At 74.5% G+C, this 55,343-nt stretch carries 53 protein-coding genes (1 of these 53 running past the window's edge); 28 read left to right on the top strand and 25 right to left on the bottom strand.

Annotated elements, in window-relative coordinates; translation table 11 throughout:
- Together ACIF6F_RS35395 and ACIF6F_RS35390 are read right to left on the bottom strand one after the other, a co-directional pair.
- Positions 1-400 carry the 5' end (the start) of an ABC transporter permease gene (locus tag ACIF6F_RS35395; protein WP_399957132.1) on the bottom strand. The gene continues 554 nt to the left of window position 1, outside the view, so the window shows 400 of its 954 coding nt (coding positions 1-400); it begins with the start codon at positions 398-400; the stop codon falls past the left edge of the window.
- Positions 397-2,040 carry an ABC transporter substrate-binding protein gene (locus ACIF6F_RS35390; RefSeq protein ID WP_399957128.1) on the bottom strand — a complete coding sequence of 548 codons (1,644 nt, stop codon included), beginning with the start codon at positions 2,038-2,040 and terminating at the stop codon, positions 397-399. Before ACIF6F_RS35390 ends, ACIF6F_RS35395 begins: the two co-directional genes overlap by 4 nt.
- A gap of 131 nt (positions 2,041-2,171) precedes the next feature.
- On the opposite strand from ACIF6F_RS35390, the gene ACIF6F_RS35385 reads away from it, so the two are divergent.
- On the top strand, positions 2,172-3,293 hold the full coding sequence (locus ACIF6F_RS35385) for a LacI family DNA-binding transcriptional regulator (RefSeq protein ID WP_399957125.1): 1,122 nt from the start codon (positions 2,172-2,174) through the stop codon (positions 3,291-3,293).
- Between the two features lie 30 nt (positions 3,294-3,323).
- Here the strand turns inward: ACIF6F_RS35385 and ACIF6F_RS35380 are convergent, their stop codons facing one another.
- Entirely contained in the window at positions 3,324-4,958 is a 1,635-nt protein-coding gene (locus ACIF6F_RS35380) for an amidohydrolase (RefSeq protein WP_399957122.1), read from the bottom strand.
- Positions 4,959-5,052: 94 nt separating this feature from the next.
- Between ACIF6F_RS35380 and ACIF6F_RS35375 the strand changes: the two genes are divergently transcribed.
- Positions 5,053-5,781, top strand: a complete 729-nt coding sequence (locus tag ACIF6F_RS35375; RefSeq protein WP_399957118.1) for a TetR/AcrR family transcriptional regulator — start codon at positions 5,053-5,055, stop codon at positions 5,779-5,781.
- A gap of 130 nt (positions 5,782-5,911) precedes the next feature.
- Positions 5,912-7,306, top strand: coding sequence for an NAD(P)/FAD-dependent oxidoreductase (locus tag ACIF6F_RS35370; protein WP_399957115.1), 1,395 nt, complete (start codon positions 5,912-5,914; stop codon positions 7,304-7,306).
- Positions 7,307-7,331: 25 nt separating this feature from the next.
- Here the strand turns inward: ACIF6F_RS35370 and ACIF6F_RS35365 are convergent, their stop codons facing one another.
- Positions 7,332-9,131 carry a serine/threonine-protein kinase gene (locus ACIF6F_RS35365; protein ID WP_399957112.1) on the bottom strand — a complete coding sequence of 600 codons (1,800 nt, stop codon included), beginning with the start codon at positions 9,129-9,131 and terminating at the stop codon, positions 7,332-7,334.
- Positions 9,132-9,321: 190 nt separating this feature from the next.
- Between ACIF6F_RS35365 and ACIF6F_RS35360 the strand changes: the two genes are divergently transcribed.
- From ACIF6F_RS35360 to ACIF6F_RS35330, 7 genes are all read left to right on the top strand, one after another.
- Positions 9,322-10,167, top strand: coding sequence for a HipA family kinase (locus ACIF6F_RS35360; RefSeq protein WP_399957109.1), 846 nt, complete (start codon positions 9,322-9,324; stop codon positions 10,165-10,167).
- On the top strand, positions 10,164-10,547 hold the full coding sequence (locus ACIF6F_RS35355) for a DUF3037 domain-containing protein (protein WP_399957106.1): 384 nt from the start codon (positions 10,164-10,166) through the stop codon (positions 10,545-10,547). The genes ACIF6F_RS35360 and ACIF6F_RS35355 overlap by 4 nt, the downstream gene beginning before the upstream one ends.
- A gap of 159 nt (positions 10,548-10,706) precedes the next feature.
- Positions 10,707-11,468 (top strand): 3-oxoacyl-ACP reductase FabG, encoded by a 762-nt coding sequence (gene fabG / locus ACIF6F_RS35350; protein ID WP_399957103.1) that lies wholly within the window; start codon positions 10,707-10,709, stop codon positions 11,466-11,468.
- A 20-nt stretch (positions 11,469-11,488) separates the two neighbouring features.
- On the top strand, positions 11,489-12,250 hold the full coding sequence (locus tag ACIF6F_RS35345; RefSeq protein WP_399957100.1) for an SDR family oxidoreductase: 762 nt from the start codon (positions 11,489-11,491) through the stop codon (positions 12,248-12,250).
- A gap of 152 nt (positions 12,251-12,402) precedes the next feature.
- Positions 12,403-13,986, top strand: a complete 1,584-nt coding sequence (locus ACIF6F_RS35340) for an ABC transporter substrate-binding protein (RefSeq protein ID WP_399957097.1) — start codon at positions 12,403-12,405, stop codon at positions 13,984-13,986.
- A gap of 97 nt (positions 13,987-14,083) precedes the next feature.
- Positions 14,084-14,752, top strand: coding sequence for a uracil-DNA glycosylase (locus ACIF6F_RS35335; protein WP_399957189.1), 669 nt, complete (start codon positions 14,084-14,086; stop codon positions 14,750-14,752).
- Between the two features lie 83 nt (positions 14,753-14,835).
- Positions 14,836-15,339 carry a hypothetical protein gene (locus ACIF6F_RS35330; RefSeq protein ID WP_399957094.1) on the top strand — a complete coding sequence of 168 codons (504 nt, stop codon included), beginning with the start codon at positions 14,836-14,838 and terminating at the stop codon, positions 15,337-15,339.
- Between the two features lie 109 nt (positions 15,340-15,448).
- Here the strand turns inward: ACIF6F_RS35330 and ACIF6F_RS35325 are convergent, their stop codons facing one another.
- Positions 15,449-15,940 carry a hypothetical protein gene (locus tag ACIF6F_RS35325; protein WP_399957090.1) on the bottom strand — a complete coding sequence of 164 codons (492 nt, stop codon included), beginning with the start codon at positions 15,938-15,940 and terminating at the stop codon, positions 15,449-15,451.
- 177 nt (positions 15,941-16,117) lie between these two features.
- Entirely contained in the window at positions 16,118-16,633 is a 516-nt protein-coding gene (locus ACIF6F_RS35320) for a DinB family protein (protein ID WP_399957087.1), read from the bottom strand.
- A gap of 81 nt (positions 16,634-16,714) precedes the next feature.
- Between ACIF6F_RS35320 and ACIF6F_RS35315 the strand changes: the two genes are divergently transcribed.
- The gene (locus ACIF6F_RS35315) at positions 16,715-17,620 is read left to right on the top strand and encodes a Gfo/Idh/MocA family protein (protein ID WP_399957084.1); all 906 of its coding nucleotides are present in this window, start codon (positions 16,715-16,717) and stop codon (positions 17,618-17,620) included.
- On the opposite strand, the gene lnt is transcribed toward ACIF6F_RS35315, so the two are convergent.
- The 5 genes from lnt to ACIF6F_RS35290 all read right to left on the bottom strand — a co-directional run bounded on the left by lnt (position 17,565) and on the right by ACIF6F_RS35290 (position 21,851).
- Positions 17,565-19,130: an apolipoprotein N-acyltransferase gene (gene lnt, locus ACIF6F_RS35310; protein ID WP_399957081.1), complete on the bottom strand. Its 1,566-nt coding sequence runs from the start codon at positions 19,128-19,130 to the stop codon at positions 17,565-17,567. The genes ACIF6F_RS35315 and lnt overlap by 56 nt on opposite strands.
- A gap of 31 nt (positions 19,131-19,161) precedes the next feature.
- Positions 19,162-19,659: a nuclear transport factor 2 family protein gene (locus ACIF6F_RS35305; protein ID WP_399957078.1), complete on the bottom strand. Its 498-nt coding sequence runs from the start codon at positions 19,657-19,659 to the stop codon at positions 19,162-19,164.
- A gap of 219 nt (positions 19,660-19,878) precedes the next feature.
- Positions 19,879-20,046 carry a hypothetical protein gene (locus tag ACIF6F_RS35300; protein ID WP_399957075.1) on the bottom strand — a complete coding sequence of 56 codons (168 nt, stop codon included), beginning with the start codon at positions 20,044-20,046 and terminating at the stop codon, positions 19,879-19,881.
- 122 nt (positions 20,047-20,168) lie between these two features.
- A complete protein-coding gene (locus tag ACIF6F_RS35295) occupies positions 20,169-21,041 on the bottom strand; it encodes an undecaprenyl-diphosphate phosphatase (RefSeq protein ID WP_399957072.1) in 873 nt (290 codons plus the stop codon).
- Between the two features lie 96 nt (positions 21,042-21,137).
- Entirely contained in the window at positions 21,138-21,851 is a 714-nt protein-coding gene (locus tag ACIF6F_RS35290; protein WP_399957069.1) for a TVP38/TMEM64 family protein, read from the bottom strand.
- A gap of 49 nt (positions 21,852-21,900) precedes the next feature.
- Between ACIF6F_RS35290 and ACIF6F_RS35285 the strand changes: the two genes are divergently transcribed.
- The 5 genes from ACIF6F_RS35285 to ACIF6F_RS35265 all read left to right on the top strand — a co-directional run bounded on the left by ACIF6F_RS35285 (position 21,901) and on the right by ACIF6F_RS35265 (position 26,525).
- Entirely contained in the window at positions 21,901-22,740 is an 840-nt protein-coding gene (locus ACIF6F_RS35285) for a DNA alkylation repair protein (RefSeq protein ID WP_399957066.1), read from the top strand.
- A gap of 151 nt (positions 22,741-22,891) precedes the next feature.
- Positions 22,892-23,053 carry a hypothetical protein gene (locus ACIF6F_RS35280; protein WP_399957064.1) on the top strand — a complete coding sequence of 54 codons (162 nt, stop codon included), beginning with the start codon at positions 22,892-22,894 and terminating at the stop codon, positions 23,051-23,053.
- Between the two features lie 154 nt (positions 23,054-23,207).
- Entirely contained in the window at positions 23,208-24,389 is a 1,182-nt protein-coding gene (gene tuf, locus ACIF6F_RS35275) for an elongation factor Tu (RefSeq protein ID WP_399957061.1), read from the top strand.
- Between the two features lie 106 nt (positions 24,390-24,495).
- Entirely contained in the window at positions 24,496-25,350 is an 855-nt protein-coding gene (locus tag ACIF6F_RS35270; protein ID WP_399957058.1) for a patatin-like phospholipase family protein, read from the top strand.
- Positions 25,351-25,709: 359 nt separating this feature from the next.
- Positions 25,710-26,525, top strand: coding sequence for a spermidine synthase (locus tag ACIF6F_RS35265; RefSeq protein WP_399957186.1), 816 nt, complete (start codon positions 25,710-25,712; stop codon positions 26,523-26,525).
- Here ACIF6F_RS35265 and ACIF6F_RS35260 read toward each other — a convergent pair.
- Positions 26,487-27,773, bottom strand: coding sequence for an MFS transporter (locus tag ACIF6F_RS35260; protein WP_399957054.1), 1,287 nt, complete (start codon positions 27,771-27,773; stop codon positions 26,487-26,489). The two genes, ACIF6F_RS35265 and ACIF6F_RS35260, sit on opposite strands and share 39 nt — an antisense overlap.
- Entirely contained in the window at positions 27,770-28,939 is a 1,170-nt protein-coding gene (locus ACIF6F_RS35255; protein WP_399957051.1) for a hypothetical protein, read from the bottom strand. Before ACIF6F_RS35255 ends, ACIF6F_RS35260 begins: the two co-directional genes overlap by 4 nt.
- Positions 28,940-29,035: 96 nt before the next feature.
- On the opposite strand from ACIF6F_RS35255, the gene ACIF6F_RS35250 reads away from it, so the two are divergent.
- On the top strand, positions 29,036-29,488 hold the full coding sequence (locus ACIF6F_RS35250; RefSeq protein ID WP_399957048.1) for a DUF4442 domain-containing protein: 453 nt from the start codon (positions 29,036-29,038) through the stop codon (positions 29,486-29,488).
- A gap of 94 nt (positions 29,489-29,582) precedes the next feature.
- On the opposite strand, the gene ACIF6F_RS35245 is transcribed toward ACIF6F_RS35250, so the two are convergent.
- Positions 29,583-30,077, bottom strand: a complete 495-nt coding sequence (locus ACIF6F_RS35245; RefSeq protein ID WP_399957045.1) for an NUDIX domain-containing protein — start codon at positions 30,075-30,077, stop codon at positions 29,583-29,585.
- A gap of 247 nt (positions 30,078-30,324) precedes the next feature.
- On the opposite strand from ACIF6F_RS35245, the gene ACIF6F_RS35240 reads away from it, so the two are divergent.
- The 4 genes from ACIF6F_RS35240 (at position 30,325) to ACIF6F_RS35225 (ending at position 35,047) form a co-directional block, all read left to right on the top strand.
- Entirely contained in the window at positions 30,325-32,862 is a 2,538-nt protein-coding gene (locus ACIF6F_RS35240) for a beta-glucosidase (RefSeq protein ID WP_399957042.1), read from the top strand.
- A 77-nt stretch (positions 32,863-32,939) separates the two neighbouring features.
- Positions 32,940-33,602, top strand: coding sequence for a DedA family protein (locus ACIF6F_RS35235; protein WP_399957039.1), 663 nt, complete (start codon positions 32,940-32,942; stop codon positions 33,600-33,602).
- A gap of 83 nt (positions 33,603-33,685) precedes the next feature.
- Positions 33,686-34,216: a gamma carbonic anhydrase family protein gene (locus tag ACIF6F_RS35230; protein WP_399957036.1), complete on the top strand. Its 531-nt coding sequence runs from the start codon at positions 33,686-33,688 to the stop codon at positions 34,214-34,216.
- 78 nt (positions 34,217-34,294) lie between these two features.
- Complete coding sequence (locus tag ACIF6F_RS35225) at positions 34,295-35,047, top strand: acyltransferase (RefSeq protein ID WP_399957033.1); 753 nt, start codon at positions 34,295-34,297, stop codon at positions 35,045-35,047.
- Positions 35,048-35,082: 35 nt separating this feature from the next.
- Here ACIF6F_RS35225 and ACIF6F_RS35220 read toward each other — a convergent pair whose 3' ends face one another.
- A complete protein-coding gene (locus ACIF6F_RS35220) occupies positions 35,083-35,949 on the bottom strand; it encodes an EamA family transporter (protein WP_399957031.1) in 867 nt (288 codons plus the stop codon).
- Positions 35,950-36,058: 109 nt separating this feature from the next.
- On the opposite strand from ACIF6F_RS35220, the gene ACIF6F_RS35215 reads away from it, so the two are divergent.
- The gene (locus ACIF6F_RS35215; protein ID WP_399957182.1) at positions 36,059-36,631 is read left to right on the top strand and encodes a helix-turn-helix domain-containing protein; all 573 of its coding nucleotides are present in this window, start codon (positions 36,059-36,061) and stop codon (positions 36,629-36,631) included.
- Positions 36,632-36,666: 35 nt separating this feature from the next.
- Here the strand turns inward: ACIF6F_RS35215 and ACIF6F_RS35210 are convergent, their stop codons facing one another.
- Entirely contained in the window at positions 36,667-37,074 is a 408-nt protein-coding gene (locus ACIF6F_RS35210; RefSeq protein ID WP_399957028.1) for a CoA-binding protein, read from the bottom strand.
- Between the two features lie 83 nt (positions 37,075-37,157).
- Between ACIF6F_RS35210 and ACIF6F_RS35205 the strand changes: the two genes are divergently transcribed.
- Positions 37,158-37,787, top strand: a complete 630-nt coding sequence (locus ACIF6F_RS35205) for a YigZ family protein (RefSeq protein ID WP_399957024.1) — start codon at positions 37,158-37,160, stop codon at positions 37,785-37,787.
- A 27-nt stretch (positions 37,788-37,814) separates the two neighbouring features.
- Here ACIF6F_RS35205 and ACIF6F_RS35200 read toward each other — a convergent pair whose 3' ends face one another.
- Positions 37,815-39,044: a vanadium-dependent haloperoxidase gene (locus tag ACIF6F_RS35200; protein WP_399957020.1), complete on the bottom strand. Its 1,230-nt coding sequence runs from the start codon at positions 39,042-39,044 to the stop codon at positions 37,815-37,817.
- A 159-nt stretch (positions 39,045-39,203) separates the two neighbouring features.
- Entirely contained in the window at positions 39,204-40,250 is a 1,047-nt protein-coding gene (locus ACIF6F_RS35195; RefSeq protein ID WP_399957017.1) for an enoyl-CoA hydratase/isomerase family protein, read from the bottom strand.
- Positions 40,251-40,371: 121 nt separating this feature from the next.
- Between ACIF6F_RS35195 and ACIF6F_RS35190 the strand changes: the two genes are divergently transcribed.
- Together ACIF6F_RS35190 and ACIF6F_RS35185 are read left to right on the top strand one after the other, a co-directional pair.
- Complete coding sequence (locus tag ACIF6F_RS35190; RefSeq protein WP_399957014.1) at positions 40,372-41,538, top strand: exonuclease SbcCD subunit D; 1,167 nt, start codon at positions 40,372-40,374, stop codon at positions 41,536-41,538.
- Positions 41,535-44,549, top strand: coding sequence for an AAA family ATPase (locus ACIF6F_RS35185; protein ID WP_399957011.1), 3,015 nt, complete (start codon positions 41,535-41,537; stop codon positions 44,547-44,549). Before ACIF6F_RS35190 ends, ACIF6F_RS35185 begins: the two co-directional genes overlap by 4 nt.
- Before the next feature lie 36 nt (positions 44,550-44,585).
- Here the strand turns inward: ACIF6F_RS35185 and ACIF6F_RS35180 are convergent, their stop codons facing one another.
- Entirely contained in the window at positions 44,586-45,032 is a 447-nt protein-coding gene (locus ACIF6F_RS35180) for an Lrp/AsnC family transcriptional regulator (protein WP_399957006.1), read from the bottom strand.
- A gap of 94 nt (positions 45,033-45,126) precedes the next feature.
- Between ACIF6F_RS35180 and ACIF6F_RS35175 the strand changes: the two genes are divergently transcribed.
- The gene (locus ACIF6F_RS35175; protein ID WP_399957003.1) at positions 45,127-45,630 is read left to right on the top strand and encodes a rhodanese-like domain-containing protein; all 504 of its coding nucleotides are present in this window, start codon (positions 45,127-45,129) and stop codon (positions 45,628-45,630) included.
- 101 nt (positions 45,631-45,731) lie between these two features.
- On the opposite strand, the gene ACIF6F_RS35170 is transcribed toward ACIF6F_RS35175, so the two are convergent.
- From ACIF6F_RS35170 to ACIF6F_RS35155, 4 genes are all read right to left on the bottom strand, one after another.
- Positions 45,732-47,429 carry a DUF885 domain-containing protein gene (locus tag ACIF6F_RS35170; RefSeq protein ID WP_399957000.1) on the bottom strand — a complete coding sequence of 566 codons (1,698 nt, stop codon included), beginning with the start codon at positions 47,427-47,429 and terminating at the stop codon, positions 45,732-45,734.
- A gap of 312 nt (positions 47,430-47,741) precedes the next feature.
- Complete coding sequence (locus tag ACIF6F_RS35165) at positions 47,742-49,160, bottom strand: GNAT family N-acetyltransferase (protein ID WP_399956997.1); 1,419 nt, start codon at positions 49,158-49,160, stop codon at positions 47,742-47,744.
- A 201-nt stretch (positions 49,161-49,361) separates the two neighbouring features.
- Complete coding sequence (locus tag ACIF6F_RS35160; RefSeq protein WP_399956994.1) at positions 49,362-50,936, bottom strand: alkaline phosphatase D family protein; 1,575 nt, start codon at positions 50,934-50,936, stop codon at positions 49,362-49,364.
- A 124-nt stretch (positions 50,937-51,060) separates the two neighbouring features.
- The gene (locus tag ACIF6F_RS35155; protein ID WP_399956992.1) at positions 51,061-51,936 is read right to left on the bottom strand and encodes an alpha/beta fold hydrolase; all 876 of its coding nucleotides are present in this window, start codon (positions 51,934-51,936) and stop codon (positions 51,061-51,063) included.
- 411 nt (positions 51,937-52,347) lie between these two features.
- Between ACIF6F_RS35155 and ACIF6F_RS35150 the strand changes: the two genes are divergently transcribed.
- Positions 52,348-53,109, top strand: coding sequence for a GntR family transcriptional regulator (locus ACIF6F_RS35150; RefSeq protein ID WP_399956990.1), 762 nt, complete (start codon positions 52,348-52,350; stop codon positions 53,107-53,109).
- Between the two features lie 547 nt (positions 53,110-53,656).
- Here ACIF6F_RS35150 and ACIF6F_RS35145 read toward each other — a convergent pair.
- Both ACIF6F_RS35145 and ACIF6F_RS35140 read right to left on the bottom strand, forming a co-directional pair.
- A complete protein-coding gene (locus ACIF6F_RS35145; protein WP_399956986.1) occupies positions 53,657-54,001 on the bottom strand; it encodes a hypothetical protein in 345 nt (114 codons plus the stop codon).
- Complete coding sequence (locus ACIF6F_RS35140; RefSeq protein WP_399956983.1) at positions 53,998-54,594, bottom strand: RNA polymerase sigma factor; 597 nt, start codon at positions 54,592-54,594, stop codon at positions 53,998-54,000. The genes ACIF6F_RS35145 and ACIF6F_RS35140 overlap by 4 nt, the downstream gene beginning before the upstream one ends.
- 333 nt (positions 54,595-54,927) lie before the next feature.
- Between ACIF6F_RS35140 and ACIF6F_RS35135 the strand changes: the two genes are divergently transcribed.
- On the top strand, positions 54,928-55,343 hold a 416-nt coding region (locus tag ACIF6F_RS35135; RefSeq protein ID WP_399956980.1), incomplete at its 3' end, for a helix-turn-helix domain-containing protein.

Below are 55,343 nucleotides of genomic sequence, written 5' to 3'. Positions count from 1 at the left end.
GCAGCACGGTCCGGTCGGCGGCGCCGGGGCGGAGGGCGGCGAGGAGGCCGGCGCCCACCCCGAGGACCGTGACGAGCAGGGCGGCGTACCCGACGAGCAGGGCCGTGCCGGGGAGCCGGGAGCCGAGCAGGCCGGCGACGTCCTGGTGGTACTGGGCGGAGCGGCCGAAGTCGCCCCGCAGGACGCCTCCGAGCCACTTCGCGTACTGCACGGGCAGCGGGTCGTCCAGGTGGTACTGGTCGCGCAGTGCGGCCACCACCTCGGGGGTGGCGGGGCGGCCGTGGAGCAGGAAGGACACCGGGTCGCCGGGGGCGAGGTGGAGGGCGCCGAAGACCAGGAGCGAGGTCACGAACAGCACCGTCACCAGGCCGAGGAGCCGTCCGACGAGGTAGCGGGTCATGGCTGCGCCGCCCCGATCGTCGCGGCCCAGGGGTAGTACAGCTGCTGGATGCCGGTGGGGGCGCCGGTGATCCGCTTGCCGAGGAAGACCGGGTACGGCGCCTCGTAGAGCGGGATGACCGGCAGCTCGGCCATGGCGATCTTCTGGAGCCGGGCGGTCAGGTCGGAGCGCTTGACCGGGTCGGTCTCGGCGTTGGCACGGTCGAAGACGTAGTCGAACTCGTCGTTGGACCAGTTGCCGTAGTTCCCGAAGTCCCCGGTGCGCAGGTACTGGTAGAACTCCAGCGGGTCGGGCGTGTTGATGTAGCCGTTGGTGACCAGCAGGTCGTAGCCGGCGCGGGCCTTGGGGTCGACGAAGAGCGAGCTGTAGGCGTCGGGCGCGACGGTCTTCAGCTCGACGTCGAGGCCGATCTGACGGCCGGCCGCCTGCACGGCGTTGGCGACGACGCTGATCTCGGCCGCGAGCGGGCTGGTCACCATGGTGAGCTTCTTGCCCTTGGCGCCGGCCTCGGCGATCAGCTTCTTCGCCTTCTCGACGTCGTACTCGGGCTCCGGCAGGGCGTCGAAGTAGCCGGCTGTCCTCTCGGGCACGAGCGACCAGGCGCCGCGCGCCGCCGGGGCCTTGGCGGGGACGCCGACACCGCCGGCTGCGGCCTTGATGATGCCCTTGCGGTCGAGGGCCAGGGAGAGGGCCTGGCGCACCTTGAGGTCGCCGAGGGTGCCCTCGTAGCTGAGGACGGAGAGGTCGGCGGCGGCGGTGTTGGGGCCGAACAGGAGCTGTCCCTTGCCGCTCGATCTGAGCTGCCCGTACGAGGTGGAGGGCACGAGGTAACCGCCGTCGGCGGTGCCGGAGAGGAAGGCGTTGGTGCGGGCGGCGGAGTCCTCGATGAAGGTGAAGCGGACCGTGCCGGTCTTCGGGGTCAGCTTCTCGTCCCAGTAGGCCGGGTTCTTCTTCAGGGTGATGCTGTCGCCCTGGGCCCACTTGTCGAGGGCGTACGGGCCGGTGCAGTTCACCGAGCCCTTGGGGGTCCCGTAGTCCTTGCCGTACTTCGCGAGGGTGGCGGCGCTCTCGACGGTGCCCGGCGAGGCGGCCATCAGTTCGGTCAGCAGCACGTCGGTCCGGTTGAGGCGGATGGTCACCTCCAGCGGGCCGGTCTTCTCGATGCCGGTGACGCGCTTGAAGGAGGAGGTCCAGGGGGAGCCGGTGGCGGGGTCCATGTGGCGCTTGAGGGAGGCCACCACGTCGTCGGCCGTCATGGTGGTGCCGTCGTGGAACTTCACGCCCGGGCGGAGGGTGAAGACCACGGTGCGCGGGTCGGTCTGCCGGAAGCCGGTCGCCAGGCCCGGTTCGATCCTGCCCTGGGGGGTGACCCGGAGGAGCTGCTCGCAGACGTTGGCGAGCACGGTGTTCGGCGGGTAGTCGAACGCGAGCGCGTAGTCGAGGGTGTACGGCTCGGCGTAGAGGGACCAGGTGAGGGAGTCCAGCGGGCCCTTGGCGGGCGCGGAGGTCGGGGTGACCTGGAAGGCGGGGCCGGTGCCGGTACCGGTTCCTGTGGGGTTCTCGGCGCCGGAGCAGGCGGTGGCGGTGGCCGCGAGGGCCGCGGTACAGAGGAGCGATGTCAGGGCTCTGGGCATGCGCATGGGGACCCACCCCTTTACGGGTGTAGTGACGGGCGCTGGGGGATGGAGCGAGTATTGATGCGGGAACGTTCCCGCACAAGGCTTTGCGGGAACGGTTTTGCGCAGGTCGCGAGGGTGGCAGCATCAGCTTCATGACCGAAGCTGCACGGCCCGGCGGGCACGCCTCGCCGCCCTTTCCGCCCCGCGTCCGGCTCGTCGACGTGGCTCGCGAGGCGGGCCTGTCGAAGACCACCGTCTCGGCGGCCCTCAACGGCACGGGGCGGCTCTCGCCGGCCGTCCGCGAGAGGGTCCGGGAGACCGCGCGGAGGATGGGCTACCGGCCCAACGCCACCGCGCGCCAGCTGCGCGCGGGACGGGCCCGGCTGATCGGGTACGTCGTGGGGGAGTTCGCCGGTGCCCCCTGGACCTTCCTGGAGTCGCCGTACTTCGCACAGTTGACCAGCGCGACGGCCGCGGCGGCGCTCCGCCGGGGCTACGCCCTGGTGCTGCTGCCCTCGGGCTCGCTCCAGCAGGAGTGGGGCGACCTGCCGCTCGACGCCGTGATCGTCGCCGACCCGGTGGCCGACGACCGGATCGTCGAGGACCTGCTCGCCGCCCGGATCCCGGTGTTCAGCGACCGCTCCGTGGAGGGGAGGCCGGGTGCCCACTGGGTGGACGTCGACGCGGAGCGGGCCGTCCGGGAGGTGCTCGACCACCTGGCGGCGCAGGGGGCCCGCCGGCCCGCGCTGGTCCTGCCGGACAGCACCACCGGCTTCCACGCCGGGGCGCTGGCGGGCTACCGCGACTGGTGCGCCGAGCACGGCGCCCCCGAGCGGACCGAGCCGGTCGGCGAGATCGGCAACGGACCGGTGGTCCGGGCCGTCGAGGCGGTGCTGGCCGGGGGAGGGGACCCTGCGGGCGGGGCCCCGGATCCGGTCGGCGGCGGCACGCGTCCTTCCGGTGCGGCCGCCGGGCGGCCCGACGCGCTGCTCGTCGTCGCCGAGGCGAGCCCGCCCCTGGTGCTGGACGCGGCCCGCCGCCACGGCTACGACGTGCCGGGCGACCTGCTGGTGGTCTGCGTCAGCGAGGACGAGACCGCCGCGCACACCGTGCCGCCGGTGACCACGCTCAGCCTGCGTCCCCGCGAGATCGCCGAGGCCGGCATCGAACTCCTGGTGGCCGCGCTGGAGCAGGGCCGCGAGGAACCGTCGGGCGTGCTGGTGCCCACCTGCCTTGAGGTACGGGCGTCCTCGCTGCGCCCGGACGGGGGGTGAGCCGGCCACCGGTCGGCGGGACACGGCGGGTCAGCTCCCGTGGACGAGGGCGCCGCCGACGTACGTCCGCTCCACCCGGGCCTCGGCGATCTCCTCCGGCGGTGCCGTGAGGATGTCGCGGTCGAGGACCACCAGGTCGGCGAGGTGCCCGGCGCGCAGGCTGCCGGTGTCGTCGAGCCCGTTCACGTGCGCGGTGCCGGCGGTGTACGCGGCCAGCGCGGTCGGCAGGTCCAGGCGCTGCTCCGGCAGGAACACCCGGTCGTCGGTGGCGTCCGGGTTCCGCCGGTTCACGGCGACGTGGATGCCCTCGATGGGGTTCGGGCTGCTCACCGGCCAGTCGCTGCCCGCGGCCAGGGTGGCCCCGGCGGCGACCAGGGAGGCGAACGGGTACTGCCAGGCGGAGCGCTCGGGCCCGAGGAAGGGGATGGTCAGCTCGTCCATCTGCGGCTCGTGGGCGGCCCACAGCGGCTGGATGTTGGCGATGGCGCCGAGCCGGGCGAAGCGGGGGAGGTCGTCCGGGTGCACGACCTGGAGGTGCGCGAGGTGGTGGCGGTTGCCGCGGTGCCCGTTGGCGGCCACGGCGGCCTCCAGCGCGTCCAGCGCCTCGCGCACCGCACGGTCGCCCAGGGCGTGGAAGTGGACCTGGAAGTCGAGGCCGTCGAGGGCGGTCACGTACCCGCGCAGGGCGTCGGGGTCCACGAAGCTGAGACCGCTGTTCCCGGTGGCGCAGCCGCAGCCGTCCAGGTAGGGGGAGGTCATGGCGGCGGTGAAGTTCTCGGCGATGCCGTCCTGCATGATCTTCACCGAGCCAGCGCGGAACCTGCCGTGGCTCAGCTTCTCGCGCAGCGCCACCAGTTCCTCGACCTGCTCGCCGCCGCGCTCCCGGTCCCACCACAGGGCGCCGGTCACCCGGGCGGTCAGCGAACCGTCCCGCGCCGCCGCCATGTAGGCGTCCGACGGGTCCGGCTTGCCGTTGAAGGGGCCGAGCAGCGCGTCCTGCCAGCCGGTGATGCCGAGGGAGTGGAGCAGCTCCTGCGCACGCAGCAGGCCGGCGAGGCGGTCGGCGGCCGTGCTCGCCGGGGCCAGCCGGGAGACCAGGGCGGTCGCGCCCTCCTGGAGCATGCCGCTGGGCGTGCCGTCCGGCTCGCGCTCGATGCGCCCGTCGGCCGGGTCGGGGGTGTCCGCGGTGATCCCGGCCAGCTCCAGGGCGCGGGTGTTGGCCCAGGCGCCGTGGTGGTCGCGGTTGGCCAGCAGCACCGGGCGGTCCGGCACCACGGAGTCGAGCAGCGCGCGGGAGGGCAGACCGCCGTCGAAGCTCTCCATCGACCAGCCGCCGCCGGTGATCCAGGCGCGGTCCGGGTGCGCGTCGGCGTACTCCCGGATCCGCTCCAGGTACTCCCCGACGCCGACCGTGCCGGACAGGTCGCACTCGGCCAGCTCGGACCCGCCGTAGACGGCGTGCACGTGGGCGTCCTGGAAGCCGGGGACCAGCAGCTTCCCGTGGAGGTCCACCACCTCGGTGCCGGGCCCGACCAGTTCGCGGACCTCGTCGTGGCCGACGGCGGCGATCCGGTCGCCGACGACGGCGAGCGAGGTCGCCCGGGTGCGGGCCGGGTCGGCGGTGAACACGGGCCCGCCGGTGAAGACCAGATCGGCCTGGGTCATGGGCTGCTCCAGAACGTGAGGTGTCGTTGAGGTGGACGCCATGGAAGCGGGACGGCCGTTTACACGTCAATGGTGTTGTCATAAGGTTCCGGCCATGGCCGAACGTGTGGTTCCCGAGGGACAGCGGCGGCGCCGCAGGCCCACGAAGCAGGGCGCCCTGCTCTCCGCGCAGCTGATCGTCGACACGGCGCTGCGGCTGGTCGCGCAGCACGGCGCGGACGCGCTGTCGGTACGGCGGCTGGGCGCGGCACTCGGCGCCGATCCGAGCGCGATCTACCGGTACTTCCGCAACACCGACGCGCTGCTCCTGGCCATCGCCGACGAACTCGTCGGGCGCGCCCAGGACGGCTGGCGGCCGACCGGCGACTGGCGCGCCGACCTCCGCTCCATCGGGCTGCGCATCCTCGCCTCGTACCAGTCCAACCCCCGCGCCGCGGCGCTCGCGGCGCACCGCACGACCGGCCGCGCGTACGAGACCCGGGCCGTCGAGGCGATCCTCGGGGTGCTGCGGCGGGCGGGGTTCCCCGACCCGCTGGCCGTGCGGCTCTACCACGCCTTCGTCGACCAGGCGCTCGCCTTCGCCGCCCAGGAGGCCGCCGCCCTGGCGCTGCCCCCTCAGGCGCGGGAGGCCGACGAGGACGTCTGGCACGCCGTGTACGGGAAGCTGTCGTCCGACACGCACCCGAACATCGCGGCCACCTTCCCGCTGCTCGCCGCCGACATGCGCGGCAGCGCCTACCCGTTCGCCCTGGAACTGCTGCTGGACGCGGCCGCAGCCCGGCTGCCGGGAGCGGCCTCAGGCGACCCGCACGAGCCGGGCTGACCTGCGGAAACGATGCGCTGCGGGGCCCGTATGCACCTTATGACAACACCATTGACTTTATCCGGCTCGGAAAGATCTCATGGCGGCACTCCGGAGGCCCGTACCTCCGCGACCCGAAGGAGCCCGCCCCATGGACCACCTCACCTCGCTCCGGGACGCCGTACCGACCCCGTTCTGGCTCGACGACCCCGACCGGCCCGAGCCCGCCCCCGCCCTGACCGGCGCCACCGACTGCGACCTGCTGGTGGTCGGCGGCGGCTACACCGGACTGTGGACCGCCCTCGCCGCCAAGGAACGCGACCCCTCCGCCGACGTCGTGCTCGTCGAGGCCGGCGAGGCGGGCGGCGCCGCCTCCGGCCGCAACGGCGGGTTCTGCGAGGCGAGCCTGACCCACGGCCTGTTCAACGGGCTCCAGCGCTGGCCCGCGGAGATCGCCCGCCTCGAACGGCTCGGCCGCAAGAACCTCCAGGCCATCGAGGACACCGTGGACCGCCACGGCATCGACTGCGCCTGGGAGCGCACCGGTTCCATCGTCGTCGCCACCGAGCCCTACCAGCTCGAAGGCCTCCGCGAGGGGGCCGAGATCGCCGCCCGGTACGGCGGCAAGCCCGTCCTGCTCGACCGCGACGCCGTCCGCGCCGAGATCGACTCGCCCACCTTCCTCGGCGGACTGTGGGACAAGGAGGGCGTCGCTATGGTCAACCCGGCCCGGCTCGCCTGGGGACTCCGGCGAGCCTGCCTCGACCTCGGTGTCCGCATCCACGAGCACACCCCCGCGCTCTCGCTCCGCGAACAGGGCGCCGCGATCGGGGTGCGCACGCCCTACGGCCGGATCACCGCCCGGCGCGTGGCCCTGGCGACCAACGCCCACCCGTCCCTGCTGCGCCGCCACCGCCCGTACACGGTCCCGGTCTACGACTACGCGCTGATGACCGAGCCGCTCACCGCCGAGCAGCTCGCGTCGGTCGGCTGGCGCGGCCGGCAGGGCTTCGCCGACAGCACCAACCAGTTCCACTACGTGCGGCTCTCCGCCGACAACCGCATCCTGTGGGGCGGTTACGACGCCGTGTACCGCTACGGCGGCCGGGTCCGCGCCGAACACGACCAGCGCCCCGAGACGTTCGCGACCCTGGCCCGGAACTTCCACACCACCTTCCCCCAGTTGGCCGGCGCCCGCTTCACGCACGCCTGGGGCGGCGCCATCGACACCAGCACCCGCTTCTGCGTGTTCTTCGACACCAGCCACCAGGGACGGGTCGCCTACGCCGCCGGCTACACCGGACTCGGCGTCGGTGCCAGCCGCTTCGGCGCCGAGGTGATGCTGGACCTGCTCGCCGGGGACCGGACCGAACGCACCGAACTCGACCTCGTGCGCCGCAAGCCGCTCCCCTTCCCTCCCGAGCCGGTACGGGCCGTGGGCATCGGCATCACCAAGTGGTCCATGGCCCGCGCCGACCGCAACGAGGGCCGGCGCAACCTCTGGCTCAGGACCCTGGACCGCTTCGGCCTCGGCTTCGACAGCTGAGGCGCCAGGGGCCCGCGGCCGGGCGTCAGTTCTGCCGCTCCACGGCGAACGTCGTGCAGGTGGAACCGTCCGCGGCGACCGTGCCGTTGATGACGGACGGGCTGCCGCCGGTGACCTCGGCCTCCAGGTCGACCGTGAGGTAGCCCGGCGGCCGGACGATCCACTGGTCGCCGCGCAGCACCATCCGCCCGTCCTCGTACGACCCGATCATCGTGAACGAGCCGGTCGGAACCGTCGGGTTGTCGGGGTGCGCCGAGAAGGCGAAGACCGCCTTGAGGGCGGTGCCGCCCGCCCCGCTGATGGTCAGGTCGAGACGGGTGAGGCCCTGGGTGCAGCGGTAGCTGCCGCGCCACGTTCCGACCACGCCGGGACCGGCCTCCTCGGAGGGGGAGGGGTCCGTCCGCGGGGCCACCGTGGGTCCGGGGGCCGATGCCGCGGGGGTGGCGGGGTCGCGCGACCACGAGGCCGACCGCTCAGGGGCCGGACTACTGCCGTTCCGGGCGTCGTCGCGTCCGGTCCCGTTCCCGTTCCCCGAGCCCGCGTCCTCCCAGGCCCGGGGGAGGAGCCAGGCCAGCAGACCGATCACCACCGCAGCGACCGCGGCGGCGGTGACGGCGGCCGCGCCCCGGCCGCGCGACGCGGGCCGCGGCTCGTGCGGGTGGGGGTACGGCGCCGGGCCGGGCAGCGGTCCCTGCGGAACGGTGGGCGGCAGGGGCCGTACGTCCGGCGGCGGCCCGAACCCGTCCGGGGCCGGTCCGAACCCGCCCGGGCCGCGGGGCGGGGCCGGGGGCGGCGGGGGACCCGCTGCGGGCCCGGGGTGGCCCGGGACCCCCGCCGGCTTGGTCCTGGTGACGGCGGAAGGACCGGCGTCGGGCCCCGTAGGGGTGCGCGGGTCGACCGCCGTCGGCGTCCGCGGCCCGTCCGGGCCCGGCGCCCCGCCCCCGGTGTGCCCGGTGAACAGCAGGGCGGCCAGCGGCGCGGGCAGCCAGCGGTCGCCGGCGGTGGCTTCGGTGTCGCCGGCCAGCTCCTCCAGCAGCGCCGACACGGTGGGACGGACCGCCGGTTCCTTGGCCAGGCACCTGCCGACCACGTCCCGCAGCCGGGCCGGCAGCGCGCCGAGGTCCGGCTCGTGGTGCACGACGCGGTACATCAGCTGCGAGACCGTGCCGGCGCCGAAGGGCCCGGTACCGGTTGCGGTGAACGTCAGGAGGGCGCCCAGCGCGAACACGTCGGCGGCCGCGGTGACCGGCTCGCCGGTGAGCTGCTCCGGGGACATGAAGCCCGGGGTGCCGACCATGAAGCCGGTCCTGGTGAGGTCCGTCGCGCCGTCGGCGACCACCGAGATGCCGAAGTCGATGACGCGCGGCCCGTCCGGCGAGAGCAGCACGTTGGACGGTTTGAGGTCGCGGTGGACGACGTCCTGGGCGTGGATGGCCTCCAGGGCCTCGGCCACGCCGGCGGCCAGCGCCAGCACCGACTGCTCGGGCCAGGGGCCGTGCGCGCGCACCGCGTCGTTCAGGGACGGACCGGACACGTAGGCCGTGGCGAGCCACGGCGGATCGCCGTCCGGGTCGGCGTCGACGAGCCCGGCCGTGAAGACCCCGTTGACCTGCCGCGCCGCACTGACCTCGCGGGCGAACCGCCGCCGGAAGACCGGGTCCTCTGCCAGCTCCGGCCGCACCACCTTGACCGCGACGGCCCGGCCGCCCCGGGACCGCCCGAGGTAGACGGAGCCCATTCCGCCGGCGCCCAGCCGCCCGGTGATCCGGTACGGGCCGACCTGCACGGGATCCCCGGCCCGCAGGGCCTCCGGTTCGCGCCTCACGCTGCCCCCTCCCGGGCCCGGCCGCGAAGGGGCCACGGCCCGCCGTAGTGCGGTCATCATGGCAGTGCGGGGACGGTCCGCGCGGCCGATTCCGGCCGCCCGGTGCCGCGTTCGCACCGGTCCGCCGCCGCGGGCGCCTCCGCGTGCCCCGCCCGCGCCCGATGCCGGGCCGGAGGGTTAGCCTGGGCGGATGCTCACAGAAGTGATCGCGACCCGCTACGTCACGCCCCTGCGTGAGGGCGGCTCGCTCCCCGGGATCGTCGAGGCCGACGACCTCGGTACGTACGTCATGAAGTTCAAGGGTGCCGGGCAGGGCCGCAAGACCCTGGTCGCCGAGGTCGTCTGCGGGCGGCTCGCGCAGCGGCTGGGGCTGCGGGTGCCCGAGCTGGTGACGATCCAGCTCGACCCGGTCATCGGGCTCGGCGAGCCGGACCAGGAGGTGCAGGAGCTGCTCAAGGCGAGCGGCGGGCTGAACCTCGGCATGGACTACCTCCCCGGCTCGATCGGGTTCGACCCCCTCGCCTACCAGGTGGACCCGGTCGAGGCGGGCCGCGTGGTCTGGTTCGACGCGCTGATCAACAACGTGGACCGGTCCTGGCGCAACCCCAACATGCTGGTCTGGCACGGGGAACCGTGGCTCATCGACCACGGCGCCACGATGATCTGGCACCACAACTGGCCCACCGCGCAGGCCGCCTCGGCCAAGCCGTACAACGCGCACGACCACGTGCTCGCCCCCGCCGGCCCCGACATCGCGGCCGCGGCCGCCGAGCTGGCGCCCAGGGTGACCCGCGAACTCCTGGAGGAGGTCGCCGCCGACGTGCCCGACGAGTGGCTGGCCGACGAGCCCGGCTTCGCGACCGCGGACGAGGTGCGCCGGGCCTACGTCGACGCGCTGCTGCCGCGCGCCGCGACCATCCACGAGCGGATCTCCATGGAGAAGCCGGCCAAGGCCCCGCAGGGCCCGCCCGGCTGGCTGACCGACCACCTGACCGAGTGGCCCCACCCCATCAAGCAGAAGAGCGAAGGCAAGTGAGCGAGCGGGACGTCTTCGAGTACGCGCTGGTGCGGGTGGTTCCCCGCATGGAGCGCGGTGAACTCTTCAACGCCGGCGTGGTGGTCTACTGCCGTGCCAAGTCCTTCGTGGCCGCGAGGACCCACCTGGACGAGGCCAAGCTGCTGGCCCTGGACCCGGGTGCCGACGTGGTCGGCGTACGGGCCGCCCTGCACGCCGTCGAGGGGGTGTGCGCCGGGGGCGAGCGGGCCGGGCAGGCCGCGGGCGACGACGCGGGGCGCCGGTTCCGCTGGCTGATCGCGCCGCGCAGCACCGTCGTACAGCCGGGTCCGGTGCACACCGGCCTGACGGCCGATCCGGAAGCCGAGGTGGAACGCCTGCTCGACCTGCTGGTGCGCTGACCGGACGCCGTCCGGGAGCCCTGGCGCCCGGTGCCGTTGACACCGGGTGCCGGGGCTTCTAGCGTCTCCCACGCTGAAGCTACTAAGCGGTTGCTCAGAGAATGCCGCCGCACCGCGCAGGCATCGGGGCCGCCGCACCCAAGGGCGAGGAGATCCAGCATGTCCACCACCGAGCAGCGCGTCGCCATCGTGACCGGGGCGGCCCGGGGCATCGGCGCCGCCACCGCCGTACGCCTGGCCGCCGAGGGCCGTGCCGTGGCCGTACTCGACCTCGACGAGGCCGCCTGCAAGGACACCGTGGAGGCCATCACCGCGGCGGGCGGCAAGGCCATCGCCGTCGGCTGCGACGTCTCCGACGCCGCCCAGGTCGAGGCGGCCGTCGAGCGGGTCGCCGCCACCCTCGGCGCCCCGACGGTCCTCGTGAACAACGCCGGCGTGCTGCGCGACAACCTCCTCTTCAAGATGAGCGAGAGCGACTGGGACACGGTGATGAACGTGCACCTGCGCGGCGCGTTCCTGATGTCGAAGGCCTGTCAGAAGCACATGGTCGAGGCCAAGTTCGGCCGCATCGTGAACCTGTCGAGCAGCTCCGCGCTCGGCAACCGCGGGCAGGTGAACTACTCCGCCGCCAAGGCCGGCCTCCAGGGCTTCACCAAGACCCTCGCCATCGAACTCGGCAAGTTCGGCGTCACCGCCAACGCCGTCGCCCCCGGCTTCATCGTCACCGAGATGACCGCCCAGACCGCCGCCCGCGTCGGCATGGGCTTCGAGGACTTCCAGGCCGCCGCCGCCACCCAGATCCCGGTCCAGCGCGTCGGCCGCCCCGACGACATCGCCAACGCCATCGCCTTCTTCACCGGCGACGACGCGGGCTTCGTCTCCGGCCAGGTCCTGTACGTGGCCGGCGGCCCGCTCAACTGACGACGGGGAGGGCGTACGACATGACGTACGACGGTACGGACAGCGGCAAGGTCGCACTCATCACGGGCGCCAGCCGCGGCATCGGCTACGGCATCGCGGAGGCCCTGGTCGCCCGCGGCGACCGGGTCTGCATCACCGGGCGCAACGAGGACACCCTGAAGGAGGCCGTCGAGCGCCTCGGGTCGGACCGCGTGATCGCCGTCGCGGGCAAGGCCCACGACGAGGAGCACCAGCGGGTGGCGGTCGACCGGGTGATGGAGGCCTTCGGCCGGGTGGACTTCCTGGTGAACAACGCCGGCACCAACCCGGTCTTCGGCCCCCTGGCGGACCTGGACCTCGGGGTTGCCCGGAAGGTCTTCGAGACCAACGTGATCTCCGCCCTGGGGTTCGCCCAGCGCACCTGGCACGCCTGGCAGAAGGACAACGGCGGGGCGATCGTGAACATCGCCTCCATCGCGGGCGTCTCCGCGTCGCCCTTCATCGGCGCGTACGGGATGAGCAAGGCGGCGATGGTCAACCTGACCCTGCAGCTCGCGCACGAGATGGCGCCGGGGGTCCGGGTGAACGCGATCGCCCCCGCCGTGGTGAAGACGAAGTTCGCCCAGGCCCTCTACGAGGGGCGCGAAGCGGAAGCCGCCGCGGCCTATCCGCTGGGGCGCCTGGGGCTGCCGTCGGACATCGGCGGGGCTGCCGCATTTCTCACATCCGAACAGTCGGAATGGGTCACAGGGCAGACGCTGGTCGTGGATGGGGGAATCTTTCTGAATGCCGGAGTTGGCTGACCGGTATTCGGACGGATCGCTTTGCTAAAGGGTGTCAAAAGCACCCCTAATAGGGCGTCCAAATGATCAAGTACCCCACCGAACCTGCTGGTTGGAACGGTGGGGTACTGCGGTATGGTCGGCCGAACCGTGGTTGATCGAGGAGCGTGCACGTGTTCAACCGGACCAGATGTCTGCAGACTGCTGCGGCCCTTGCGTCCATATCCCTGCTCGCCGGATGCGGCGTGCTTTCGGAAGATGACGAAAAGGGCAATCAGAAACTCGTCGTGGGCACGACGAGCTCGCCCAGCACCCTCGATCCCGCCGCCGCATGGGACGGTTCCTGGGAGCTCTACCGGAACGTCTACCAGACCCTGCTCGCCTTCCCGACGGGTTCCACCAAGCCCCAGCCCGACGCCGCGCAGAGCTGCGAGTTCACCGACTCCGCGAACGAGTCCTACCGCTGCGTCCTGCGCAAGGGCCTGAAGTTCTCCAACGGCGAGGCGCTCGACGCGAAGGCCGTCAAGCACTCCTTCGACCGCATCCGCACGATCAACTCCAAGGTCGGCCCCAAGGACCTCTTCGGTTCCCTGGAGCGGATCGAGACCAGCGGCGACCTCACCGTGGTCTTCCACCTGAGCACCCCCGACGCCACGTTCCCCTTCGTGCTCGGCTCCCCGGCCGCCTCGCTCGTCGCGCCCAAGGAGTACCCGGCCGACTCGCTCCGCACCGACGGCAAGGTCACCGGCTCCGGCCCGTACCTGCTGCAGGCCTACGAGGACAAGAAGCGCGCCGAGCTGGTGCGCAACCCGGACTACACGGGCTTCGCGAACCGCCGCAACGACTCGGTCACGATCAGCTACTTCGACGACTCCGCGAAGATGGTCGCCGCGCTGAAGGCCAAGGAGATCGACGCGACCTACCGAGGCCTCACGGCCGAGGAGATCAAGGAGCTCCAGGGCGCGGACGCCCGCAAGCAGGGCATCCAGGTGGTCGAGGGCTACGGCGCGGAGATCCGCTACCTGGTCTTCAACCCCAAGGACCCGGCGGTCGCCAAGCCCGCCGTCCGCGAGGCCGTCGCCCAGATCATCGACCGCGGCGCACTGGTCGCCAAGATCTACCGGGGCACCGCCGAGCCGCTGTACTCGATGGTCCCCAAGGGCGTGGCCAGCCACAAGACGCCCTTCTACGACCGCTTCGGGCAGCCCAGCGTCTCCAAGGCCAAGGCCATCCTGCGCGAGGCCGGGATCACCGACCCGGTCGAGCTGACCCTCTTCTACACCACGGACCGCTACGGCTCCTCCACCGCCGGTGAGTTCGAGGAGATCAAGCGGCAGCTCGACGCCAGCGGCCTGTTCAAGGTCACCATCCAGGGCAAGCCCTGGAAGGTCTTCCAGGAGGGCTACAAGAGCGGCGAGTACCCGGTCTTCGGCCGAGGCTGGTTCCCCGACTTCCCGGACCCCGACAACTTCATCGCGCCGTTCGTCGGCAAGGAGAACGCCGTCGGTACGCCGTACGAGGCCAAGGAGATCACCACCGAGCTGCTGCCCCAGTCGCGCCGCCAGGGCGACCGAGGCGCGGTCGGCAAGCAGTTCGAGCGGGCCCAGGAGATCCTCGCCGAGGACGTCCGGCTGCTGCCGCTGTGGCAGGGCAAGCTCTACGTGGCGGCCGGCGAGGACATCGGCGGCGGCGAGCGCGCCCTCGACCCGCAGACCGTCATGCAGATGTGGGAGCTTTACCGCAAGACCAGCTGGTGACGCAGGGATTCCGGGGCACGGGCGGCGTTGTCAGTGCACGCCGGTAGGTTCTGGGGTACGTACTGAACGTGTCCTGGAGGTTGTTGACGTGACCGACATGCTGCCCGAGTCCTGGCTCCCCGTCCTCGGCGAGGAACTCGAGAAGCCCTACTTCACGGAGCTTCTCGAGTTCGTCGAGAAGGAGCGGGCCAACGGGCCGGTCTACCCGCCGCGCGAGCAGGTCTTCGCGGCCCTGGAGGCCACGCCCTTCGACCGGGTCAAGGTCCTCGTCCTCGGCCAGGACCCCTACCACGGCGCCGGCCAGGGCCACGGCCTGTGCTTCTCGGTGCAGCCGGGCGTCAAGACCCCGCCGTCGCTGCGCAACATCTACAAGGAGATGCAGGCGGAGCTGGACCTGCCGATCCCGGACAACGGCTACCTCATGCCGTGGGCGGAGCAGGGCGTCCTGCTGCTCAACGCCGTCCTCACCGTCCGTGAGGCCGAGCCCAACTCGCACAAGGGACGGGGCTGGGAGAAGTTCACCGACGCGGTGATCCGCGCGGTGGCCTCCCGCCCCGACCCGGCGGTCTTCGTCCTGTGGGGCGCGTACGCCCAGAAGAAGCTCCCGCTCATCGACGAGACCCGCCACGTGGTGGTCAAGGGCGCCCACCCCTCGCCGCTGTCCGCGAAGAAGTTCTTCGGCTCCCGCCCCTTCACGCAGATCAACGAGGCCGTCGCCGCCCAGGGCCATGAGCCGATCGACTGGCGGATCCCGAACCTCGGCTGACGCGGCCCGCGCCTGAGGGGCAAGTCCGCCCGCGCCGGATAGCGTCGGCGTGATCACACGGGTGGTACGCACGGGAGGCCGCGGTGACGGAGCAGCAGCAGGCGTCGGAGGACGCCGTCATGACCAGGATCGGCCAGGCGGTCATGCTCCTGCACGCCGGGGACCGCGCCGAGGCGCGCGAGCGGCTGGCCGCGATCTGGACGGAGATCGGCTCCGAGGGCGCCCCGCTCCACCTGTGCACGCTGGCGCACTACATGGCCGACGCGCAGGACGACCCCTCCGACGAGCTCGCCTGGGACCTCCGCGCCCTCACCGCGGCGGAGGGCCTGCGCGACGTGGGGCCGGACCGCGGCGACGGGCGGCCCACAGGCCGTGCGCCGGCCGTGGCCGTCCGCGCCCTCTACCCCTCGCTCCACCTCAACCTCGCCGCCGACTACGTCAAGCTCCAGCGGCCGGACGCCGCCCGGGTCCACCTCGACCGGGCAAGGGCCGCGGCCGGCACGCTGGGCGACGACGGGTACGGCAACGGGGTCCGGGCGGCCATCGAGCGGCTCGACCTCCGGCTGCGGGGCGTCGAGGGGCGGTAGCCCCCTCGCGGCCGCCCCGGGCGACCGACCGGCGGGCGGGCCGTGCCGGCCCGCCCGGACCGGCACGGCCCCGCTACTCGGCGGGGACGCGCTACTCGGCGGGGACGCGCTACTCCCCGTAGACCCCGGAACAGATCCGTCCCTCGGGGCTGTCCTTCTTCCACTGTCCGTACTTGCGCCCCAGCGCGCACACGTCGGCCGGCCGGACCGGCACCTGCGCGGGCAGCGCGTCCGGCTTCCCCTTGCCGTTCTTGCGGGGCCCTCCCTTGCCGGGGTGCTCCCGGCCGGGGAGTTCCGCCGCGGGCGGCAGCGGCGGCTCCACGTCCGCCCCGGGCTCGACCGCGGGCGCCGGCTCCGGTGCCGCGTCCTGCCCGGCCCCGGAGGCCGCCCGGTCGCCTGCGGGCCGCTCCGCCCGGTCCGGTACGGCGGCTCCGTCGCCGGAGTCCGCGCGGCGGCGCTCGGACGGTACGGCCTCCAGCGCCTCCAGCGCGGGCGCCTGGACCACCACGGGGGCCGCCCCGGCACCGCCCCGCGGCGCATGCCGGGGATCGGCGTCCGGAGGCCCGGCGGTGGCCGCGGGCTGCACGGCGACGGGGTTCACGTTCACACAGCCGGAGACGGCCGAAACCGCACAGGCCACTCCGAGCAGCAGTCTTGTCGTGGTTCGGGTTGGGTGCACCCGCGCAACTCTGCTGTGCTCCGCCCCCGTTACGGAAACCAGGAGCGGAAATACACCCCGCACGGGTGATCGGTCACCACAGGGTGACGCCGCCCGCCGTCACTCCCCGGTGACGCCGTCGATCAGCTCCCGCAGCAGGTCCGCGTGCCCGTTGTGGCGCGCGTACTCCTCGATCATGTGGGTGTACACCCAGCGCAGGTCGAAGCCCTCGCCCGAGCGCGGGTGGCGGCCCTCGGAGACCGAGTCGAGCGGGCGCGCGGCACCGATCTCCCGAGCGAGCGCCATCGCCTCCTGCCGGGCGGCCTCCGCCTCGGCGTACCCGTCCGCCTCGGTCACGTGGAAGTCGCCGTCCGGGTCCTCCCGCGAGCAGTAGAGGTCCGGCACCTCCCGGCCGAGGGTGATCTCCTGGAACCAGAAGCGCTCCACCTCGGTCATGTGGCGGGTCAGCCCGAGCAGCGTCAGTTCCGAGGACGGGACGGCGCGCGTCCGCAGCTGCTCGTCGGTCAGGCCCCGGCACTTCAGGGCGAGGGTGGCCCGGTGGTACTCCAGCCAGCCTTCCAGGCTGGTCCGCTCGTCGGCGGTGGTGGCGGGCTCGGCGCGTTCGGTGATCGTCATGGCGGCCATCCTGGTTCAACGTGCCGCACCGCACCAGGGATTAAGCTGCCCACGTCCCACCACGTGCACAGGAGGCCCCAGGTGAAGGTCGGCGTCATCGGACTCGGCGACATCGCGCAGAAGGCGTACCTGCCGGTCCTCGGCACCCGCCCGGAACTGGACCTGCACCTCCAGACGCGGACCCCCGCCACCCTCGACCGGGTCGGCGACCAGCTCAGGGTCCCCGCCGCCCAGCGGCACACCGACCTCGGCTCGCTGCTGGCGAGCGGCCTGGACGCGGCGTTCGTGCACGCTCCGACCGCCGTCCACCCCGAGATCGTCACTCGGCTGCTGGAGGCCGGTGTACCGACGTACGTCGACAAGCCGCTCGCCTACGCCTACGAGGACTCGGTCCGCCTCGTGGAGCTGGCCGAGCAGCGCGGTGTGACCCTCATGGTGGGCTTCAACCGCCGCTACGCGCCCGGCTACGCGCAGTGCGCCGAGCACCCCCGCGAACTGATCATCATGCAGAAGAACCGGGTCGGGCTGCCCGAGGAGCCGCGGGGCCTGGTGCTGGACGACTTCATCCACGTCGTCGACACGCTGCGCTTCCTGCTGCCCGGCGAGGCCGACCACGTCGGCGTCCGCGCGCGGGTCCGCGACGGCCTCATGGAGCACGTCGTGCTCCAGCTCTCCGGCGACGGCTTCACGGCTCTGGGCGTCATGAACCGGCTCTCCGGCTCCACCGAGGAAATCCTTGAGGTGTCGGGCCAGGACACCAAGCGCCAGGTCGTGAACCTGGCCGAGGTCATCGACCACAAGGGCCAGCCCACCGTGCGTCGCCGCGGCGACTGGGTCCCGGTGGCCCGCCAGCGCGGCATCGAGCAGATCGTCGACACCTTCCTGGCCGCGGTCGAGCTCGGTACGGTCCTCAGCGCCCGGGACGCCCTCCTCACCCACGAGCTGTGCGAGCGGGTGGTGCGGGAAGCGCTGGAGCAGGCCTCCTGAAGGCCCGCGTCCCCTCTGCGGCGCACACTCCGGCCAGCACCAGCAGGGCGCCCCACACGGGCCAGTCGCCCAGCCGCACGTACACGGTGGTGCCCCGGGCCAGCGGCACCCCGTACACCACGGCCGTCCGGTCCCCGGTGCCCAGCGGGGCGCCCAGCCGCTCGCCCGAGGGCCCGTGGACCACGCTCACCCCGGTGAGCGTCGCGTGCACGAAGGGCCGGCCGGTCTCGGCGGCCCGCAGCGCGGCCAGCGAGGCGTGCTGGGCGGGCGCCCAGCTGTCCTGGAAGCTGGACGTGGCCGACTGGGCCACCAACAGGCCGGCACCCTCGCCGACCAGCCGGCGCGACATGTCGGGGAAGGCGGACTCGAAGCACACCAGCGGCCCCACCCGGATCCCCGCCGGCGGCCCCCGCAGCTCCATCAGCACCTGCTCGGTGCCGCGCCTGCGGTCCTCGCCCGCGGCCTTGCCGAACGAGGTCACCCAGCCCAGCACCGCCCGGGCCGGCACGTACTCCCCGAAGGGGACCAGCCGCATCTTGTCGTACCGGTCACCGGTCGGCCCCGAGGGACCCACCAGCACCGAACTCTTGTAGATGCCCGGCCGGTCGGCCGCCCGCGCGTCCACGTTCACCAGCAGCGGTGCGCCGACCCGCGCCGAGAGCGCCGCCAGCCGCCGGGCCAGGTCCGGCCGTGCAGCCAGGTCCGCGCCCACGCTCGACTCGCCCCACACCACCAGGTCCGGCCGCTGCCCCGCCAGGCCGAGGGTCAGCCGCTCGCCCTCGGCGAACCGCCGCTCCACGCCCTCGGCGCCGCCCACCACCCCGGGCTGCACCAGGGCCACGCGCATCTCCTCGTACGGCTCGGGCCGCGGCGCCCAGGTCCACACCGCGCCGGTCAGCACCGCACAGGCGGTCGCCCCGCCCACCGCGACGGCCCGCGCCGGACGGCCGCCGCACACCAGCAGCACCCAGCCGCAGTTGACGGCCACCACCAGCAGGCTGACCAGCCACACCCCGCCCACCGAGGCGAGCCGCAGCGCCGCCGGCACCTGCCACTGGCTCGCCCCCAGCAGCCCCCAGGGCCCGCCCAGCCCCTCCCAGGACCGGACCAGCTCCGACAGCAGCCAGGCCGAGGGCAGAACCACCAGGGAGCACGCGGCGCGCACCGGCGGGGGCCGGCCGGCCAGCATCCGCCGCACCAGCACGCCCCACGGGATCCACAGCGCCCCGAGCAGGCCGGCCAGCGGCAGCAGGAACACGTGCAGGCTGGGCAGCAGCCAGTGGTGCACGGCCACGATGAAGCCCGCCCCGCCCAGCCACCCGTCCAGGGCGGCCCGCCGTGCGGTCGGCGCCGAGCGGGCCAGCAGCATCCAGGGCACCAGGGCCACGAAGGCGAACCACCACAGCCCCGGTGCCGGGAACGCGAGGGCGGGCAGCGCGCCGGCCGCGAACGCGGCACCCGCGCGCCACCACGGGGAGGCGGCGAACCGCCGCCAGGGCCACCACCGCATCAGGCGCCTCCGCTCCCAGTGTGGGCCCCGGTCAGGAGACCGGCGTCCCGGCCGGGGCGAGGTGCCGCCACTTCTCGTGCACCGTGACCTTCCGCAGCCGCCAGCCCTCGTACGTCCTGGCCAGCTCGAAGGTGTAGCGGCCCCCCGCGACGAAATTGGGGGCGGTGAAGAGGTCCGGGCCGCCGGCGCCATCCGTGCCGTCGGTCAGCCGCATCGGGTTGACGAAGTCCGCGCGCACCTCGGCGCGGTCGCCCGGCGAACCGCCCAGGTCCTCCAGCTCCACCCGCCGGTTCACGATCAGGTGCTGGCGGACCGGGAAGATCCGCATCGTCTCGGCCAGCCAGTCGGCCACCTCGCCGGCGGGTCCCTCGATCCCGCCCGCGGAGGTGTAGTCGGCCCGCCCGTCCCGGGTGAACAGGGCCCGGTACGCCACCCAGTCGCCGTCGTCCACGGCCACCGCGTACCCGGTCACCACGGCGTCCACCGCCATCCGGTCCATCACCGTCGCGAGGTCCACACGCTGCGTCATCGGGTCAGTCTGGGACAGCGGGCCCCGGAGGCCAAGAGCCGTGCGGCCACCGGTCTCCGGCACTGGCCGGAACCGGGTGCGCGCGGCCTGACCGCCCGACCGCCCGACCGCTCGGCCGCTCGGCTGTCCGGCCACTCGGCTGCCGCCGACGCCCCGGCCGCCGGGCGACCTGAGGCCCGTACGCCCCATACGCCGTACGCCCTCGACGCAGCCCCGGTGTCACGGCTCCCGCTGCCGCACCACCACCAGGAAGGCGTCCGAGGCCAGGTCCATCACCACCTCGGCCGCCACCCCCTCCCGCATCCGCTCCGCCGCGTACTCCTCGGCGGGCCAGCTCCCGTGCGGACTCCCCGCCGGGAAACGCTCCAGCACCACTCGGCCGCCCATCGGGCACCCCCGGTTCCTCGTCCGGCGGCCGCCCCGACGCGAACCGCCTCCCTGGGCACAACGACGCGAGGCCCGTCCGGGAACGTTCCCGGACGGGCCTCGCGAAGCGGTGGAGAAGGCCGTCAGCCGGCCGACTCGCCCGCGTGGGGGCTGAGCACGTCCGTGCCGACCAGCACGAAGATGGCGATGCCGAGCGCGATCCGGTAGATCACGAAGGGCATGAACGACTTGGTGGTGATGAACTTCATGAACCACGCGATGACCGCGTAGCCGACCACGAAGGCGATGACCGTCGCGAAGATCGTCGGGCCCCAGGAGACGTGCCCCTCGCCCACGCTCTTCAGCTCGTACGCGCCCGACGCGAGCACGGCCGGGATCGCCAGCAGGAAGGAGTAGCGCGCCGCCGCCTCACGCGTGTACCCCATCAGGAGGCCGCCGCTGATGGTCGCGCCCGACCGGGAGACGCCCGGGATCAGCGCCATCGCCTGGCAGAAGCCGAAGATCAGGCCGTCGCGCACGCCCAGCTCCTTGAGCGTCTTGCGCTCCCGGATCGCGCGGTGCCTGCCGCCCACCTCGTCGCGTGCCGCCAGCCGGTCCGCGACACCCAGCACGATGCCCATCACGATCAGCGTGGTCGCGATCAGCCGCAGGTCGCGGAAGGGTCCCTCGATGTGGTCCTTCAGCGTCACGCCCAGCACGCCGATCGGGACCGACCCCACGATCACCAGCCAGCCCATCTGCGCGTCGTGGTCCGAGCGCATCGAGCGGTCCGTCAGGGACCGGAACCACGCGCCCACGATCCGCATGATGTCCTTGCGGAAGTAGATGAGGACGGCGGCCTCGGTACCGATCTGGGTGATGGCGGTGAAGGCCGCGCCCGGGTCCTCCCAGCCGGCGAAGGCCGCCGTCAGCCGCAGGTGGCCGCTGGAGGAAATGGGCAGGAACTCCGTGAGCCCTTGGACGAGACCGAGGATTAGGGATTCGAACCAGCTCATGTCGGGGTGCGCTCGTCCTTGTGATCGTCGGGCAGTTCGGGTCCGATGCTAGGGCCCGTACGGGGGACGTCCGACCACAGGGGTACCCCCGAAGGGTCAGGCGGCCTTCAGCCGGTGACGTTTGCGCCAGGCCACCGCGGCCGCCCCGAGGCCGGACACGGTGATGAACCCCATCGCCGCCAGGAACACCGGGGACGTGGGGGAGGAGGCGCTGCTGCCCGCGATCACGTACGCGGCCGTGTTCGGCACCGTGCCGAGCGCGGTGGCGAGGAGGAACGGCAGCCAGCCGCACCGGCTCACCGCCGCGCAGTAGTTGGCCGCCGCGAAGGGCACGCCCGGGAAGATGCGCACGGCCAGCACCGACCGGAAGCCGTGCCGGCTCAGCTGCCCGTCCGCCGCCTTCAGCCAGCGCCCCCGCACCAGGGGCCGCAGCGCCTCCTGGCCCAGCGTCCGGCCCAGGCCGAAGGCGATGCCCGCGCCGAGCACCGTCCCGGCGACCGCCGCGGCGAGTCCGAACCCGGCCCCGAACAGGGCGCCCGCCGCCAGGTTCAGCAGCGGCCGGGGCACGAACGCGGCCGTGCAGACGCCGTAGCCGACGGCGAAGAGCAGCACCGCGCCGGCGCCCGTGACCTGTGACGGGGGCCAGCCCTCGGAGAGCAGGCGCTGGGGTTCCCAGCGGAGTACGCAGAGCCCCGCGGTCACCAGCAGGACGACGAGCAGGGCCAGCCGGGCGCGGGGCGCGAGCAGCGCGCGGGCGCAGCGGGCGGGCAGGCCCGGGCGGACGGCCGGTGCGGCGGCGGGGGCGGACATCCGGGGAGAGTAACCGACGTACCCGTCGGACCGCCGTAATCTGTGCCTCATGCGGCCGAAGGACACGGGACGGGCGGAAGACGGGGCGGCGGACGGGACGGCGGACGGGAGTACGGCCGGCCTGGGCACGAAGGCCGCCGCAGCGGGCCGGGGCGGGGCGGGCGGGGGCGCTGCGGACGACGGCACCGCCGGTGCGGTCACGCCCCCGCCGAGCGTGCTGGCCGACGCCGTGCTGGAGCGGCTGACGGCCGCGTACGGTCCCGCCGCCGACCCCGTACGGGCCGCGGGCGCAGCCGCGTACATGAAGGGCGTGGCCCCCTTCCTCGGCATCCCGACCCCGCGCCGCCGCGAGCTGTCGCGCGCCGTCCTGGCGGGGCTGCCCCGCCCCGCCGAGGCCGACTGCGCCGCGGTCGCGCTGCGCTGCTGGGCCCTGCCCGAGCGCGAGTACCACTACTTCGCCGTGGACTACCTGCGCCGATACGTCGGCCGCTGCTCCTCGGACCTGCTGCCGGTGGTGCGGCGGCTCCTCGTCACCGTCCCCTGGTGGGACACCGTCGACCTGCTGGCCGCCCACACGGTCGGGCCGCTGGTCGCCGCCGACCCCGCGCTCACGGCCGTGATGGACGACTGGAGCGGGGACGCGGACCTGTGGCTGGTCCGCACCGCCCTGCTGCACCAGCTCCGCTACAAGGAGGCCACGGACACCGGGCGGCTGTTCGGCTACTGCCTGCGCCAGGCCGGCCACCCCGACTTCTTCGTCCGCAAGGCCATCGGCTGGAGCCTGCGCGAGTACGCCAAGACCGACCCGGACGCGGTACGCGAGTTCGTCGCCGGGGCGCGCGACCGGCTGGCGCCGCTGTCGGTGCGCGAGGCCCTGAAGAACCTCTGAGCGCGTTCGGCGGGAGGTGCCCGCGGGTGCCGGGCCCCCGGGTGCCGGGCCGGCGGGCCGCGGCCGGCCGGGCGCCGAACCGGCGGGCGCCGGGCGGCTCCTGAGGGAAAAGCATTCGACCCGGCGGGCGCCGCACGGCAGGATCGGGGGCATGTTCCGGCACGCCTTCCCCGATGCGACGTCCGCCCACGCGGACGCGCCGAAGGCTGCCCTCCTCGCCGACGGGGCCCCGGCCGCGTCGGCGGTGCCGGCTCCGGCCGCGGCGGTCGCCGCCGCCCTCGCCGCGTGGCCCTTCGACGGCGCCCGACGCTGACCCTTCCCGGACATTCCGGCGGACCCCGCAGGGGAAGGGTCGGTCCGGCCCCGGGGTCCCCGCCTTTCCGCGGTACCGCCCGACGGCCCGCGCGCCCCTCGGCGCGCGCCCGGGCGCCGGCCGCGGTCCCACGTCCCAGTTCCGGGAAGGAACCATGCCCAAGACGGCGTACGTCCGCAGCAAGCCCCACCTCAACATCGGCACCATGGGTCACGTCGACCACGGCAAGACCACCCTGACCGCCGCCATCACCAAGGTCCTCGCCGAGCGCGGGGGCGCCGCCTTCGTGCCGTTCGAGCGCATCGACCGGGCCCCGGAGGAGGCCCGCCGCGGCATCACCATCAACCTCACGCACGTCGAGTACGAGACCGACACCCGCCACTACGCCCACGTCGACATGCCCGGGCACGCCGACTACGTCAAGAACATGGTCACCGGGGCCGCGCAGCTCGACGGCGCGATCCTCGTCGTGTCCGCGGCCGACGGCGTCATGCCGCAGACCGCCGAGCACGTGCTCCTCGCCCGCCAGGTCGGGGTGAACCACATCGTGGTCGCCCTCAACAAGGCCGACGCGGGCGACCCCGAGCTGACCGACCTGGTCGAGCTGGAGGTCCGCGAGCTGCTGACCGCGCACGGCTACGGCGGCGACTCGCTGCCGGTGGTACGGGTCTCCGGGCTCCGCGCGCTGGAGGGCGACCCTCAGTGGACGGGGGCCGTCGAGGCGCTGCTGGACGCGGTGGACACGTACGTGCCGATGCCGGTGCGGTACACGGACGCCCCGTTCCTGCTGCCGGTCGAGAACGTGCTGACCATCACCGGGCGCGGCACGGTCGTCACCGGCGCCGTGGAGCGCGGCACGGTGCGGGTCGGCGACCGGGTGTCCCTGCTCGGCGCGGGCGCCGAAGAGGCGGCCGAGACCGTGGTCACCGGACTGGAGACCTTCGGCAAGCCGATGGAGTCCGCGGAGGCGGGCGACAACGTGGCCCTGCTGCTGCGCGGCGTCCCGCGGAACGGGGTGCGGCGCGGCGACGTGGTCGCGGCACCGGGCAGCGTGGCGCCGAGCCGGCGGTTCACCGCGCAGGTGTACGTCCTCTCGGCGCGGGAGGGCGGCCGCCGGACGGCGCTGTCCAGCGGCTACCGGCCGCAGTTCTACATCCGCACCGCGGACGTGGTGGGGAGCGTGGACCTGGGCGGGGCGGGAACGGCCCGCCCCGGCGAGACGGTCACGATGACCGTCGAGCTCGGGCGCGACGTGCCGCTGGAGGCGGGGCTCGGCTTCGCGATCCGCGAGGGCGGGCGGACGGTCGGCGCGGGTACGGTGACGTCCCTGGGCTGATCCCCTGCCGCCCCGGTGTGCGGGCGGCGGTCCGGCGTGCGCCAGACTGCCGTCCACACGCGGACGCGGGAACCCGCGGGACCGGGGCGACACGATGGGGTGGGCGATGGGCGGCGACACGGCACTGGTGCTCGGCGGAGGCGGCCTGACCGGGATCGGCTGGGAGGCCGGGATCCTGTGCGGGCTGGCCGAGGCGGGCGTGAACCTCTTCGACGCCGAGCTGGTGGTCGGCACGTCCGCCGGATCGGTCGTCGGCGCGCAGCTGGCCTCCGGGCTGCTGACCCCGCGGGAGCTGTACGAGCGCCAGACCGGAGACGCCTCGGGGGAGCGGGCCGCCCGGCTGGGCCCCGGGCTGCTGGCCCGGTACGCGGGCGCCATGCTGCGGGCCAAGGACGCCCGGGCCTACGGGGCGCGGCTGGGCGCGATGGCGCTGGCCGCCGAGACCGAGCCGGAGGAGGTGCGCCGCGAGGTGCTGGCCGGGCGGCTGGTCTCGCAGGAGTGGCCGGACGGGCCGGAGCTGCCGGAGCTGCTGGTCACGGCGGTGGACGCGGTCACGGGGGAGTTCCGGGCCTTCGGGCGGGACAGCGGGGCCACCCTGCTGGAGGCGGTGGGCGCGAGCTGTGCGGTGCCGGGGGTGTGGCCGCCGGTGACCATCGGGGGGCGGCGCTGGATCGACGGGGGGATGCGGTCGGGCACCAACGCCGACCTGGCCGCCGGGTACCGGCGCGTGGTGGTCCTCGCGCCGATGCCGGGCGGCGCGGGGGTGCTGGCCTCGGCGCGGTCGCTGGCGGAGGGGCTGCGGGCCGGGGGCTCGTCGGTGCTGCTGGTCTCGCCGTCGCGGGAGGCCAGGCGGGCCTTCGGGCGGAACGTACTGGACCCGGCCCGGCGGCGGCCGGCCGCCGAAGCGGGGCTGGCGCAGGCGGAGGGGGTGGCCGCCGAGGCCGCGTCCCTCTGGGGGTAGGCGGTCCCGGGCCGTGCCGGGCGCCGCCCGTGCCGCGTGGGAGCGGGTGCGGGGCGTGCGGGTGCGGGCCGTTGCCCTGCGGGGCACTCCCCTCCCCACCCTTCTCCCGTTCACCGGGGCTCCGCCCCGGACCCCTTCGGGGCTGCGCCCCAGGCCCCCGCAGGGCCGAGTCCCGGATCCGGCGGAGCCACGTCCCGGACCCCTGTGGGGCTGCGCACCACACCCCTGCGTGGGAGCGCAGCTCCAGGCCCTCGCTGGGCTGTGCGCCGGGTGCTGCGGGCGGTGTGGAGCGGGGCCGGGGTCCCGGGGGCGGTGGGGGTGGGGAGAATGGTGGGGTGGATGACGAGGCGGTGCCCGTGATGCGGGGCGTGGACAGTGGGTGGGCGAAGTTGATGCCCGACGTCGACCGGGAGCGGGGGTGGCTGCTCACGCTCGACGGGGCGCCGCAGTCGTACGTCGATCTGGACGACCCCGCCCACCTGGAGTTCGAGTACGCCCGCCGGCTGGGCCACGTACTCGACGTCGCCGCCCCCGAGGGCGACCCGCTGGACGTCGTCCACCTCGGCGGCGGCGCCCTGACCCTGCCCCGCTACGTGGCCCACACCCGGCCCGGTTCGCGGCAGTTGGTCGTCGAGTTCGACCGGGGACTGGTCGAACTGGTGCGGGAGCACCTGCCCTTCGACGGCGCGGAGGTCCTCGTACGGGACGCCCGCGCCTGGATCGAGGACGCCCCCGACGCCACCGCGGACGTGATCGTCGCCGACGTCTTCGGCGGCTCGCGGGTGCCGGCCCAGCTGACCTCCCTGGAGTACGCCCGCCAGGCGGCCCGTGTGCTGCGCCCCGGCGGCGTCTACGCGGCCAACCTCGCGGACGGTGCCCCCTTCGGCTTCCTCCGCTCCCAACTGGCCAACTTCACCGCCGTGTTCCCGTGCGTGGCGCTGGTCGCCGAGCCCGCGGTCCTGCGCGGCCGCCGCTTCGGCAACGCCGTACTGCTTGCCGGCCACCGGGAGCCGGACCTCGCCGCGCTCGCACGCCGCTGCGCCGGCGACGCCTTCCCCGCCCGCGTCGAGGACGGCGAGGCGCTCAGCCGGCTGACCGCCGGCGCCGCGACCGTGGCGGACGCGGACGCCGTGCCGTCACCCCAGCCGCCCGACGGGGCTTTCCGCATCGGCTGACCCGGCGGCACCCGCCGCCTTCATGCCGGCCGGCCGCCGCGTCATCCGGCGCACGTCAGGGACCAGCAGCACCGCTGCGGTCACCGCCACCACGAGCGCGGCGCAGCCCCACAGCGCGGCCGTCCGGCCCACCAGCGACTCCACCGGCCCCGCCAGCGCGGTGGCCAGCGGCAGCATGGACACGGAGCCGAACCAGTCGTAGGCGGAGACCCGGGAGAACTTCTCCTCCGGGATCTCCTGGTGCATCGTCGCCATCCAGGAGACGCCGAACACCTCGATCGCGGTGCCGCTGACGAACATCACCGCGCACAGCGCCCAGGTCGGCACCGGCACGGCCAGCGCCGCCGACGGCATCGCCAGCGGGAACACGCACAGCGTGCCCACCAGCAGCAGCCGACGCGGCTTCCACCGCATCATCAGCACCGCGCCCGCGATGGTGCCCACTCCGAAGGCGCCCAGGGCGAGCCCCCACGGGCCCGCGCCGCCGAGTTCGTCCCGGGCGACCAGCGGCCCGTACACGGACTCGGCCGCGCCGACGACGGCCACCACGACGGAGAACTGGAGCACGATGCTCCACAGCCAGGGCCGGGTGACGAACTCCTGCCAGCCCTCCCGCAGGTCGGACAGCAGGCCGCCGCCCGGCTCCCGCTCCGGCACGTGGCTGACGTCGAGGAAGGCCCGCATCGCCCCGGCGACGGCGAAGGCCGCCGCGTCGACGGCGAGCACCCAGCCGGGGCCGAGCGCGGCGATCATCGCGCCGCCGAGCGCCGCGCCGCCGATGCCCGCGCCGTTCATCGACATCCGGAAGAGCGCGAAGGCGCGGTTGGCCTGCTCGCCGGAGACGGTGGACAGCAGCATGCCCTCGGCGGCGGGATTGAAGAACGCCTGCCCGGTGCCGCCCAGGGCGGACAGCAGCATCATCTGCCACAGCTGCGCCTCGCCCGTCAGCACGAGGACGGCGAAGACGGCCTGCGAGAGGCAGTTGAGGGCGTTGGCCCCGACCATCACCCGGTGCCGCGGGATCCGGTCCGCCAGCGCCCCGCCCACCAGCAGGAAGAGCACAAGCGGCAGCGTGCGGGCGGCGGCGACCAGGCCGACGTCCCCGCCGGAGCCCCCGGACTGGAGCACGGCGAAGGCCGCCGCGATCAGGGCACCGTGGCTGCCCAGGTTCGTCACGACCGCGGCGGCCGTCAGCAGGGTGTAGTTGCGGCCCGCCCACGAGGGGCGGGCCGGACGCCGGAACGTCATCCGTTCGTGAGCCGCACGGTGCTCATGATCTTCTTGACCGTGGCGTGCGGGATCTCGTCCTTCACGTTGTTGGGCGCGTAGAGCACCCAGCTGGAGAAGTCACCCTTGGCGTTCTTGAAGCTGAAGGCGATGGACTTGCCGTCCGTGGAGCACTTGTGCTCCTTCTTCACGCCGTTGGCCGTGGCCGTGGCGTAGTGGCCCTTCAGGCCCGACTTGGTGGTGTACGGCTTGGCCTTGGTCACCTTGACGGTGCCCTTTGGCTCGGTCTGCGCGTACGCCGCCCACACCCAGTTGCCGGCCTCGTTCCGCGCGGCCTCGGCGGTGTCCTTCGCGCCCTGTCCGCCCTTGGTGCCGGAGCCCGCCAGGCTGTAGTCCTCCTCGTCGCCGTCCTTGTCGGAGTCGACGATGCACCACTGCTCCTTGAGGGAGGCGGGCGCGGACATGCTGATGATCGGCTGGCCGGTGTCCTTCTTCTCGTCGGCGAAGCCCATGTAGGTGTCCGGCGTCTCGACCTTCCACTCCGGCGGAACGTCGAAGGCGGTGCCGTACTTGGGGTTCACGACCACCTTCCACCCGGGGATGGTCGGCTTGAGGTCGCCGCTGCCGCGCGGGTTGGCGCTCGCGGAGGCCGAGGCGGACGCGGAGGGCTTGGCGGAGGGCTTGCCGTCGGCCTCGTCCTTCTTGTCGTCGTCCCGCGTCAGGACGTAGGCGCCCATCACGGCCGCGGCCACGACCACCACGGAGGTCGCGATGATCGCGATCATCGTGGTCTTCTTGCGGCCGTCCGAGGGCTCCTGGCCGTACGGGTCGTACGGCTGCTGGTACGCCCACTGCTCGGCGGCCGGCGGCTGCTGGGCGTACGGGCCCGGCTGGCCGAAGCCGCCCTGCTGCGGGTAGCCGTAGCCCTCCTGCGGCGCGGCCGGGGGCTGCTGCGGGTAGCCGTACCCCTCCTGCGGCGCGGCCGGCGGCTGCTGGGGGTATCCGTACCCGCCCTGCGGTGCCGCGGGCGGCTGCTGGGGGTAGCCGTAACCACTCTCACCGGCGGGCTGCTGGTAGGGGTTCGGCGGTTGTCCCGGCTGCCCCGGCTGCGCGGGCTGCTGGTACGGGTTCTGATTCGCGTCCTGCGGGTTCTGCTCGCCCCCGGGCGGCTGCTGTCCTGGCCACATGGCCGTAACCATAGAGGTGGCGGGTGACACGGGCTACGGCCGCCCCCGCCCCAAGGTCTGGCCAATGCTGCCTACTCGTGGGTAACATCCTGGCCCATGAGCGCTGATCAGATGAACGTAGGCGAACTGCTGGCGGCCACCGTGCCGATGGTCCGGACGCTGAACCTGGAGTTCCTGGAGACCACCCCGGAGCGCGCCGTGCTGCGCCTGCCGGACCAGCCCGACTACCACAACCACATCGCGGGCCCGCACGCCGGTGCGATGTTCACGCTGGCCGAGTCGGCCAGCGGCGCCATCGTCATCGCCGCCTTCGGGGACCAGCTCTCCCGCGCCGTGCCGCTCGCCGTGAGCGCCGAGATCGGCTACAAGAAGGTCGCCAAGGGCGCCGTCACCGCCACCGCGACCCTGGGCCGCCCGGCCGCCGAGGTCGTCGCCGAGCTGGACGCGGGCGGCCGCCCCGAGTTCCCGGTGACCATCAGCATCCAGCGCGAGGACGAGGCCGTCACGGGCGAGATGACCGTGATCTGGACGCTGCGCCCCAACGCGTAGCAGCACACCCCGCGACGGCGGCGGGGTCCCTCACGGGGCCCCGCCGTCGTCGTCGTGTCCGGACCGGCCGCGGGCACGTCGCGGCCCCGCCCGGTCAGCCCGCCGGGTGCTCCAGGTACGCGACCGTGCCCGTGCGGCGGGCCTCGGCCACCGCGCCCAGGCGCGCGAAGGCCTCGGGCGTCATCAGGCGCCGCCACTCCTCCAGCGTGTGCACCCGGAACTCCGAGTGCTCCGACGGGTCCAGGACGATCGCGTCGAGCTGGTCGTCCGTGAGCGTGCCGCCGTCGAAGACGAAGCCGATCTTGTTGGCCGGCCACTCGCCGTCCGGGCCCCCGAAGGTCACCCCGCGCAGCACGGGTGCCCCGGCGAAGACCATCCCCGTCTCCTCGCGGCACTCCCGCACCGCGCACTCCCAGGGCGTCTCGCCGGGATCCATGTTCCCGCCGGGCCACTGCCACTGGCCCTCGTTGTACACGGCGCGCAGCTGTACGGGCCGGTCCCGCGCGTCGGTGAAGAACAGACAGGCGTACGAGGAGGCGCGGGCGATCGTCTCGATGTACTGCTCGGGCGGCAGCCAGGTGGAGGTCATGCTCCTCGTCTACCAGCCGGGGCACGCCGACACGCCGGGGAGCACGCGCCGTCCGTCCTTCCGTGCGGGTCCGGGGCGGGTTCGGGGCGGGTCCGGGCGTACGGGCAGTCGGGTTAATCCCGGGCGCCGCACCGGGGCGCCGGGCCCGGCCGTACGGGGCACGCGGCGCAGAGTGGCACGCGCGGGGAGTTCCGGCGCGGGGCTGCCCGCACCCAGCCGGTGCCGCCACCCCCAGGAGTGACCGCCCATGAGCGAGCACGTGTCCCGCCGTACCGCGATCCGCCTGCTCGGCGCCGCCGCCGTGGCCGCCGGCGGCGCGGGGTGCACGGTGACTCCGGGGGCGGGCGCCCGTACCGGCGCCGAGCCCGTCACCGCCGCCCGGCTCTCCGCCGAGGCCCCCGCCCGCCCCGCGAGGCCCGGCAGCGCGGCCCGGGTCCAGGCCCTGCTCGAACGCCTCACGCTGGACGAGAAGCTGGGGCTCCTGCACGGCGACCGCGACCCCGCCTCCCTCGGCCAGGCCGGGTACGTCCCCGGCGTGCCCCGGCTCGGCATCCCCCCGCTCCGCCTCGCCGACGGTCCCGCCGGCGTGCGCGTGGCCAAACCCGCCACCGCCCTGCCCGCACCCGTGCTCCTCGCCTCCGCCTTCGACCTGGCGCTGGCCCGTGAGTACGGCCGGGTCATCGGCCGCGAAGGGCGCGCACTGGGCCAGGACGTGCTGCTCTCGCCCATGGTGAACCTGATCCGCACCCCGTACGCCGGGCGGAACTTCGAGACCTTCGCCGAGGACCCCAAGCTCACCGCGGACCTGGTCGCGGAGGTGATCCGCGGCATCCAGGACGAGGGGCTCGTCGCCACGGTCAAGCACTTCGCCCTCAACAACCAGGAGCAGGGCCGCACGTCCGTCGACGTGGTGGCGGGGGAGCAGGTGATGCACGAGACCGAACTGCGCGGCTTCGAGGCCGCCGTCGGCGCCGGCTGCGGCTCCGTGATGGGCGCCTACAACAAGGTCAACGGCGTGTACGCGTGCGAGAGCAAGCCGCTCCTGGACGAAGTGCTGCGCGGCCGCTGGGGGTTCGAGGGCTGGGTGATGTCGGACTGGGACGCCACCCACAGCACGGCCGCCGCCCTCACCGCCGGGCTCGACATGGAGATGCCCGGCGGCCGCCACTTCGGTGCCGCGCTCAAGCAGGCCGTCACCTCGGGCAAGGTGCCGCTCGGCCACGTCGACCGCGCCGTGAGCCGCCTGCTGGCCACCCTGGACCGCTTCGGGCTGCTCGACGGCGCGCCGCCCGCCCGGCCCGTGCGTGACCCCGCCGCCGGCGCCCGCACCGCCCGCCGGGTGGCCGTCGCCGGGGCCGTACTGCTGCGCAACGAGCGCGGCACCCTGCCGCTCACCGGGCCCGCCGCCCGCTCCCTGGCCGTCGTCGGGCCCACCGGGCAACACCCCTTCGTCAGTGGAGGCGGCAGCGCCCACGTGGTGCCCGACCGTGCCGAGAGCCCGCTCGACGCCCTGCGCCGGCGCGCGGGCAAGGGCGCGCAGGTGCGCTACGCCCTCGGAGAGGACCTGTACGGCCGCCCGCTCCCCGGCAACGCGCTCACCCCGGCCGCCGCCCTCGACGACCGGGCCGTGGCGGCCGGACGCACCTGGACCCACCAGGGCAGGTTCACGCTGGCCGCCGACGACGAGTGGACCCTGTACGTCCACTACACCGGCCGCCGGCCCAGCGTGAAGCTCGACGGCGAGGAGTTGTTCCCCGTCCGGCAGGGCGTGGCCGAGTTCTTCGCGGGCGGCCTGCTCGGCACCGCGCCCGACGGCCGCACCGTACGCCGCCGCACCCTCCGCCTGGCCAAGGGCACCCACACGCTCGCCGTCTCCGCCGAGGGCGGCCCGGCCGGCCAGCGCTTCCGGCTCCGCCACAGCACCCGGGCCACCCGGGAGGCGGACCTCGCCGAGGCCGTACGCACCGCCAGGGGAGCCCACAGCTGCGTGCTCTTCGCCTACGAGGACGCCACCGAGGGCCGTGACCGCACCTCGCTCGCCCTGCCCGGTGCCCAGCAGCGCCTGATCGAGGCCGTCACCGCGGTCAACCCCCGCACCACCGTGGTGCTCAACACCTCCTCCAGCACCACCATGCCGTGGCTGGACCGCACGGGCGCCGTGCTCCAGATGTACTACCCGGGCCAGGAGGGCGCCGCGGCCACCGCCGCCGTGCTCTTCGGGGACGAGGACCCGGGGGGCCGGCTCACCCAGACCTTCCCCGCGACCGAGCACCTCCACCCGGTCGCCGGGGATCCCCTGCGCTACCCCGGGGTGGCGGGCCGCCAGGAGTACACCGAGGGCGTCCACGTGGGGCACCGCTGGTACGACGCGCAGCGGGTGGCGCCGCTCTTCGCGTTCGGGCACGGGCTCTCGTACACCTCCTTCGGCTATGAGAAGCTCGCCGTCCGGCAGCGCGGGGAGGGCCTCGCGGTCGAGTTCACCGTCCGCAACACCGGCGCCCGCCGCGGCACCGAGGTGGCCCAGGTCTACCTCGGCCCCTCGCCCGACCTCCGCCTCGACCAGCCGGTCCGGGCGCTCGCCGGGTATGCCCGCCTCACCCTCGACCCCGGCAGGTCCCGCCGCGTCACGGTCGCCGTCGACGCCCGCACCCTGTCCTCCTGGGACCCGGCCGCGCACGGCTGGGTCCTCGGCACCGGGCGGCGCGAGGTCTGGGCCGGGCGGTCCTCGCGGGACCTCCCGCTGCGCGGTGCGGCCGAGGTCCGGCGGGCGGCCGCCACCGGATGAGGAGCGGGTAGGCTCGCGGACTGTGCCGCCGGGGGCGCGCACGCGGGCGAGGGACCCAGGGAAGCGAGGACGTACGGGTGCACATCCAGGAATGGCTCGAGACCGTACCGGCGGTCAGCATCTACCTGCTGGTCGGCCTGGTGATCGGGCTGGAGTCGCTCGGCATCCCGCTTCCCGGCGAGATCATCCTGGTCAGCTCGGCCCTGCTCGCCTCGCAGCACGGCGAGGTCGACCCGCTGGTGCTGGGCGTCTGCGCCACCGCGGGCGCGATCATCGGCGACTCGATCGGCTACGCCATCGGCCGCAAGGGCGGCAGGCCGCTGCTGGCCCGGCTCGGCAAGCGGTTCCCCAAGCACTTCGGCGAGCAGAACATCGCCATGGCCGAGCGGTCCTTCGAGAAGTGGGGCATGTGGGCCGTGTTCTTCGGCCGCTTCGTCGCCCTGCTCCGCATCTTCGCCGGTCCGCTCGCGGGCGTGCTGCAGATGCCGTACTGGAAGTTCCTCATCGCCAACGTCTTCGGCGGGATCCTCTGGGCCGGCGGCACCACGGCCGTCATCTACTACGTCGGCGTCGTGGCCGAGGCCTGGCTCAAGCGCTTCTCGTGGCTCGGGCTGGTGGCCGCGGTGCTCGTCGGCCTCACCTCGATGCTCGTGCTGAAGAACCGTGCGAAGAAGGCGGCGGCGCGCGTCGAGGCCGAGGGGACGGCCGCGCCCGCGCAGGCCGCCGCCGCCACGGACTGACCCGCCGGACACCGCCCGGCGCCCATCGCCTACCGTGCACGTGGGCGCGAGACGAGAACCAGCGGTACGGCAAGGAGAAGGCGATGGCGGAGCAGCAGGCACTCGTGCACGGCGTGGGCGGCAAGGAGCCGCAGGTGCACCCGGAGGCGTTCACCGCGCCCACGTCCGTCGTGATCGGCGAGGTCACCCTGGGCGCCGGCGCCAGCGTCTGGTACCACGGCGTGCTGCGCGCCGACTGCGGACCGATCGTGATCGGCGCCGACAGCAACATCCAGGACAATTGCACCGTACACGTGGACCCCGGCTTCCCGGTGGCCGTCGGCGAGCGCGTCTCCGTCGGCCACAACGCGATCCTGCACGGCTGCACCGTGGAGGACGACGTGCTGATCGGCATGGGATCCACGGTCCTGAACGGCGCGGTCATCGGCGCCGGTTCGCTGGTCGCCGCGCAGGCACTGGTGCCGCAGGGCATGGTGGTGCCGCCCGGCTCGCTCGTCGCCGGAGTGCCCGCCAAGGTCAGGCGGCAGCTGACGGACGAGGAGCGCGAGGGCATCAGGCTGAACGCCCGGATGTACCAGGACCTGGTCAAGGCCCACCGCGAGGCGCTGGCCTGACCGCCCCCGCGGCCGGTGGGGTGAAGATCACAGGCCGTCGGTCCGGACGCCCGGGCCGGCGGCCATTACCGTGTCCGGGTGCCGAAGAACAGAAACACGTTCTCATCCTGGCGGGCGCGGGCCGCGTCCCGGGCCGCCCACGCGGCCTGGGGCTGGATGCAGCGGGCCGGGGCCGTGACCGCGGAGCACCCCGGGCGGCTGCGCTTCGGCGCCATCGGGCCGAACACCCGCCTCGCCTTCCCCCAGGGCACCGTCTTCGGCGAACGCTGGATCCATCTCGGGGACCACTGCATCATCGCCGAGCAGGTGACCCTCACCGCCGGCATGATGCCCGGCCTCGACCTGGGCAACGACCCCGTCCTGGAACTCGCCGACGGCGTCGTCCTGGGCCGCGGCAGCCACGTGATCGCCGACGCGAGGATCACCGTCGGCAGGGACACCTTCTGCGGGCCCGGCGTGTACATCACGTCCACGAACCACAGCTACGACGACCCGGACGAGCCGGTCGGCAGGCAGTGGCCGCGCAGCGAGCCGGTCGAGATCGGCCCCGGCTGCTGGCTCGGCACCGGCGCGGTGATCCTGCCCGGCGCGCGGCTGGGCCGGAACGTCGTGGTGGCCGCGGGTGCCGTCGTACGCGGAGAGGTGCCCGACCACGCCGTGGTGGCCGGGGCGCCGGCCAAGGTCGTACGCCGCTGGCTGCCCGCCACCGGCTGGCAGCCCCCGCTGCGCACGCCCGCCCCGGTGCCGATCCCGGACGGGGTGACGCCGGAGCAGCTGCGGGCCCTGGCGGAGGCGGAACGGGCCGGACTGCTGGACGCCCTGGAGGGCTGACCGGCTCCGGGTTCCCGCCCGGCGGCCGGGCCGGCTCAGCCGGCGGCGAGCAGGACCGTTCCGGCGAGGGCGAGGCCGGCCCCCGCGGCCTGCACCGTCCGCAGCCGTTCCCTGAGCACCCCGCGGGCGGCCAGTGCCGTCACCACCGGGTAGAGCGAGGCGAGCACGGCGGCGACCGTCACCGGTCCGTGCTGCGCGGCCAGCGCGTACGTGCCGTTCGCGGCCACGTCGGCGAGACCGACGAACGCCAGCGCCGGCAGCGCCGCCCACACCACGCCGGGGCCGGCGCCCGCGGGCAGCACCGGGTTGCCGCGCCGTGCCGAGAACCACAGCGCCGTACCGCCGGCGGCCACGTTGGTCACGCGCTGCACGAAGAGCGCGAGGAACAGGCCCGTCACGGTCGTCGAGGCCTCCGCGATCAGGGCCATCACGGCACCGAAGCCGAAGGCCGCCAGCAGCGTGAGCAGCACGGCCTTGCGCTGGACCGGCGCGCCCCGCAGCTCGGGACCGCCGGCCAGCACGATGCCGACGACGGCGACCGCGATGCCGGCCACCTGGGCCAGGCCGGGGCGCTCGCCCACGGCCAGGCCCACGCCCACCGGAACCACCACGCCGAGCGAGCCCAGCGGCGAGACCACGCCCATCGGGCCCAGGGCCAGGGCCTGGTAGAAGGCGATCATCGCGACCGGGCCCACCAGGCCGGCGGCCACCGCGAACCAGAGCTGCGGGCCCGCCTCGGTCCAGGCGCCGGTCGCCAGTACGACGGCGCCCAGCACCAGTACCGCGATCACCTGCGAGACCACGACCACCGTGAGCGCCGGCAGGCGCCGGGTGAGCAGCCCGCCGCCGAAGTCGGCGAAGCCCCACAGCAGGGCGGTGGCCAGGGCGAGCAGGACGGTCATGTCAGGGCCTCGCAGTACAGTGCGGTGAACGGTGGAGTACAGCGCAGACTAGTTCACTCCATTGAACCCTGCCATACAAAATATTGACGATCGGATGCCGGACGGAACCGTGACGGACCTCGAAGAGCTCACCCAGGCGCTCGCCCGCAACCTCAAGAAGTGGCGGGTGGAGCGCCAGTTCACCCTGGACGCCCTGGCCGCCAGGTCCGGCGTCAGCCGAGGGATGATCATCCAGATCGAGCAGGCCCGTACGAATCCCAGCGTGGGCACCACGGTGAAGCTCGCCGACGCGCTCGGCGTCAGCATCACCACGCTCCTCGACCACGACCGGGGGCCGCGGGTGCAGGTCGTGCTCCCGGAGGAAGGCGTGCGGATGTGGTCGGCCGCGGGCGGCAGTTCCGCCGTGATGCTCACCGGAGACGACCGGCGCGGCCCGCTGGAGCTGTGGGCGTACCGCCTGGAGCCCGGCGAGGGCGCGGACTCCGACCCCCACCCGGCCGGCACCGTCGAGATGCTGCACGTCACCGCCGGGGAACTCGCGCTGGTGGTGGACGGCGAGGAGTTCGCGCTGCCCGCGGGCTCGGCGGCCACCTTCGACGCGAACGTGCCGCACGGCTACCACAACCGGGGCGCGGAGACCGCCGAGATGACCCTCGCGGTCTCCATCCCGCCCGTGGGCTGACCGTCAGCCGAGGGCCGCGTCCGCCGCGGGGCCCGTCAGCCGAGGGCCGGGATCTCGATGGCGGGGCAGCGGTCCATCACCATGTGCAGGCCGGACTTCCGGGTGCGGTGGTACGCCGCCTCGTCGACCACGCCCAGCTGGAACCAGACGGCCTCGGCGCCGGCCGCCGCGGCCTGGTCGGCCACCGGTCCGGCCAGTGCGCTGTTGACGAACACGTCCACCACGTCGATCTTGAACGGGACGGCGTCCAGCGACGGGTAGCCCCGCTCGCCGTGCACGGTCTCGGCCTTCGGGTGCACCGGAACGATCCGCTTGCCGTACCGCTGGAGCACCCGCGCCACACCGTAGGCCGCGCGGTCCTGGTTGGCGGACAGGCCCACCACGGCCCAGGTGTCGCCCAGCTCCGTGAGGATCCTGCGGATGGTCGCCGGGTCTGCGTACACGCCTGTCTCCTTCGTCCCTTGGTCGTCCCCGGGGTCAACACCGCCGACGACCTCGGGGATTCCCGGTCGCTTAGGGTGGGTGGGTGAAGGCAGACCAGTACGTGACGGTGGCCCGCGAGGGCGTGCACGAGACCGAGATCAACCGCTCGCGCTTCATCTGCTCCTTGGCGCCGGCCGCCACCGAGCAGGAGGCGCAGGACTTCGTCGCGCGCATCCGCAAGGAGCACCCGACCGCCACGCACAACTGCTTCGCCTACGTGATCGGCGCCGACGCCGCGGTGCAGAAGGCTAGCGACGACGGCGAGCCCGGCGGCACCGCCGGCGTGCCGATGCTCCAGATGCTGATGAGGCGCGAGGTGCGGTACGCGGTGGCCGTCGTCACTCGCTACTACGGCGGCGTCAAGCTCGGCGCCGGCGGCCTGATCCGCGCGTACGGCGGAGTCGTCGGCGAGGCGCTCGACGAGCTCGGCACGCTGACCCGCCGGCGCTACCGGCTCGCCACCGTGACCGTCGACCACCAGCGGGCCGGCAAGACCCAGAACGACCTGCGGGCCACCGGCCGCGCGGTGCTGGACGTGCGGTACGGCGAGGCCGTCGCCATCGAGATCGGCCTCCCCGAGGCCGACGTCGAGGCGTTCCGGGCCTGGCTCGCGGACACCACCGCGGGGACGGCCGCCTTCGAACTGGGCGGGGAGGCCTACGGCGACGCGTAGGCCTCCCCGAGAGACTGCACCCCCGCGTCAGCGGAACAGGCGGTGTGCGTGGCGCAGCGCGTACCCCGCCACGTCCGCGCCCAGCCGCACGCCGGCCTCGTCGGCGGTGCGGGAGTGGATGCCGGACCAGACGCGGGCGTCCACGTTCTCCCGGGTCAGCTGCTGCCAGTCGGTGTACGTGCGGGTGACGCCCGGCGCCGTCGGGCTGGTCAGCGTGTACGGCGCGGTGCGCGCCCCCGCGAGGGAGGTCAGCAGGACCTCGGCGGCGCCGGCGTAGGTGCCGTGGCCGCTCGGGTAGTCGGGGTGCGCCGGGGTGTTGTGCAGCGGGGACCAGGTCGTGTCCTGGGCGACGTTCCCGGTGCGGATGGCGGTGACGGGGCGCCAGCGCAGGTGGGTGTACTTGCTGTCCGACGTGGCGATCTGGGTGTCGACCAGCGCGGCGTGGAACAGGCCCACGAAGGCGGCGCGCTCGGCGGTGGACGCCCTGGACCGGGACAGTGCCACGCGCAGCGGCTCGGTGTAGAGGGCGAGCGAGCCCCCGTACCAGAAGGTGGCCGTCTCGGTCTGCCGGGCGGTGCGGACGGCGCTGTCCGCACCGCCGTAGGCGCGGACCTCGGCGAGGTCGGCGAGGTACCGGGCGGAGCCGAGCGCCGGCGGCGGGCCGAGCCGGAACTGCCGGGGGCTGTCCAGGAGGAACGGCCTGGCCACGCGGTTGCCGTACTGCACGGCGGGCGCGTAGCCGTTCGGGGTGGGCTGCCAGACGCCGGGGGCGGCGGCCGGCACGGTGAACGGCGCGTTGACCGATGCCGGGTCGAGGCCGTCGCCGGTGCGGGAGGCCAGCACGGCCTTGGCCTGGCGGGCTCCGGCGGCGACGCCGCGGCGCTCCGCGGAGCCGTCGGGGACGCGGCGCAGGGTGGCCGCGAGGGCGGCGTCGAGCTCCGCCGTACGGGATGGCGCGAGCGCGACGAGGGAGTCGTGGATGGCGGAGGCGACGGCGGCGTCCTGGAACGCAGCGCGGTTCGGCCCGTGGGGGGCCTCGCGGGTGGCGCGGGCGGCAGCGATCCAGCTGATGGCCCAGGTGCGGCTGTTGGTGATCTGGGTGGGTGCCGCGGCGGCGTCGACGGTCTGCGCGGTGACGTCGTACCACTCGCCCACGACGTTCTCGCGGTCCTTCGCGGGCGCGGCGGCCTGGGCGGGCATGGCGCCGACGGCCATGAGCAGGGCGGAGCCGAGGGCGAGCAGGGCGGACCTCTTCACGAGCACTCCCGGTGACGGTGGGTGGCGATCTTGTGGCGCTCGGAAGCCAACCAGGGGGTTCGGGGTGGGACAAGTGCCGTGATCCGGCCATGACGCGATTGCCATGCGGGCGTCACACGGGTGACACACCGAGGCCCGGGGAACGGCCCCGCAGGGCCGTCACCCACCCGTGCGGCCGACCGGTCGGCGCAGAGTCAACGGTTCGGCCGGGTCCGCGAAGTGGCGCGCCACCTCGGCCGGTGTGACCTCCCGGAGGGCCGGCGGGGCCCAGTGCGGGGTGCGGTCCTTGTCCACCACCTGCGCGCGCACCCCCTCGGGGAGGTCCGGCGACGCGAGGGCGGCGAGCGAGACCCGCCACTCCTGCTCCAGCACCTCCTCCAGAGAGCCCAGCGACCGGGCCCGGCGCAGCGCGGCCAGGGTGACCTTCAGCGAGGTGGGGGAGTGGCCCAGGATCCGCTCCGCGGCCTCCTTCGCCGCCGGCTCGCCGTACCCCTGGAGCCGGTCCACGATCTCCTCCACCGTGTCCGCCGCGTAGCAGGCGTCGATCCAGTCCCGGTGCTCCGCCAGCGCCGCGTCCGGTGCCGGGCGCGCGAAGTCCCGTACCGCCTCCGCGCCCTCGGCGGCCACCGCCTCCGTGAGCCGGCCCAGGTCGGCCGAGGGCACGAACAGGTCCGCGAAGCCGCACAGCAGCGCGTCGCCCGGCCCCATCGCGTCGGCCGTCAGCGCCAGGTGCGTGCCGAGCTCGCCGGGCGCCCGGCCCAGCAGGTACGTGCCCCCGACGTCCGGCACGAAGCCGATGCCCACCTCCGGCATGGCCACCCGCGAGCGCTCCGTGACGACCCGCACGCTCCCGTGGGCGGACAGCCCCACGCCGCCGCCCATCACGATGCCGTCCATCAGCGCGACCCACGGCACGGCGAGCCGTGCGATGCGCGCGTTCAGCCGGTACTCGTCGCGCCAGAACGCCCGCGCCCAGGCGCCGTCCCCGAGCGCCGACTCCCGGATGGCCCGGATGTCGCCGCCCGCGCACAGACCCCGCTCACCGGCGCCGTCCAGGACCACCGCGCGGACCTCGGGGTCGCCCTCCCACCCGTCGAGCGCCGCGGCGACCGCGCGCACCATCTCGTGCGTCAGCGCGTTGAGCGCCTTCGGCCGATCAAGGGTGATTCGTCCCGCTTTGCCGATTTTCCGGACCAGTACAGACATGAGCCCGAGCATACGAGTCCGGTCGTGGGGCCCCGGTCCGTTAGCGTGGTGGGGGCCAACAGGAGAGACGGCGGATGAGTCAGGCGGAGGCGGACGTGCGGCGGCAGCTCGGAGCGGACGAGTGAGACTTCTGCACACCTCCGACTGGCACCTCGGCCGGAGCTTCCACCGCGTCAGCCTGCTCGACGCCCAGGCCGCCTTCGTCGACCACCTCGTCGCCACCGTCCGGGAGCACGCGGTGGACGCCGTCCTCGTGGCCGGTGACGTGTACGACCGGGCCGTCCCCCCGCTGGCCGCCGTCGCCCTCTACGACCGCGCCCTGCACCGACTGGCCGACCTCGGCGTGCCCACCGTGATGATCTCCGGCAACCACGACTCGGCCCGCCGCCTCGGCGTCGGCGCCGGGCTGATCGGCCGGGCCGGCATCCACCTGCGCACCGACCCGGCCGGCTGCGCCGAGCCCGTGGTCCTGGCCGACGCGCACGGCGACGTCTGCCTCTACGGCCTGCCCTACCTCGAACCCGCCCTGGTCAAGGACGAGTTCGGCACCGACCGGGCCGGTCACGAGGCCGTGCTGACCGCCGCCATGGACCGGGTGCGCGCCGACCTCGCCGCCCGCGCCCCCGGCACCCGTTCGGTGGTCCTCGCCCACGCCTTCGTCACCGGCGGCCTCGCCAGCGACAGCGAGCGCGACATCACCGTCGGCGGGGTCGCCGCCGTCCCAGCCGACGTCTTCGACGGGGTGGACTACGCGGCCCTCGGCCACCTGCACGGCTGCCAGACCATCACCGAGCGGGTCCGCTACTCCGGCTCCCCGATCGCCTACTCCTTCTCCGAGGCCCAGCACCGCAAGTCCATGTGGCTGGTCGACCTCGGGCCCGCCGGTGAGCTGGCCGCCGAGCGCCTCGACACCCCGGTGCCCCGCCGCCTCGCCCGGATCCGCGGCCGCCTCGACGACCTGCTCGACGACCCGGCGCTCGCGCCCCACGAGGACGCCTGGGTCGAGGCCACCCTCACCGACCCCGTCCGCCCCGCCGAGCCCATGGCCCGCCTCGCCGCCCGCTTCCCCGGCACGCTCAGCCTGCTCTTCGACCCCGAGGGCGGCGAGACCGGCACCGGAGCCTCGTACGCCCAGCGCCTCAAGGGCCGCAGCGACCAGGAGATCGCCGAGGACTTCGTCGCCCACGTGCGCGGCGGCAGCGGCGCGGACCCCGCCGAACAGGCCGTACTGCGCCAGGCCTTCGACGACGTACGCACCGACGACACCCTGCGGGAGACGGCCCGATGAGGCTCCACCGGCTCGCCGTCACCGCCTTCGGGCCCTTCGCGACCCCCCAGGAGATCGACTTCGACGCGCTCTCCGCGGCCGGGATCTTCCTGCTCCACGGCCCCACCGGCGCCGGCAAGACCTCCGTCCTGGACGCCGTCTGCTACGCCCTCTACGGATCCGTGCCCGGCCCCCGGCAGGCCCCCGGCACCATACTCCGCAGCGACCACGCGGACCCCGGCACGCCCACCGAGGTCACCCTCGAACTCACCGTCGGCGGACGGCGCCTGGAGATCACCCGGCGCCCCGAGCAGGACCGCCCCAAGAAGCGCGGCACCGGCACCACCCGCGACAAGGCCCAGAGCTGGCTGCGCGAGCACACCGCCGCCGACGGCTGGGGCGCCCTCAGCCGCTCCCACCAGGAGATCGGCGAGGAGATCGAGGCACTGCTCGGCATGAGCCGCGAGCAGTTCTGCCAGGTGGTGCTGCTCCCGCAGGGCGAGTTCGCCCGCTTCCTGCGGGCCGACGCCGAGGCCCGCGGCCGCCTGCTCGGCCGGCTCTTCGACACCCGCCGGTTCGCCGCCGTCGAGGCCCGCCTCGGGGACCGGCGCCGGGCCGCCGAGGCCCGGGTGCGCGAGGGCGACGAGCGCGTGCTGGCCGTCGCGCACCGGCTGGCCCAGGCAGCCGGTGACGCGGCCGACCTGCGCGCCTGGCCCCTGCCGCAGCTGTCGCCCGGCGACCCCGGGCTGGCCGAGGAGGTACGCGCCTGGGCCGCCGTCGCCCGGGTGAGCGCCCGGGAGCGGCTGACCGTCGCCGAGTACGCCCTGGCCGCCGCCGAGAGCGCCCACCACGCGAGCCGCCTCGCCCTGGAGGACGTCCGCGAACTCGACCGCCTCCAGCGCCGCCACGCCGAGGCCCTGCGCCGCTCCGAGGCCCTGGCCGCGGAGGCGCCCGAGCACGACCGGGTGCGGGCCCGCCTCGACCGGGCCGCCCGCGCCGACCGCGTCACCCCCGCCCTCGAACTCAGGGCCACCGCCGAGGCGGCGCACCGCGCCGCCCGGGCCGCGGACGCCCGCTGCCGGGGGCAGCTGCCGCCCTCGCTGGCCGAGGCCGGGGCCGAGCAGCTCGCCGCCGTCGAGCGGCGGCTGCGCGAGGAGCTGGGTGCCCTGGGCGCCGCCCGCCGGGACGAGGCCCGGAGCGCCGAGATCACGCGCGAACGCGCCGCCCTCGACCGCGAGACCCGCGCGGCCGAGGAACGGCTCCACGAGGCCGCCGCCTGGCTGGCCGACTGGGACTCCCGGCGCACCGCGCTCCAGCAGGACGTCGACGCCGCACAGCAGGCCGCCACCCGGGCCGAGGCGCTCGCCGGCCGGCTCGAACCGGCCCGACGGCAGCTGGAGACCGCCCGCCGCCGCGACGAGCGCACCCGCGAGGCCGAACGCGCGGCCGCCGCGCTGCTCTCCGTACGTGAGACCGCCGGCGCCGCACGCGAGCACTGGCTGGAGCTGAAGGAGGCCCGGCTGGCCGGCATCGCCGCCGAGCTGGCAGCCGCCCTCGCCGACGGCGAACCCTGCACGGTCTGCGGGTCGCCCGAGCACCCCCGCCCGGCCAGGCCCGCACCCGGACACGTGGACCGGGCTGCCGAGGATGCCGCCCGGACCCGTTTCGAGCGGCTGGACGCCGACCGGGCCGCCGCCGAGCGCACCCTCGCGGTCGTGGAGCAGGCCCGCGACGAGGCGGCGGCCGCCGCCGGAGCGGCCACCACCGCCGAACTCCGCGAGCACGCGGAACAGCTGACGGCAGAGCACGCCCGCGCCCGGGCCGAGGCGGCGGGGCTGCACGCGGCCGCAGAGGCCCTCGCCCGGGCCGAACGCGAGCAGGCCCGCCGGCTGGAGACCCGCCGCGAGGCGGAGACCGCCCTGGCCGCCGCCGGCTCCCGCCGCGAGGGCCTGGAGCGGGAACAGGCCGCGCTGGAGACCGAGTTGGCCCGGGTGCGCGGCGATGCCCCCAGCGTCGCGGCCCAGGCGGGGCTGCTGGAGCGCCGCATCGGGCTGGTCACCGCCGCGGGCCGGGCCGCCGCCGACGCCGAGGGCGCCGCGCGCCGGCTCAAGGAGGCCGACGCGGCCCTGGCCGACGCCGCGTTCGCCGCGGGCTTCGACACCACCGAGGCGGCCGCCGCGGCCCGCCTCGCCGAACCCGAGCGGCGGGCCCTCCAGCACCGTCTCGACGCCTGGGCCGCCGAGCGGGCCGCGCTCGCCGACCGGCTCGCCGAGGCCGACGCCGTCGCGGCGGCGGCGCTGCCCCCGGCCCGGCCCGAAGCCGCGGAGGCGGCGGCCGCGACCGCCGCGGCCCGGCTGCGTACCGCGGGCTCCGCCGCCGACGCCGCCCGCAGCCGGTGCGCGGACCTCGACCGGCTGTCCCGCCAGGCCGAGGCGGAGCTGCGGGCGCTCGGACCGCTGCGCGAGGAGTACGGCCGGGTGGCCCGTATGGCCGGGCTCACCGCGGGCACCTCGGCCGACAACGAGCGCCGGATGCGCCTGGAGTCGTACGTGCTGGCCGCCCGCCTCGAACAGGTCGCCGCCGCCGCGACCGAACGCCTCCTCGCCATGTCCGGCGGCCGCTACACCCTGGTCCACTCCGACGCCAGGGCCGGCCGCGGCGCCAAGTCCGGGCTCGGACTGCACGTCGTGGACGCCTGGACCGGCAGCACCCGCGACACCGCCACCCTCTCCGGCGGCGAGACCTTCTTCGCCTCCCTCGCCCTGGCGCTCGGCCTGGCCGACGTGGTGACGGACGAGGCGGGCGGCGTACGCCTGGACACGCTCTTCATCGACGAGGGCTTCGGCAGCCTGGACGACCAGGCGCTCGACGAGGTGCTCGACGTGCTGGACTCGCTGCGCGAACGCGACCGCAGCGTCGGCATCGTCAGCCACGTCGCGGACCTGCGCACCCGCGTCCAGGCCCAGCTGGAGGTCGTCAAGCAGCGCGGCGGGTCGGCGGTACGGCATCACACGGGCGGTACCGGCCACTGAGCCGGCGCACCGGGAGCCGGGCGGGGCCGCGGGCGGTCAGTTGCCCAGTGCCCGCCGGGGCAGCGGCGAGGAGTACACCACGCTGGTGGTGACCGAGCCGAGCGAGGCCACCTTCCCGGAGATCTCCTCCAGGTGCCCCATCGAGCGGGCGGCGACCTTCAGCACGAAGCAGTCGTCGCCCGTGACGTGGTGCGCCTCCAGGATCTCGGGGGTGGTCTGGAGCAGGTCGTGAAAGGGCTTGTAGTTGCCGTGCGGGTAGCGCAGCCGCGTGTACGCGAGGATAGGCAGCCCGAGCTTCTCCTGGTCGACCACGGCCGTGTAGCCCGTGATCACGCCCGCCTCCTCCAGCCTGCGCACCCGCTCGGTGACCGCGCTCGCGGACATCGAGACCGCGCGGGCGAGTTCGGCGAAGCTGGCCCGGCCGTCGCGCTGGAGGGCCTCCAGGATGCGCCAGTCGGTGGCGTCCGGTGAATAGCTGGTCATGGGCCAGGAATAGCAGGGGATTCCCCGGCACGGCAACGCAACTGCCGGGGAATCCCGCTTCCGCGGTGGATCAACGAAACGTACATTCATTGCCATGACCACGCAGACGAACACCGCCCAGGCCCCCGCTCCGACCAACCCCGTCCTCCGGGTTCCCCCGGCCTCCCCGGCCGCCGCGGCCGCCTACTTCGGTGCCAGCCTCGCCTTCCACGCCGACGTCTCCGACGTCGCGGCCGTGCTCGGGCGGGGCGGGGACCCGGGCTTCGTGCTGGTCGACTCGCGTTCCACCGCCGCGTGGGACCAGGCCCACGTGCCCGGGGCCGTCCACCTGCCGACCGCGCTGATCCCCGAGCAGGCCGAGGACCTCCTCGACAAGAACGTGCCCGTGGTCACGTACTGCTGGGGCCCGGGGTGCAACGGCGGCACCCGAGCCGCCCTCGCCCTCGCCGAACTCGGCTACCAGGTCAAGGAGATGCTCGGCGGGATCGAGTACTGGATCCGCGAGGGCTTCGAGGTCGAGACCTGGCAGGGCCGCGAGCAGCGCGCCGAGGCCGACCCGCTGACCGCGCCCACCGACTCGGACGACTGCGGCTGCTGACCGCCCTCCGGCACGCGAGCCCCCGGACCGGCCCGCATGCGAACGGCCGCCCGCCCCCGGCAGGGGACGGGCGGCCGTTCGCATGCGTCGTGCGGCGCCGGTCAGAGCTTCGACAGCTCGTCCACCAGGTCGTCCAGGCCCAGCGAACCCTGCGAGAGGGCCGCCATGTGCCAGGCCTTCGCGTCGAAGGCGTCGCCGTGCGCCTTGCGGGCGTTGTCCCGGCCCAGCAGCCAGGCGCGCTCGCCGAGCTTGTACCCGATGGCCTGGCCCGGCATCGAGAGGTAGCGGGTCAGCTCGCTCTCGACGAAGTCCGCCGGCCGGCCACTGTGCAGCCCGAAGAACTCCTGCGCGAGGTCGGGGGTCCACCGCTCGCCCGGGTGGAACGTCGAGTCGGCCGGGATCTCCAGGCCCAGGTGCATGCCGATGTCCACGATCACCCGGCAGGCGCGCATCATCTGGCAGTCCAGGTAGCCCAGGCGCTGCTCGGCGTCCTTCAGGAAGCCCAGCTCGTCCATGAGGCGCTCGGCGTACAGCGCCCAGCCCTCGGCGTTGGCGCTCACCATGCCGATGGTGGCCTGGTAGCGGGAGAGCTGGTCGGCCACGTGCGTCCACTGCGCGATCTGCAGGTGGTGGCCGGGGACGCCCTCGTGGTACCAGGTCGACACCAGGTCGTACACCGGGAAGCGGGTGGCGCCCATGGTGGGCAGCCAGGTGCGCCCCGGCCGGGAGAAGTCCTCGGACGGGCCGGTGTAGTACGGGGCCGCGGCGCCGCCGGGGGGCGCGATCCGGGACTCCACCTTCCGCACCCGCTCGGCGAGTTCGAAGTGCGTGCCGTCCAGCGCCTCGATCGCCTCGTCCATCAGGCCCTGCAGCCAGGCCTGCACCTCGTCGACGCCCTCGATGTGCGTGCCGTGCTCGTCGAGGTGCTTCAGCGCCTCCCAGGGGGTGGCGCCGGGCAGGATCTTCGCCGCCTCGGCCTTCATCTCGGCGTGCAGGCGGTGGTACTCGGCCCAGCCGTACGCGTACGCCTCGTCCAGGTCGAGGTCGGTGCCGTTGAAGTAGCGCGCCCAGCGGGCGTAGCGCTCGCGGCCCACCGTCTCGGCGCGGCCCTCGACGGCCGGGGCGTACACGTCGCGCATCCAGTCGCGCAGGGAGACGACCGCCGCCGTGGCAGTGGCCGCGGCCGCGTCCAGCTCGGCGCGCAGCGCGTCGGGGCCGCCCGCGGCGAAGTCGTCGAAGAACGCGGGCTCGCCCTTCTCACCCTGTCCGGCCCAGGCGCTGAGCTGGCCGACGAAGGTGGCGGTGGGGCGCGGGGCGCCGTACAGCCCGCGCTCCAGGCCGAGTTCGAGGCAGGAGCGGTAGCCGCCGAGGGCGGCCGGGACGGCGCGCAGCCGCTCCGCGATCGCCGACCAGTCCTCCTCGGTCTCGGAGGGGGTGATCGTGAAGACCTCGCGCACGGAGTGGGCCGGCGAGTGGATGTTGGAGACGGCGCGCAGGTCCTCGTCGGCCTCGTGCACGGCGAGTTCGGCCGTCAGGCGCTCGCGCAGCAGGCGCGCGCAGCGGCGCTCGGCGTCGGTGTCCGCGCCCGGCAGCTGCTCGGCGGCGTCGAGCCTGCGCAGCGTGGTGCGCGCCAGCTCGGCGACGGCCTCGCGGCCCGCGGGGGAGAAGTCCGGGAGCCTGCGCGAGCTCTCGGCGACACCCAGGTAGGTGCCGGTGAGCGGGTCGAGGGCGATGAGGTCGTCGACGTACGCGTCCGCGACCTGGCGGGGCAGCAGGGTGCCGTTGAGGGTGTCTGACATGCGGACATCTTCGTACGAAGAAGGGCCCCGCGTCACCACCGTTCCGCTCCGGCCGCCTGTCGCGCGGGGGGCGGGAGGGGTGCCCGGGCCGGTCGGCGGCCGGATTCCGGCGGGTGGCCCGGAAGTTGGGCCGAGCGGGTGCCCCGGCGCGCGGGGGCGGCGCGCGGGGGGCGCGCCGCCCGTACCGGCTGGTGGCGGGGGTGCCCCCGGTCCCGAGGGGCGGGACCGGGGGCACCCTGCGGGCCCGGGGCGCGCGGTGGGGGCGGATCCGGAGGACTGGCGAAGATCGACCGGATCCGTGTCCGTGCCGCGTCAGCGCTGGTGGGTCGGCCGGTCCTGCGGGACGTCGTAGGCGAGGCGGGAGCGTACCGGAGTCGCATCCAGGCGGGCGGTGATCACCAGGGTGCCCTCCTCGATCTGGTAGTCGAGGGGAAGGCCCAGGCCCCGCATGGCGGCCACCATCGCGGTGTTGGAGGACTGGGTGACGGCGTACACGCTGTCGCAGCCGGCCTCGACGGCCATCGCGATGAGCCGGCGCAGCAGTTCGGAGCCGATGCCGCGGCGCTGCCAGTCGTCCTCGATGAGCAGCGCGATCTCGGTCTCGTCGCCGTCCCAGAGGAGGTGGCCGAGCGCGACCAGGCGGCCCGAGGCGGTCTGCACGGCCAGGGTGCGTCCGAAGCGCGGGCTCAGCAGGTGGTCGAGGTAGCGGTCGGCGTCGGCGACCGGGCCGTGGTAGCGCAGGCCCAGCGTGCGGGGCGAGCAGCGGTCGTGCATCGCGCGGGCGGCCGCCAGGTCGGAGGGGTCCGCCCGGCGGACTGTGATCTCGTTGCCCTCGGGCAGGGTGAGCACGTCCTGGCTGCGCGGTACGCGTGGCCCGAGCCGGGCGTCGAGCTCGACGAGGGCCCGGGCCCGGGCGAACTCGGTGGGTGTGAAGGGCAGGTAGGGGCGCTCGATGGTGATGGCTCCGCCCGACGGGTCGCGCAGCCGCATCACCGTGGCCTCCAGGACGCCCTCGACGGGCGCGTCGGCGGCCGCGTTGGGCCGGCCCGAGAGGGTGGTCGCGGGGATCGAGTGGATCGTGCAGCGCCCGAGCAGCTGGCGCAGGGCGAGCGGCAGTTCGGCGGCGTCGAGGGCGGTACGGGTGGCCAGCCCGAGGATCCGCGTCGGCGCGTCGACCAGGTCGTGGGCGTCGGCCCGCTCGGTCCAGGTGCTGTGGCCGCCGGCCAGGGCCGCGGTCCGGGTCAGTTCGGCGGCGGGCAGTTCCTGGGGCGCGCGCAGCAGGAACTCGTCGACGGTGCCGCCCTCGGCGAGCGGGTGGGTCTGGAGGGAGAGGATGTCCACGCCGTGGCGGGCCAGCGCCGTGCACAGGGCCGCGAGGCTGCCCGGCTCGTCCCGTACGGTCGTCCGCATCCGCCACAGGGTGCCGGAGACGGGCGCCGGTGCCTGACGGCGGGGCGCGGTCTCGGATCGGGGCGCGGCGGACGCCGGTGCCGGCGGGCGGGGCGGCGCATGGCTGTGCCGCCGCGCCCACCAGGTGTGGAATCCGGCCGTGATGAGCAGGGCCACCGCCGAGGCCACCAGGAGGTAGGGGCCCTTCGGGCCGTGCACGACGAGGTTGGCGAGGGCGTCGGCCACGGCCACGGCCGTGAAGAGCGCGGCGAGTTCGACCACGTCACGGCGCCAGTGGTGGCGGTGGGAGTGCTGGGCTTCGGCAGGGGTGCGGTGAGTCATGCACACCACTCTGGCCCTGGGGTGTTGCGTGATCACGAACGTACTGTGACCGGCTGGTAAAAGGTGGATCCAGCCGGTTTCGTCCTGTTTTCGTGAGGGCCTTCCGGAGTACGGGCCGGGTGGGCCGGACCGAGGGCCGGCGGGGCGGTGCGGCGGACCGAGGGCCGGCGGGGCGGTGCGCCCGGACGGCCCTCCGCCACCTTACTGGCCCACGCGCCCGGGCGTGAGCACCTGGCTGAAGAGCACCGCGCCGCCCTCCTGGCGCAGCCGCACGGTCAGCTCGCCGCAGTCCCCGTCGATCACGACCTCGCCGTAGTGCGGCGGCGCCTCGTCCGGCGACAGGTTCGGCACCGCCGGCGCGTGCACGTAGGCCTGCTCCGGTCCGAAGGTCCGGTCGAGCCGTCCTGCAGGGAAGGCGCCGGCGCCGATCGGTCCCGACACGAACTCCCAGAAGGGTGCGAAGTCACCGAAGGCCGCCCGCTCCGGCGCGTACCGCTGCGCGGCGCTGTAGTGCACGTCCGCGGTGAGCCAGAGGGTGCCGGTGATGCGCTCGTGCTTGATGTGGCGCAGGAGTTCGGCGATCTGGAGCTCCCGGCCGAGCGGTGCGCCGGGGTCGCCCTGGGCGACGGCCTCGAAGTTCGCTGCGCCGTCGGGGACGACGATGCCCAGGGGCATGTCGGCGGCGATGACCTTCCAGACGGCCCGCGAGCGCGACAGCTCCCGCTTGAGCCAGGCCAGTTGGCCGGCGCCGAGGATGCCGACCGGGTCGTTGTCCTGGCGGCCGGGGGAGTTGGGGTTGCGGTGCGTGCGCATGTCGAGGACGAAAACGTCCAGCAGCGGGCCGTGCCGGACCACGCGGTACATCCGGCCCTGGGCGCGCGGTGAGGGCGCCGGGGCGGCGACGGGGAAGTACTCGCCGAAGGCCTGCCGGGCGCGGGCGGCGAGGACGTCGACGTCCTTGACGGTGTAGCGCGGGTCGTCGAGGAGCTGGCCCGGGTACCAGTTGTTGCGCACCTCGTGGTCGTCCCACTGCGCGATGACCGGCACCTGGGCCTGGAAGCGCCGGTACGGCTCGTCGAGCAGGTTGTAGCGGAAGTTGCCGCGGAACTCGTCCAGCGTCTCCGCGACCTTCGACTTCTCGGGGGTGGTGAGGTTCCGCCAGACGCGGCCGTCGCGCTGGACGGCGGTGGGCTGGATCGGCCCGTCGGCGTACACGGTGTCGCCGCTGAAGAGGAAGAAGTCAGGGTCCAGGGCCCGCATCTCGTCGAAGACCCGGTGCCCGCCGCGGTCGGGGTTGATGCCCCAGCCCTGGCCCGCCAGGTCGCCCGACCAGAGGAAGCGCACGCCGGTGCGGCGCAGCGCGGGCGCGGTGCGGAAGCTGCCGGCCACCGGCTCCGAGGTGCGGCGGGGGTCGGCGGGGTCGGCGAGCAGCACCCGGTAGTGGATCCGGGTGCCCGGGGGCAGCCCGTGCAGGGCGGTGACGCCGGTGTGGTCCGTGGCCGGGCCGAGCAGGGGCCCGTACCAGCGGCGCGTGCCGAAGCGGAACGTCTCGCTCGGCGAGGTCTCCACGAGCATCCGGGCGGGACGGTCCGAGCGGGTCCAGACCAGGGCGGAGTGCGCGGTGACCTCGCCGGACTGGACGCCCCACCGTGCGCTCGGGCGGCCGGACAGGGCCAGGGCCGGCGCCGCGAGCGGCACGGCCGGGAGGGTGAGCGCCGCGGTCGCGGCGAGGGAACCGCGGACGAGGGAACGGCGGTCGGGACTGGGCTGCGTCATCGGTGCGCCTCCGGGCTGGGACCAGGGGTGGCCCCCGCCCGGCGGTGACGGGCGGGGGCCGCCCAGTGTGCCGACGGCGCACCGGGTCCCGACGTCCGCCGCGCGAACCGCCGGTGAACAGCCGTCAGACAGTCGCCGGGCGGGCCGTGCCGTCGGCGGCGGACGCGGCCTCGCGCGCGGTGTCGAGGATGACGCGGGCGACCAGCGCCGGGTCGTCGTTCATCGGCACGTGCCCGCAGCCCGGCAGGCGGACCAGCCGCGCGCCGGGCAGGGTCCGCTTGGCGCGCACCCCCTGGCGGCGCAGCAGCAACCGGTCCCGCGTGCCCCAGGCGATGGTCACCGGCAGGCCGGGCACGTCCTCGGTCACACGGACGCCCTCGCCCGCCGCCAGGGTCTCGGCGAAGCCGGGAGCCTCGCGCAGGGCCAGCGTCTCGGCGACCACCGCCTCGGGTGAGCGGCGGCCCGGCCGGGCGTAGATGGTGCTGGTCAGGGCGGCGCGGCCGGCGGCGGTACGGGAGAGACGGTCCAGCGCGGGCCGGGGGAGCACGCGTGCGCCCGCGCGCATGGCCCGGAGCGTGGAGAAGGCGTAGCGGCGCTCGCCCTCGGACCAGAAGCCGGCGGGGGAGAGGGCGGTGACGGAGCGGACCAGTCCCGCGCGGGCCATCTCCAGGGCCAGCAGGCCGCCGAGGGAGTTGCCCGCCACGTGGGGGCGGTCCAGGCCGAGCGTCGCGCAGAGCGAGCCGAGGGCCGGTACGACGCTGCCGAGCCCGTACGGGACCCCGTCCGGCAGCGGCGGGGAGACGCCGAAGCCGGGCAGGTCCACGGCGACCACCTCGTGCTCGGTGGCCAGGATGTCCAGCACCGGGTGCCAGGCCTGGAGGTGGTGGCCGATGCCGTGCAGGAGCAGGAGGGGCTCGCCCGCGCCGCGGCGCTCGTAGGCGACGGCGGCCTCGCGGGGGCCGGTGGGGGTGTCGAGCGGGAAGGAGACCGTGGCGGTCATGCTGCTCCTCGTCGAAGGCGGGGACGCGCCGTTGTGAGACGCGGCGTCAGCAGATGATTACCGCCCGGTAGGGGCTGCTTCAAGGGGTGCGGAGCCGATCTTGGGGAACGCGCCGTGAAATCCGGCCAGGCGCTTGCCCCCGCCGGTTCCCGCAACGGCTGTGCGGCCGTAACCGCGGGCGGGGTCGGGACCCGTTGCTGCCTGGTCGTGAGCGATTCGCGGACTTTGCACTGCGCAAGAACATCCTGTGAACGGCCTGATACGTATGCCCGGTGTGCCCGGCAAAGGTATGAGGATTGGTCTTGACCAAGGGGTGGCGCGCCCCTATGGTCGCAGGGATAGTGCAGGAACCTTTAATAAACAAAGGCGCGGAACTGCCGCTGGAAGACAGCGATAGCAGGAGGAGTCAGGGTGGGGACCACGCAGCTCGAAACGGTGCCGGAGCCGAAGTACTGGCACCTCAAGACCGTGCTCAGCGAGGCGCTCGATCAGGACTTCGCCGTCGGCGAGGTGCTGCCGAACGAGCGTGAGCTGGCGGCCCGCTTCGGCGTGGCCAGGGCCACCCTCCGGCAGGCCCTGGAGCAGCTGGAGCTCGAAGGCCGCCTCCAGCGCCGCCGCGGCGTCGGCACCACCGTCGCCCCGCCGCGTGTGGGCGTCGCCGTGGACGGAGCCCGCCACGACTGGCCCGGCGACGCGGGCGAGGGCTGGCAGCCCGTGGACTCCGTGGAGGCCGCCCCGGCCGCCGCGGTCGCCCGACTGCTCGGCGTCGACGCCGGGACCCGAGTCCACACCGTCCGCCGCATCCGCGTCACGCAGGGCCAGCCGGTCGCGGCCGAGCTCCTGTACGTGCCCGCCGCCTCCGTGCCCGGCCTGTCCGGGATAGACGCCCCCGCCGGACCGGCCCGGGCGCGCGCGGTGCTGCGGGAGCTGCGCCGCCTCGAACTCGACGGCCAGGACCGGTCGGTGGAGCTGGGCTCGGCCCGCGCCGACGACGCCAAGGAACTGGACCGCCTGCCCGGCTCACCGGTGCTGCTGGTGACCACCCGGTACTTCACGACCGAGGGCACCGCGGCCGTCTCCGTCGCGACCTACCGCGCGGACACCTGCCGCCTCACCTTCGGCGCGGCGGGCGCCGTGGAGATCCACCCGGACACCCCCCGCCAGGCCTCCTGACGAAACGTTGCCCGCCCCGGCCCCGCTCGTGGGGACCGGGGCGGAGCCGTATCCGTGGCGGTGCCCGTGGCCGTGGCCCGTGGCCGTGCCCGTCCCGTCCGGTGCGAGGGGCTCGTCCCGGGCGCCCCGCGGCCGCCGGGCCCGGCGGCCGCCCTGCCGCTTCCCGGCCCCGGGCACCCGCGGCGCGGGCCGCGCCGTCACGGCCCGCCGGGTGACGCGTTCTCCTCCCGGAGTTCCACGATCACCAGCGTCCCCCGGCTCCCGGGCCGGACCGAGTGCGTCGTCCCCACCGGAACCAGGTAGAGCTCGCCCGCCCCCACCGGGACGAGGCGGCCGGCGACGTCGAGTTGGATCCGGGAGGTCTGCCGCAGTCTTCGTCAGGTTGATCAGGGTTACGGCGCACCTCTCCTGACGGCCGGTGAGGTCCACCGGCCGCCTGCGACGGAATCTCTGGATGCCCCAGACGCTACGTGACCCGAACCGACGATGGGTCGACCGATTGGCAAAGCCCGACCGCGCGGGCCCGGCCTGATCCGAAGGACACGGCTCAGCGCTGCCCGGCGCGGGTCAGTTCGCACCTTCCTTCCGTGCAGGACCGGCGCAGGCGTCCGGCCGAGACGGTTTCCGCCAGGCCGATCGCCCAGCACATCGGGCAGCCGCGGAGGGCCACCACGCCGACCGGGGCCAGCAGCAGGCTCGCCACGCCCACGACCGGCAGCAGGGCGAGGGAGCCGGCCAGCGCGCCGAACCCGAGGGCGCCCCGGGCCATGTGGCGCGGCACGCTGGCGCTGGCGAAGCCACGGCGGGCCGGTGTGCCGCCGCGGGCGGACGTGGTGGCGGCGACCCGGCGGGGCGCGGTCGCGGGCGGTGCCGTGGTCGGGTCAGGTGTCATCGTGGGATCCTCCCCGTCGTGGCCGGGTCCTCGCCCAGCGCGTCGCGCACCGTCGAACGGGCCCGGTGCAGGCGTGACTTCATCGCGGCCGTGCTGAGCCCGAGCCGGTCGGCGACGGCCCGTCCGGGCAGCCCCTGGATGTCCCGCATGACCAGCACCTGCCGCTGGTCGTCGGGCAGCGCGGCGACCGCGGCCGCCACGCGTTCGGCTTCCAGTCGCAGGAGCACGTCCTCCTCGGCGGACCGGGTGGTGCCGTTGGCGCCCTCGAAGCGGTCCGGCTCCCCGGTCCCGCCCGGGACGGCCGTCGGCAGGCGCTGGAGCAGGCCGCGGGTGCGCCGGAGGCACTCGTTGCGGACGATGCGGAACATCCACGACGCCAGCGCCCCGGAGGCGCGCAGCATGCCGATCTTCCGGTAGAGGATGATCAGCGCCTCCTGGGCGGCGTCCTCGGCGTCCTGCGGCGTGGCGCAGAGGGAGTGCGCGAACCGCTGCACGTGCGGGTGGGACCCGTACACGAGTGCGCTGAGCGCCTCGACGTCGCCGCGCTGGGCCGAGGCGACCAGGGTGGCGCCGGGCCAGGTGTGGTCAGCCACGCCGGCCCCGGCGGCGCAGCAGCGTGACGGTGCACGCGCACAGCAGCACGGCGGCCGCGGCGACGATGACGACGGTGGTGGTCATGGAGATCCTCCCGGTGGGGTGCGGGGCGGACGCGGTCGTCCGCACGCCTACTAGAGACCTGCCGGAGGCAAAAGGATTCACCCCGGTCCGCGGGCCCGGCGGTCCTCATCGCGCCGGGCCCGCGGGCGGCGCTCCGCCAGGCCCTAGTGATCTGGTTGTGAGTTCGCTGGGCACCACGTGAGTCGTTTTGCGCACCAATTCGCGGGTTCGCCTGACGGGTGCCGGCAAGCTTCGGTCTGCTGTCGGTTGTGGGTGACAGCAGGCTGGAGCCGCTGGTCCTGAGTGAGACCGAGCGGCAGGTGTTGAACGACTGGGTCAAGCGCCGGACGACGGCGCAAGGGCTGGCCTTGCGAGCGAGAATCGTGCTGGCGTGCGCGGAGGGCGGCCCCAACCTGGCTGTCGCCGCCCGGCTGGGGATCAGCCGGGGCACCGTCGCCAAGTGGCGCACGAGGTTCCTGCGGGACCGTCTCGACGGGCTGGCGGACGAGCCGCGGCCCGGGGTGCCGCGGACCATCACCGACGCCCAGGTCGAAGACGTCGTGGTCCGCACACTGGAGGAAACCCCTCCCGGCGGGACGCACTGGTCCAAGCGGGAACTTGCCAAGGTCGTGGGCATCTCTCCTGCCAGCGTGCTGCGGATCTGGCACGCCTTCGGCCTCCAGCC

The organism is Streptomyces sp. NPDC086023, from assembly GCF_044540325.1.
GTDB lineage: Bacteria > Actinomycetota > Actinomycetes > Streptomycetales > Streptomycetaceae > Streptomyces.
The sequence above is the reverse complement of the archived record's forward strand: the minus strand, read 5'-3'. Positions and strand labels throughout refer to the sequence as shown.

What these genes read in the sequence shown, in the direction of transcription:
- ACIF6F_RS35285 (WP_399957066.1), top strand. Translation starts at nt 21,901, where the DNA reads ATGCGGCCGAAGGACACGGGACGGGCGGAAGACGGGGCGGCGGACGGG.
- ACIF6F_RS35370 (WP_399957115.1), top strand. Translation starts at nt 5,912, where the DNA reads ATGGACCACCTCACCTCGCTCCGGGACGCCGTACCGACCCCGTTCTGG.
- ACIF6F_RS35145 (WP_399956986.1), bottom strand. Translation starts at nt 54,001, where the DNA reads ATGACACCTGACCCGACCACGGCACCGCCCGCGACCGCGCCCCGCCGG.
- ACIF6F_RS35220 (WP_399957031.1), bottom strand. Translation starts at nt 35,949, where the DNA reads ATGACCGTCCTGCTCGCCCTGGCCACCGCCCTGCTGTGGGGCTTCGCC.
- ACIF6F_RS35345 (WP_399957100.1), top strand. Translation starts at nt 11,489, where the DNA reads ATGACGTACGACGGTACGGACAGCGGCAAGGTCGCACTCATCACGGGC.
- ACIF6F_RS35290 (WP_399957069.1), bottom strand. Translation starts at nt 21,851, where the DNA reads ATGTCCGCCCCCGCCGCCGCACCGGCCGTCCGCCCGGGCCTGCCCGCC.
- ACIF6F_RS35390 (WP_399957128.1), bottom strand. Translation starts at nt 2,040, where the DNA reads ATGCGCATGCCCAGAGCCCTGACATCGCTCCTCTGTACCGCGGCCCTC.
- ACIF6F_RS35195 (WP_399957017.1), bottom strand. Translation starts at nt 40,250, where the DNA reads ATGTCTGTACTGGTCCGGAAAATCGGCAAAGCGGGACGAATCACCCTT.
- ACIF6F_RS35270 (WP_399957058.1), top strand. Translation starts at nt 24,496, where the DNA reads ATGGGCGGCGACACGGCACTGGTGCTCGGCGGAGGCGGCCTGACCGGG.
- ACIF6F_RS35250 (WP_399957048.1), top strand. Translation starts at nt 29,036, where the DNA reads ATGAGCGCTGATCAGATGAACGTAGGCGAACTGCTGGCGGCCACCGTG.
- ACIF6F_RS35230 (WP_399957036.1), top strand. Translation starts at nt 33,686, where the DNA reads ATGGCGGAGCAGCAGGCACTCGTGCACGGCGTGGGCGGCAAGGAGCCG.
- ACIF6F_RS35380 (WP_399957122.1), bottom strand. Translation starts at nt 4,958, where the DNA reads ATGACCCAGGCCGATCTGGTCTTCACCGGCGGGCCCGTGTTCACCGCC.
- ACIF6F_RS35375 (WP_399957118.1), top strand. Translation starts at nt 5,053, where the DNA reads ATGGCCGAACGTGTGGTTCCCGAGGGACAGCGGCGGCGCCGCAGGCCC.
- ACIF6F_RS35265 (WP_399957186.1), top strand. Translation starts at nt 25,710, where the DNA reads ATGCGGGGCGTGGACAGTGGGTGGGCGAAGTTGATGCCCGACGTCGAC.
- tuf (WP_399957061.1), top strand. Translation starts at nt 23,208, where the DNA reads ATGCCCAAGACGGCGTACGTCCGCAGCAAGCCCCACCTCAACATCGGC.
- ACIF6F_RS35185 (WP_399957011.1), top strand. Translation starts at nt 41,535, where the DNA reads ATGAGGCTCCACCGGCTCGCCGTCACCGCCTTCGGGCCCTTCGCGACC.
- ACIF6F_RS35360 (WP_399957109.1), top strand. Translation starts at nt 9,322, where the DNA reads ATGCTCACAGAAGTGATCGCGACCCGCTACGTCACGCCCCTGCGTGAG.
- ACIF6F_RS35320 (WP_399957087.1), bottom strand. Translation starts at nt 16,633, where the DNA reads ATGACGATCACCGAACGCGCCGAGCCCGCCACCACCGCCGACGAGCGG.
- lnt (WP_399957081.1), bottom strand. Translation starts at nt 19,130, where the DNA reads ATGCGGTGGTGGCCCTGGCGGCGGTTCGCCGCCTCCCCGTGGTGGCGC.
- ACIF6F_RS35280 (WP_399957064.1), top strand. Translation starts at nt 22,892, where the DNA reads ATGTTCCGGCACGCCTTCCCCGATGCGACGTCCGCCCACGCGGACGCG.
- ACIF6F_RS35155 (WP_399956992.1), bottom strand. Translation starts at nt 51,936, where the DNA reads ATGACCGCCACGGTCTCCTTCCCGCTCGACACCCCCACCGGCCCCCGC.
- ACIF6F_RS35295 (WP_399957072.1), bottom strand. Translation starts at nt 21,041, where the DNA reads ATGAGCTGGTTCGAATCCCTAATCCTCGGTCTCGTCCAAGGGCTCACG.
- ACIF6F_RS35245 (WP_399957045.1), bottom strand. Translation starts at nt 30,077, where the DNA reads ATGACCTCCACCTGGCTGCCGCCCGAGCAGTACATCGAGACGATCGCC.
- ACIF6F_RS35180 (WP_399957006.1), bottom strand. Translation starts at nt 45,032, where the DNA reads ATGACCAGCTATTCACCGGACGCCACCGACTGGCGCATCCTGGAGGCC.
- ACIF6F_RS35240 (WP_399957042.1), top strand. Translation starts at nt 30,325, where the DNA reads ATGAGCGAGCACGTGTCCCGCCGTACCGCGATCCGCCTGCTCGGCGCC.
- ACIF6F_RS35300 (WP_399957075.1), bottom strand. Translation starts at nt 20,046, where the DNA reads ATGGGCGGCCGAGTGGTGCTGGAGCGTTTCCCGGCGGGGAGTCCGCAC.
- ACIF6F_RS35260 (WP_399957054.1), bottom strand. Translation starts at nt 27,773, where the DNA reads ATGACGTTCCGGCGTCCGGCCCGCCCCTCGTGGGCGGGCCGCAACTAC.
- ACIF6F_RS35255 (WP_399957051.1), bottom strand. Translation starts at nt 28,939, where the DNA reads ATGTGGCCAGGACAGCAGCCGCCCGGGGGCGAGCAGAACCCGCAGGAC.
- ACIF6F_RS35305 (WP_399957078.1), bottom strand. Translation starts at nt 19,659, where the DNA reads ATGACGCAGCGTGTGGACCTCGCGACGGTGATGGACCGGATGGCGGTG.
- ACIF6F_RS35170 (WP_399957000.1), bottom strand. Translation starts at nt 47,429, where the DNA reads ATGTCAGACACCCTCAACGGCACCCTGCTGCCCCGCCAGGTCGCGGAC.
- ACIF6F_RS35160 (WP_399956994.1), bottom strand. Translation starts at nt 50,936, where the DNA reads ATGACGCAGCCCAGTCCCGACCGCCGTTCCCTCGTCCGCGGTTCCCTC.
- ACIF6F_RS35335 (WP_399957189.1), top strand. Translation starts at nt 14,084, where the DNA reads ATGCTGCCCGAGTCCTGGCTCCCCGTCCTCGGCGAGGAACTCGAGAAG.
- ACIF6F_RS35385 (WP_399957125.1), top strand. Translation starts at nt 2,172, where the DNA reads ATGACCGAAGCTGCACGGCCCGGCGGGCACGCCTCGCCGCCCTTTCCG.
- ACIF6F_RS35165 (WP_399956997.1), bottom strand. Translation starts at nt 49,160, where the DNA reads ATGACTCACCGCACCCCTGCCGAAGCCCAGCACTCCCACCGCCACCAC.
- fabG (WP_399957103.1), top strand. Translation starts at nt 10,707, where the DNA reads ATGTCCACCACCGAGCAGCGCGTCGCCATCGTGACCGGGGCGGCCCGG.
- ACIF6F_RS35175 (WP_399957003.1), top strand. Translation starts at nt 45,127, where the DNA reads ATGACCACGCAGACGAACACCGCCCAGGCCCCCGCTCCGACCAACCCC.